Raw genomic sequence first — 57,671 nt, 5'->3', positions numbered from 1 at the left:
GCCTTTTCCTGTGGTTTGCTGCTGGGCCATGTCAATTTGGACCGTCATGATTTTGCCGTGGGAACAGCTAGCCCTGACAGTAAATTTGCTCCCTTTACTACGATTGATTTTCAGGCAACAGGGGCAGCCCGTAAAAGGGCTGAGCAGGCAGTAGAACCCCAGTACAGTAGGGACGATCAGAAGGCCGAGCTTCAAAAACAGCGTATCGACCGTCTCTTTAGGGATTTGGAGGTAGCCAGGAATTCCTCGCAAACGGAGCAACAAAAGTTGAGGGATATTCGTACGGCCCTCGATGACTTTCAGAAGGATGTTATGGCAGGTTATGGGGAGCTCGGGGAGGATACAGTTGGAACCCATGGAGAGTTATCAAAGATTGTTCTGCATATCCCACAGGACAAGCTTTCCAGGTTGCGTACCCGGGTTCGTAAGATGGTAGGGGATTTGTTTGCAGTAGGAATCAGACCGGAGAATGAGTCCCAGGTCCATAATCGTGTTCCCCGTATTGTGAGGGATGAGGTCCACCTCAATGAGGACGAAAAAACCCTGGTAATGGCACTAATTCAGCAAAGTTTGGTACCTAATGAAATGTATGATGAGGAGGAGACGGCCCGACAGAAGAGGGTGGCCCGTGATAGAGTGCAGCCAATTCCGTTGCTGCGTGGGCAAACCATTGTCTCCAAGGGGGAAATCATCAAGGCCGACCAATGGAAAAAGTTGGAGCAATTTGGCTTTCTTTCCCCGGGCTTGGGATCCGTTATTGCGGTGGATGCGGGTTTGATACTCCTAATGGTTATCATCGTTTCCCTACTAGCAGGGTACGTACATCGTTTTCATTCCTTTGTGGCTAGGGATAATCGGAAGTTATTGTTGCTACTCCTTATTCTTTCTTTTACCTTGCTTCTATGTAAAGTCCTTGCCTTATTGGTAGGTCCCTTGAGAACGAATTTGCTGGGTTATGCGGCTCCCGTTGCCCTCTGCGCTATGTTGATAACCTTGCTCTTGGATGCGAGGTTGAGTCTTGCCAGTGTAGCATTGGTTGCCATTTTGGTGGGGATATTATTTCATAACTTTAGCGAAAATCCACAATTTCTCTTCGATTTGCGATTCGCTCTTGCTGCCTTCGTGAGTGGTGCCATAACAACGACCATCCTAATGCGAATGATCCGGCAACGGGGTCGAATCCTTTTAGTGGGTATTGTGGCTGCTGTGGCCACTTGGTTACCTATCGTGGCGGGTTATCTTGTGGTACCGGCCGATGGCAGCTGGACCCGTGATACAATGCGGGAATTGGGTGAGTCCCTCCTTTGGGGTACGGCAGGGGGATTGACGAGTGCCATACTCGCTTTGGGTTTTCTCCCCTATTTGGAAACCCTCTTTGGCGTACTTTCGCCGATGAGGCTAGTGGAGTTGTGCAATCCTAACCATCCTTTGCTGAAGAAATTGTTGTTGCAAACTCCGGGGACCTACCATCACTCGATTATGGTGGCTAACTTAGCGGAACTGGCATCGGAGGCCGTGGGTGCAGATGGATTGTTGGCTAGGGTGGGTGCGTATTATCATGATATTGGAAAAACCAAACGACCCCATTTTTTCATTGAAAATCAGCCGCCAGGTTCTACCAACCCCCATAATGCACTTTCGCCTTATTTGAGTCGTTCCATCATCATCGCCCATGTTCGCGAAGGTGTAGCCATTTTGCGGGATCATCGAATCCCAGAGCCCATTCGGGATATTGCGGCCCAACACCACGGTACAACGCTACTGCGCTTTTTTTACTACAGGGCCTTGCAGCAGGCGAGTAAGGGTGGGGATGTATCCCAGGAGGATTTTCGTTATCCCGGTCCTAGAGCTTGCAGTAGGGAAGCGGCGATTGTGGGCATTGCGGATTGTGTAGAAGCTGCGACCCGATCGCTGCAGGGCAAGGCGACACCGGCCCGAATTGAAGAATTGGTCCGCAAATTGGTAAGGGAACGCTTAGACGATGGTCAACTGGATGAATGTGAGCTTACTCTTAAGGACCTGGAAAAGATTACCCGTTCTATGATTATGACATTACAGGGAATTTTTCACACAAGAATTGTCTATCCGAGCCGTCCGGAGGGCAAGAAGGGGGGGTGAGGGGTACCGTTTTTTCTTTGCCAATCGTTCAACAACTGAAAACAAGGATAGAGAGTGAGGAATGGGAAGCCTGGAGATCCATACCCAAGGCGGTGGAGGTGGCAGCCCGTCGACATGGAATTCAGGGACTGGAAGTTGTCATCGTGGGTATGGATGACGGGGGTATTCGGGTTCTGAACCGTGATTTCCGCCGCATGGATTGCTCTACAGATGTACTTTCCTTTCCTCAGTGGGATCCATGCGAGATTGATTCGTTGCTCCCCCCTATGCCCCTAGGTGATATCGTAATTTCAATACCGAGAGCCAGGCAGCAGGCAAAACTGTATGGGCATAGTTTGGGGCGCGAGTTTTCCTTTCTTGCTGTGCACGGTTTTCTTCATCTCATAGGGTTTGATCATCAGACCTCGGAGGAAAGGATCGTTATGGAGAGGGAGCAGCGAACCATTCTTGAGATTGTGGGCTTGCCCCGTTGAATTTGTTGGGGAAAAGGGGAAGGCGGATGTGACAAAATTCGTACTGAGTCTACAGCAGGCTTGGCAGGGGTTGGAGTATGCCCTACGAACACAGCGAAACGTGCGTATTCATTGCATAGCCATTGTGTGTGTTAGTTTATTTTCACTTATTTTGTCCTTCACCATTCTTGAATGGTTGATTCTCTTACTGACCATGGGCATGGTATTGGGGGCCGAGTTGTTCAATACGTCTCTGGAGGTAGTGGTTGACTTAGTGAGCCCACGGCATCATCCCCTGGCTAAGGCGGCCAAGGATACGGCGGCAGCAGCAGTTCTGGTGGCGGCAGGTTTGGCCTTTATGGTAGGTATGGGTTTGGCCGCCCCCCGTTTTTTGTCCTGGATACAATACAGTGATCGGCCAGGTTTTCTCTTCCTCCTCCATGGATGGTTTGTCTTGGGATTGTTGGTGTCTACCACGTTGCCCTTGGCGAGGGTAAGTTGGGAGTTCCTGGGCAAGAGGAATCATTGGTGGCCCAATCCCTGGAGTACTGGGTTCATTGCATTGCTTTCTTTACCGGCCCTTTATTTTTTTTATTATGGATATAGCGGTTATGGGAACAGTAGTGTAGTGATCCTCCTGGTGGGATGGTTTCTCCTGGGGTACCGGATTTGCAGGTTCACAAAGGACCGCTGGCGATCATGGTGGATGGGGGGATTTTTGGGTCTGTTACTGGTTTTGCTCGTAGGTGGTTCATTGGAGATGGGAGTGGGGTAGCTCGTCCCGTTTGATACACCCACGGTAGTCAAAAATCCCGGAGAGGGTGCGATCGTTTCGGTTGGGCCGAATTCATGGAGCAGGGGGGAGACTGTGATCCAATTCATAAGGAGTGCGCAGCATGCTTGGCGGGGATTGGAATATACTCTGCGGACGCAACGTAATATGCGTATCTATTGTGCAGCTCTCGGGTGTGCTATTTTATTCGCGCTGGTTATGTCATTTACCATCCTCGAATGGTTGATGCTCCTATTGCCTATCGGTGCTGTTTTGGGGGCTGAGTTATTCAATACCGCTCTCGAAGCGGTTGTCGATTTGGTGAGTCCACAGTACCATCCTCTAGCCAAAGTGGCAAAAGATACGGCTGCCGCGGCTGTTTCGATTGCGGTTGTTCTGGCGGTTGCGGTGGTTATAGGTTTGTTCGCTTTACGTCTGTTGTTCTGGATACGATCAGCACGACGGTGGGGATAGATCCCCTATCCCCCCTAGACCCTGACGGGAAGAGGATCCTTGGGTTGAGGGAGGGTGTTGATGGTTCACCATCCCCGAAAAACCCGGTTTTGTCCTATGCTATCTTCATTTGGGATCATTGGATTTTTATGGTATTAGGTTTGTATGGATTTTGTTAGGGTTATTGGCGATTGTGGGGTTTGTTATAAGGTTCTGTTTGGGGGTAAGGTAGACACGGTAGGGGGTAATCGGAGGATGGGGGAAGAGCCTATCTCACTCTATGGGATGAATTGGTCGGAGGCGATAGGGAAGCGTTTGGTAGTTGCTGCGGAGGAAGCAAAGGTCCAGGCCTATGCTCCCTATTCTGGCCTATCGCTTGGGGCGGCTCTTTGGTTGGGGGAAGACACTATTGTAGCGGGTTGTAATGTAGAAAATGTTTCCTATGGGCTGAGCCTTTGTGCCGAGCGAGCCGCTGTTGCGAGGGCTGTGGTAGGAAAGGCGGTATTTCCTATTCGCGGTGTTGTGGTCGTGACCGATAGGGAAGACCCTATTCTCCCCTGTGGCGCTTGTCGCCAGGTTCTGTTAGAGTTTGGTCAGCCGACTACGATGGTACAAGGGAGGGGGGCTAAGGGTAATTGCATTACCCTTAGCCTGGGGGATTTGTTGTCCCATGCGTTTTCCCGTACCTCCCTTGCCTGAGTGTCATCTAGGGGTATAGTGGAAAGGGTAGGTTATTGGATTGATGGCATTTACACCGACGGAGTGGGTCATGTTTCGTTCTGGTTTCATCACCTTGGTGGGTCGACCCAACGTCGGGAAGTCTACGTTGCTCAATCGGTTGGTAGGTCGGAAGGTGGCCATTGTTTCACCGAGGCCGCAGACAACACGCCATACCATTCGGGGTGTGCGTACGACTGCGCACAGCCAGATGATTTTTTTGGATACACCTGGTGTACATCGGCCCCGAAATAGGTTGGGTGTACATCTTTTCCAAAGATTGGAGCGCTCCTTACATCAGGCCGATGTTCTTCTCCTGTTGTTGTCTGCTGATGGGAATCTCGGCCCCGGGGACCGTTTTTTATTCCATCGCCTACGGCAACAGCGTGCGCATGTGTTAGTGGTGATTAATAAAATAGATCGTGTCCATCCTACTCAGTTGTTGCCACTTATGGATGCAGTTCAGAAACAGATTGATGTTAAGGCTGTTGTGCCTATCTCCGCTTTGCATGGCGAGGCTATGGACATACTATGTGGGCAGATCGAGGCTCTTCTACCGACGGGTCCTATATATTATGAAAAAGGGCAGTGGACCGATCAATCCGACCAACAGTTGTTGGCGGAATTGATTCGTGAGCAGGTGTTATTGCATACGGCGCAGGAAGTGCCCCATTCTGTTGCTGTACAGGTGGATTCACTGGTGAAGAGGATGTCATCGAAGGGTCAACGAATGCTGTGGAGTATTCGCGCTACTGTGTATGTCGAGCGTGATTCACAAAAGGGCATTATCATTGGCAAGAATGGTGATATGGTGAGAAAATTGGGTGAGTTGGCACGGTTGGAGATGGAGAGGTTGTTCTCTTGCCGTATCTATCTCGAGCTTTGGGTTAAGGTAAAGAGGGATTGGCGTCAGGAGTCTGGGGCCTTGCGGCAGTTGGGCTTGGACGGAGGAAAGGGGGGCGGCTAGTGCCTTCCTTTCGTGGGATGTGTTTATGCTGTTGCATATTCCCAGCTGGGTTCTAGAGTGATTTGTGTTTTCCAGGGGATGGTTGGTTTTGGGATCTATGGAGAGTATGGGGACAATCGTGCTACGACAGGTAGAAGCGGATAAACTACTTACGGGCCTAGGAAGGGATGGTGCCGGAGTGCGTGAATTTGTTTGGAATTATTTCGCAGCTACGGGTAATCTAGAGGCTTATTTGTTGTATCGGGATATAGAAGTGACTAGGGATTCCCATACGTTATCGCGGGAGATTTTTGAGCAGGGGGATTTGAATCGTCATCGGATTCGGGGGCAGGAGGGAACCCCCGATTCGGATATGCTTTCAGCGGCTTTTTCCATGGTTCCTCCCCCCCTCTCTTCATCCTCCCCTTCCATCGTGCCATCGTCTACGTAAAGATGAGGGGTTCTCCTACTATGGTTCAAACTTGCCGGGGTTTTGTTTTATGTACTCTTCCCTATGGGGAAAGTGATCGGATCGTTCGTCTGTTTACAGAAACAATGGGTCCTATGACTCTTCTGGCACCGCGGGCACGGGGATTATGGAGTCGCCTCCGGTCCGTTACGATGCCTGTTCAGGAAGCCATGTGGAGTTATACAATTCACGGTGGTGGGTTACCCGTAGTGCGGTGGGCGGAATCCCTATCGTTGTATGCGCCCCTGCGTAGTAATCTTTTGCTTTGCGCGTATGCTGCCTACTGGTGTGAAGTTTTGCTGCATAGTTGCCCAGAAAAGGAACCGCAACCTGCACTGTACCGGTTTCTGCAGACGGCGTTCACCAGTTTAGCAGAGCGTTTTGATGCTGATTTCCTCACAAGAGTGGTTGAGCTTCGTGTTGCGGATGCAGCGGGTTGGAAACCTGTGGTCTCGCGTTGTGTTCATTGTGGAGCCGATCGGATCCCTTGGCATTGGGCACCTAGCGAGGGTGGGCGGCTTTGTTCGGTTTGTTGGCCACGGACGGGGTGTAGGTGTCGGTTGTTACTTTCGTCAGCTACGCGGCATGTGTTGCCAAAATTGGTTGATTTGTCTACGCTGGAGGGACTGGGCCGGGTGTCGATTAGGGCATCGACACGTGCGGAATTGGCCCGGGCTTGCGCCGCTTGGTTGGCGGCGCATTTGCCGTGTTCTTTGCGTACATCCCGGGTTTTACAAACTTTGCTATCCACCAAATGGTTAGGAGAGGGGGGATAGGATGAACTGGTTGATGATGATTGATGCCTTACAGCACTTTTGGGCTAAACATGACTGTGCTATTCTACATCCCTACGATGTGGAAAAGGGAGCGGGGACGATGAATCCACTCACCTTTCTGCGTTCGTTGGGACCTGAACCATTCCGTGTTGCTTATCTTGAACCCTCCCGTCGTCCAACTGATGGTCGTTACGGGGAAAACCCCAATCGGTTGTATAAGCATCATCAATTTCAGGTGCTTATCAAACCGGCACCCGAGACGATTCAGGATCTATACCTGGACAGTTTGGGTGCCCTAGGAATTGATCTTTGCGGGCATGATGTGCGTTTCGTGGAGGATAATTGGGAAAATCCTACTCTAGGGGCCGCAGGACTCGGTTGGGAGGTATGGTTGGATGGTATGGAGGTGACACAGTTTACCTATTTTCAACAGGTAGGTAGTCTTGAGATGGAAATCATTCCGGCGGAAATTACCTACGGTTTAGAGCGTTTGGCTTCCTACATACAGAGGAAAACCAGTGTATTTGAACTCGAGATTTCGCCTACCTTGCGATATAAGGACGTTTTTTTGCAGGAAGAATACGAACAGTCAACTTATGCATTGGACGTTTCCAATGTGGATTGGCTTGTTCAACTCTTTGAAATGTATGAGCGAGAAGCAGATCGGATTCTGAATGAGAGGCAACTAGCGTTTCCCGCTTACGATTGTATTTTGAAATGTTCGCATACCCTGAACGTATTGGAATCCAGGGGTTCCCTGGGGGTAGCGGAACGGGTGGAGTATATAGGAAGGGTTCGTACATTGGCGCGGCGGGTGGCGAGGTGTTATATCGCAGAGCGGAAGAGGATGGGCTATCCCCTTCTCCCCGCGTCCGATGTGGAAGTAGGAAAGAAAGATTCATAGAGGGAATAAGGGTAAGAAATGGGGGGGTACAGAGAGGGATGCGCAAGGAAGATTTGCTACTCGAAATAGGCTGTGAGGAGATACCGGCCCGTTTTTTATTATCCTTGGAACAGCAGTTGCGAACTGCTGTGGAAACATTTTTGGAAGGGTCTGAAATATCCTACAAGGATGCGAAATCTTATTCAACGCCACGGCGTTTGGCAGTCCGTGTGGAACAGGTAGCTATAAGTCAGGGCCAGTCTTGGGAAGAGGTGCGGGGGCCTTCCCTTTCCCTTGCACAGAATGCACAGGGGGAATGGACGAAACAGGCATTAGGTTTTGCGCGCAAGCAGGGTATTTGTTCTGAGGATCTGAGTGTACGGGAGGTAGGTGGGGATCTCTATGTTTTTTCTAAGGTGAAACGGGGTGGTCGTTCTACAGAGGATTGTTTGTTGGAGGGCATCCCCCGTATTTTGCAAAATTTATCGCTTCCTAACAGCATGCGTTTTGGTCCGCCAGGGGTTCGATTCATTCGACCTGTGCGGTGGTTGTTATTGTTGCATGGGGATCGGGTCCTTCCCTTCTGCTGGGCTGGTCTGCGTGCGCACAATACTACACGTGGACATCGATTTTTGGGTCGTGTTATAGAGGTTCATCATCCTTCTTCCTACGTGCAGCAGTTGCGTGAGCAATGCGTATTGGTGGACCGGGTGGAACGGCGCCAACGAATTGTATCGCAGCTTCGTGAGTTGGAGGAGAGGGAGAACCTTATTGTGGATGCGCCAACGGATCTCTTGGAGGAGGTAACTGACCTGCTCGAGTTTCCCACTTCTTTCATAGGGGCATTGCCGCCATCTAGTATGGACTTACCAGATGATGTGTTATTGACAACGATGCGTGTCCACCAGCGCTACTTTTCCGTGCGGGATAAGGAGGGGAAGATTCAGCCCTTTTTTGTCGCGGTTCGTAATGGAAATATGGAGTCGATAGAGACGGTGGCATCAGGTAATGAGCGGGTGATTGCGGCTCGTTTGGCCGATGCGCGATTCTTTTATGAGATGGATAGACGGAAAAATCCGCAGGACTTTGTTGGGCAGTTGGATAGGATTGTGAACCACGAACAGCTTGGCAGTGTGGGGCAACGTGTGCGGCGTTTGCATGCAATGGCGAGTACGTTGGGGCCAAGGTATGGGTTGACGTCGACGGAGCAACAATGGTTGGAACGTGCGACGATCCTATCCAAATTTGATCTGGCGACGATGATGGTGCAAGAGTTTCCCGAGCTGGAGGGAACGATAGGTGCTCACTATGCTTGTAAGACAGGCGAGCCGGTTGCGGTTGTAGAGGCGATTGGGGAACATTTGCTTCCCAGACATGCGGATGATCGATTGCCGGGGTCTAAGCTCGGGATTCTATTGGCTTTGCTGGATAAGATGGAGATGGTTACCTCCTACTTTGCGGTGGGTATAAGGCCCACGGGTTCCCAAGATCCCCATGGTCTGCGCCGTAGGGCCCAGGCGATAATGACGATACTTTTGGATCCCGTATGGTCCGGGGTGGGACTGGGTGATTTCTGGGAGCTTACGCTGGATTTGCTGAGGGAGGAGGATTTGATCTCCTCATCGTGTTCCTCCATCCTCGAGGCTCTGAGGGAATTTTTTGCCCTGAGGATGGTTTCTATTCTGGAGAAGAGCGATGTACCGACGGATACCTGCATGGCACTTCGGGCAGGATCAACGGATGTGCCCCATCTTGTGTTGGCAAAGGGAAGGGTATTGGAGAGGGTGCGTTATCGATCCTCTTTTCGCAGTGAGGTAGAAGCTTATACGCGGGCTGCCCGTTTGGCGAAACGTGCGAGGCCAGGGGGTGAGATTCGTATACCCCTATTGTGGGAACCTGCTGAGGTTGATTTATACCATACGTTCCAGGTTGCAGAGGAGTCCTTTCTGCGTGCACAACAGTCAGGGGATGCCTATGGTATGTATTGTGCGTTTACGTCTGTGATGCCAATGATTCATCGCTTTTTTGCTGAGGTCCTTGTTATGGTTGAGGATCAGGGGATTCGGGAGAATCGATTGACATTGTTACGCACTATTGCGGATCGTATTCTCACCTTCGCTGATCTAAGTCAGTTGATTTTGCCTCCACAGGGGGAAAGGGATTCGATTTCCCAAGAGGGAACAAGAGAGGAGGGTACAATGGGGAAGGAGGGGTAGAGAAGAGGATTGATTCCCCCGTGATTTTCCCCTATTCATGGGATTCCCTGCAGTGGGTGTATTTTCGTTCTACCCCGTGGGTCCAGGTGAAAGCGGTGATCGGGATGACTATGGGTTGTGCGTATCATTTTTTGTAATTTTTTAAAAATAACTAAAGATGGTGTTCTATTTTTGTGATCCTATTGTGGTTTTCCCATTGAGTTGTGGCATCTTTCGCGTTTGCATAATCTTTTTTGTTCAGAGTTCATGTGCTCGAAGGGGATGAAAAACGTAGACGGAAGTGTACTTTTCAATTCCAGCTGTGACTTCCGATGGTTTTTCAGGGGTAAGGATTGCATGCAATGGGATTTCCCAGGACGGGGAGGAGTCGACCTGTCCGCTCTTGGGACCCCTCTTTTCTTTTTCCCGTGGAACGGTAGAATGACTTGGGGGACTTAGATGGATCGACTCCTCCCACTTCCTGAATGAAGCCATCGCGGTTTAAGGTACTCATCGGCGTTTGAGGAGAAGGAAACCTAAAGCGATGAGTAGGACAGGCCAGTAGGTGTTCAAGATCATGGGTCCTATTTGCTCCAATCCCTTCCATTGCGAGAGATTGGGGTAGGCACAGAATCCACATAAGAGTAATGTACAGCCGACTAGGGTAGAACGCCTTTCTTTTTCTATGGAGCAACGAAAGAGAATCCCTAGACCAAGCAGAAACATGAAGGTACTGGGGTGGCAAAGCCAGCCACTGATGTGTTTTTCTCCCCATCCAAAAATGGCAATGGCAGTGAAGGAGCCACTCAAAAGGGCAGCGGTTCCATTCTGTTTATAAAGGGATAGTAGCATAGCAAATAGGCCGAGTAACAGCAAAAGAAAGCGCCAGTCCCCAAAGGCCTCCGCCGTGAACATGCCGGTTTGATGGGCTACGAGTAGCACCCCTACCATGACCAATGAGAAACTCAATAGGCGGTTTTGGATCATGGCTTTCTCCCCCATCAGAATTGTAGTAATTCTTTTTTTATGATGGCCTTTTTGTATCGTCACGTCTATCATACCAAAGCAAGGCTGGTTGCGCGTGTTTTTTGTTATAGGGTTTCCAAAGGGGGGGAGCGGAGGATAATTTAATTTTTTTTGAGAATGGTTAGGGACTTTTTATGAAAAGATGCGTGGAATCGGTTTCAATTAGGCTATACTGGGGGTGGTGAGATTCGAGGGGGTTACGGACAATTTATGGTGGGTAGGGTGTAATGGGGCTTTTATGGTAAGGCTGCTTGGCATTATGACAAAATCATCGAGAGAGAGGGTTGGGTGTACTTATGGAGTGGTATGGACTGATGGTTGATTTGAGTGGACGACGCTGTGTGGTTGTAGGTTCCGGCGCAGCAGTAGAGCGTCGAGCTGAAGGTTTACTTGCAGCAGGCGCCATTGTAGAGATCATCAGTCCAGTCGAATTGAGTTCTAGCCTAAGGGTGGATCTGGATGGAACGAATTTGATCTGGCAACAGAGGGAGTATCGTTATGGTGATCTTACCAATGCTTGGTTGGTTATTGCGGCTTCTAGTGATTCCCTAGTCAATGATACTGTGCAACGCGAGGCGAAGGCTTGTGGGATTCTCGTTTATGCTATGGATCGTCCCGGACGTGGTAATGTGCAGATGCCTGTTTGTATTCAACGTGGTGATCTGCGCTTTTGGATTTCCACGGGTGGGGTTAGTCCTGCATTGGTTCGTCGGTTACGCGCGGAGATATCCGCCCGTTACGGACCCTCCTATGCGATTCTTGTTCGATTATTGCGTGAGGCGCGTGCCTATTTACAGGCCAATGAACCCAACACGCGGCGTCGGCAGGAGTTGTTGCAGGAACTGGTATCATCGGATTGGGAGATGGTTTGTCGAAGGGGATTGCGTACGGCCCGTGCGGAGTTGAAACTTTGGCTGAAAAAGAAGCAGCAGGCTTCACCGGTTTCCCCCTTAAAGGAGGATTTGAATTCGGGGAATGATGATCGTGGTAATACCGATTACGGGGGTCGATAGTGTGCGGGAGAGGAAAAAGGTCGGCGGTGGACGGGCTGTTTGGGCGGTTATGACCAGTTGGTTGCTGGCTTGGGTACTGGCCCGGATGGTCGATGGGGCCTGGGGAGGAGTGGAGCCCTGTATACCCGTGTTCGTTTGGCTTGTGGGGGGGGCTTTTCTTCTCCCTGGTCGGTGGTTAGCCGCTCCGGAACAGCCCAATGTGCGTTGGTTGATCATTCTCAGTGGACTGGTTCTATTTTTGTCTATTACCCTGGGTTCCCTTTGTCGTTACCTTGCTTATATGCGGTTCCTGTGGTTGAGTTTGCTAGGTGCCTGGCTAGTGGCGGCGGTGGTTATTGTAACCTTGTTTCACTATGTGCGTGTGCAGACATCCCATAGGCGCAATATTTGGGTACCCCTCTTTTCTTGGCCGGTGAGTGCCGGATGGGGTGTGTTGTGTTTATTGACCATTTTTTTTCTTCATGCTTCGGTTTATGATTACGATTGGGCGCGTGTTTTGGTTTATGTACTGGCGGTTCTTTGCATTGGGGGCTTAACCTTTTCCCGTCATTACATTCGCCAGATTTGTTCTCCTAGCAGGTCTCTGAAATCACCCCATGCTGGTGATGGGGTTGTGGCAGGAAAAAAGTTGTGGTGATGGTGTGGGAGGGGAGGAAGGGGTACGTTCCCCGAACGATAAAGATTGTCGTTCAAGGGTACGGGTATGAATTTCGCCTCCCCCTTCCTAGGATTCGTTAGCCTTCTACATGGCATGGTTCTCGCGTTACCGTGGGTGAGGGGTAATTTCCAGGGCGGGGATAATGTTATATCATGAGATGTGATCGACATCGGGAACCTTTTTAATGAGAAATTGTATGATGCTAAAGAAAAAATTTTTGCCTCTTTTGGTTCTCTAGGTTTCAACAGTAGGGGGGGAGGGCCTAATCTTCGATATTTCTCCATCCAGTATGTTAACGGTGATCATCTCCAACTATGTTATCCCCTATTTCCCTGATTATGTTATAGAATACATAATTTAAAGACGAAATTATTGATGAATAGATGTTAGGATAGGGGGTTCGTTATGGTGGTTTTCTAGAGTTGGGAGGAGAAGGTGTATTGTGTATAAAAAATTATGTTTTTCCATTCGTGTCCTCACTATGGTGTGGCTATTATATCGGGATCTTTTTTGTCTAATGGGCAGGAATAGGATACGGGATCTAAAAATAATGTTTATTTATAAGTAGGGGTGCTACCGCGAAAAAAAGATATCGAATTTATTAGAATATTTTTGTATATTAAATGATGTGTTTGAAAAATGTTTATATTGTTAATGAGCATAGAAACAGTCTGTTTGAGTATTTCCAGCGTAAGTGCTTTGGGGTGGAAAGGTACCCCTTTCTGGGGGATTGCACCTGAAAATTTCGTACGATCGGTTATTTTTTGTTGAACTACCGAAATCACCGTGGGATCATAGGAACCGGTTCCTATCTCGTCTCTTTTGCGCACACCAAAGAAACGGTCATATCCCACTTTCCGCTGTAAGATTCAAGAGCGGGTACTATTAGGCCCCCTGGTATAATAGACCTGGAGCGGCATAACGGGAGCATGTTCCCCATGGGGGTAAACATGAAAGCAGCTCGAAAAAAGTTCTCGTTAGAATTCAAGCAAAAGGCGGTTGATCAGGTCAAAAGTGGACAACATATTGCCCAAGTGTCCAGACAATGCGACGTTGCTATCAGTACAATCAACAGGTGGGTTAAAGAGGAAAGAGAGGGCGTGTTGGTTGGTTCGTTTTCTTCGCCGAGAGGTCACCGCCAGATGGATTCGCCATCCCCTCGGTCTCTGCAGAAGGAGATTGATGATTTAAAGAGACTCTTAGGTAGTAAAGAATTGGAAATCAGTCGGTTGAAGGAAAGGATGGGGGGAAAATGAAGAAAAATAGCTATAACATGGAATTAAAGAAGAAAATAGTTAGAGAAGCTTTACATAACGGTAACGTGTCCGAGATTGCCCGTAAACACGGACTCATCCCCAGGACGGTCAGGAGTTGGGTGAAGCAGTACGGGGTGAAGGGGGATCTCTGGGAAAGAACTGAGAATGATGCAAAGAAGGTGTCCCTGAGTGAACAGGATGTTTCTCATAAAACCGTTCTCGAATTAAGGGAACAGATCTACCAGCTAAAGAAACAGTTGAAGAAACAAAAGGAGGAGGATCAGCTCAGAATCAATATTCTGGAGGACCTTGTAAAAAAGCAGAATCTCTGCCCCCAGAATCGGATTGAGGTGGCAGAGTGCTGGATGGAGAAAGGGTATTCACAGAATGAAACCCTAGACATTGTTTGCGTGTCGAAGTCTGTTTACTGGAGACAGAGGAGGAATCAGGGAGCCGCCACTCCGCAGGATAATGGGAAGGAAGTGGTTAGCATAATGCATTCTAGGAAGATAAAAGAAAGGGGGAAATTTCCAGGATATGCCCTGGATAAGCAGGGGAGAAAGATAAGTGATGAAAAAATCATGGATATTGTGTTAGCACAAATAACGGAAAATAAATTTGATGCTTGTGGTTATCGAAAAACCGCATACAAACTTAGGAAAAAAGAGGGTATAATTGTCAATCACAAGAAAATGCATCGACTCTGTAAGGAGTCAGGAATCCTTCGCTACCGGGGAAAAAAGCGTTGATCCTCCCTACCAGCCAACAGAGCTTATGAACGGAAAATAACGGCTTCCAACCAACTTTGGGAGATGGATATTCAGTATAAACGACTTGCGGATCATACCATGGTTCAAGTTTTTAACATCATAGATGTTTTTGACAGAAGTATTGTCTTCTCTGATAGCTATCTGTCCTGTAAATCAAGGAATGTAGTGAAAGGGGTTCAGATGGCTCTAAACAAATATGTTGGAAAAGGGGAGAACAAGCCTGTAATACGAACAGATAATGGTTCCCAATTCATTAGTCATGAATTCTATGGTTTCGTTGGGGCGGAAGAAATCCATCATGAACGAATACCTAATAAATCACCCAACCATAATGCGCATATTGAATCCTACCATAGTATTGTAAAAAGTGATCTCTATGATAGGTTTGAGTTTCGCAATTTTGAGGAATTCCATAAGGAACATGTTGCGTTCGTAAGGCATTACAACGAGGAGTACTGTCATGGAAGCTTGGGGTATTTGACACCACAAGAATACAGGAAAATCATAAAGGACCCCCGAAACCAGGGTCTAATCAGGGCTGTTAAGGTTATATAAATTTCTCACTCCAATTGCATAATCTACCCTAATAAGATCGAATTTTGATAAATATAATAATGCATTTTTTATTATATTTTATAATGTTAGTATACGGTGTCTTTAATTGCGTTTAAAAATCCCGATTTCAGGCCAATTTCATCTATTTTTTATAATTTATCTACTTAATTTTAGGTAATAAATGTTAATGAGATTTGTTTTATTATTTATGATTTGTTTTTTACAACAGGTAATAAATAGGGTCATTGGTTTCGATCAAAAATTAGTGGTTGAATGATAATCCATAAATACAAGTCCGTTTCGTTCCGAAATAGGCTGCTTTTCCCATCGGGGCCGAGGGATGTCCGTTAGGGCATCCCAGGTGAAGGCCCCCCCCGGGCTTACCTAGCACCTACCCTTTGGATCGCTTTTTTCGGTTTTGGGTGTATCGAAAAGTTGGCTCGGAATGCACTATAAATTACATTTTGCCTACGGTTTCGGGGGGCAATTTCCTACTTTGGATTACTTTCAGAAAACCGGACCTGATGAGAACGAATGGAGCCAGAGTCAGGGGTTATATGGAGCAATATCATAAAAATGGTTTATAAATTCGGGAATCATTACGAAGAAAACGGGGCATCGGCTTGCTTTGTGTCGCACAAGACGGATGGTAGGGCTATTTTGCCGTGGTGGGTTGAAAATAGGGGGTTGACCCGGTAGTCTGTGGTCCCTAAGCTCTTCTCATCCCATCCCAATCTTCAGAGACCCTTTAGGTCATACTTCGATTATAGGGATGTTGCTCCGAGGTTCCAGTGATCTCCTCTAGTGGATCTCCCACTAAAGTTGTCGTTTGATCTCCCTCAATGGATCTCCCACTAAAGTTCTCATCTAACTGTCCTCCGCAGGATGGTCAGCCCCTTCGTTCCACTTCCATTACAGAAGCTTCCTCGCTACTATGAGCTGATCCGACTTCGTGTACGGAACCCCAGTTTTATCCTCGGTCTTTCCATCTGGCGACAGCCAGACGCCGTACGACGATCTCTTAAGTTCCAATCAAGAGCCTAAATCGGGTTCATCCCGCCTGTACATCGCATGCCACCGGGGCAGTAGATAGGTCATCCCCCACGGTTCATCCCGATGTTAGGTAGCCGCCTCGGTTTTGACATGGACTATACCTTTCGATGCGTCTTCGAACGGTTCGCTTTCGCTGATCTCCCCGATTCCCACCTGACAGGATCATGCCCTGCCTTTTCCTAGATCGCTCACAACCAGGGCACTTTACCCCAGCAGCACCAGGCGGTTTGCAACCTGCTACCTATCAGCCGGTTACGAAGGGCCGAGCAACCTTCATCTCTTGAACGACTTCTTGACACACCTACCCCTGGTAGAATATTGATCACCAACAGACAATAAACTCAGAGGAGGGAAAACATGAGCATCCACACCCGTGATACAACATTATCAGGAAAAATCAATATCCAAAAGGAAGAGTCATGGATAGCTAGAAATTCGATGAAGATAGGCGACCTGTCCATTGACTTCTCGTATTACTGAAAAGTCCGTGTCCCTTACTGTAGCGCCATGTATATGATTCCCAGGGTAGATTGCAATGGATGTCACTTTTGGTATATGATGGGAGGCGTGGTGCGCTGGACAATCCTGTTGGCACTGCTTAGGATTCGTGTTATCCCCACGATTTCTATTAAGAACAAAAAGAGATTCCCAATCTCCCTTCCTTGTTGTTTTTTTGTACCTCTTCGTTGTTTTTTTGTACCTCTTCAAATAGAATTTGGCTTGGCCTGTTCTGGGAAAATCAACTTTGACGTGGATGGAACCCGTAACGTAGACGAGGGATTTGTTCCGTCCCCAGAACAATATATCTACTTACCTTGAACATACTCAACAGGACAAGGTTCTCTTAAAGAAAAGGGTTTAAAGAAAATGTGTAATCACAATTAAGTACGAATGACACCCTATTCGAAGACTTTTTTTAATTACAATGAAAAAGGGATGAAGGTTATTATGAATTATAATAAGAAAAAAGGCCTGTGGGCACTAACAATGGTAACTGCCCTTGGAATATCAATACCAACCCAGGCAAATGCTACATTGCCCCTAGATAATATGTCCCAAGATGATATCAATAGAATAGCAATACAAGTTAGTAATCGTGTGGTTGAATTAGGACAACTGCAGGATTTATTGCGAGGTCCAGAGGGTTCACAAGGTCCACAAGGTATACAAGGCGAACGGGGTCCACAAGGTCCAGTGGGTCCACAAGGTCCAGCAGGGGAAAAGGGTCAAGATGGTAAAGATGGTAAAGATGGTAAAGATGGTAAAGATGGTAAAGAGGGTAAAGAGGGTAAAGAGGGTAAACCAGGTCTAAAGGGTGATCAAGGTCCAGTAGGTCCACAAGGTGAAAAGGGTCAAGATGGTAAAGATGGTAAACCAGGTCCAGAGGGTCCAAAGGGTGATCAAGGTCCAGTAGGTCCACAAGGTGAAAAGGGTCAAGATGGTAAAGATGGTAAACCAGGTCCAGAGGGTCCAAAGGGTGATCAAGGTCCAGTAGGTCCACAAGGTGAAAAGGGTCAAGATGGTAAAGATGGTAAACCAGGTCCAGAGGGTCCAAAGGGTGATCAAGGTCCAGTAGGTCCAAAGGGTGATCAGGGTCCAGTAGGTCCACAAGGTGAAAAGGGTCAAGATGGCAACCAACCAGGTAGTGTACCCGTTATGGAGGGATACTTCAAAGAGTTCCTGAGAAATATTGGTATGGCAAAGAATGATAAGGAAAAGTATGAGGAACTTATAAGAAACTTCGAGGCGTCGACAGGCTTCAAATATAAAGGGATCGATGAAAAGGAAGGTATTGTTCTTTTCGAATACAACAATGAAAAATTTACCCTCCAGTCTACTAAGGATGGAAACGTCAGAGTTATCAGCGCGGGTACTAAAGAAGAAGCGGCGAGGGTATGCATGCTGGAAGGGTGCCGAGCCGGACAATACACACTCATGAATATAGGTGGGTCTCTCCAGCTGGTACAATACCTTCCAGGGACTTATGGGACCTTAGGTCAGATAGTAACCGTTTCACCGATCAGCACTGCTAGCGTAGCACCCGCGGTAGTATCCAACACATCTGCAGTAGTATCTAGTACACCCACATCTACAACGCCCATTTCGTCCGAACGGGTTTCTGAGCCAAAAGCGGGTGAAAAACGTAAATCTGTTGAAAATAGTCCTCAAATACCCGATGAAAAAGGAAAAGGGGATCGTAGGGGTCCCGAGGTGGAGGGAAGCCATAAGAATCCCTCCGTAGGAAGCGGTCGACCAGGTCCCAGTCATGGGCGCGAAGTGGCGGGAAACCACAATAGCGAAAAGGGGGACACGGTACCGTCGACAGCTACCGGCATACCGACAGTAATTGCACTTTCCGCAACGGCCGCAGTCCTAGCCCTTGTTGCCCTGTTTTTTGTTCGCCGTCGTAAGAGCATAATCAAAAACAGTGGGCGGAACTAGTTACTCTACCATATAAGAAATCGGGGCTATTCCATGGATAGGAGGGCGAACGGCCCTCCATTTACGTCTATAAGTGTTACTACCCAATGTTTTGTTTATTGATGTTGATATTGTGTAGTAATACTTATAGATATAAAAACTGGAAGGATACTTTCCTGGTATCAAATATGAAATCGATGTTCATTGGGTTCATCATCAGTGGTATTTTTTTGTTTACTGTTGTACGCCCCCAATTGCTACCTCTATCGTTCCCCTGTGGAAGTTCTTATCATTCCGAATTTGTCTCTGACAGTATAACTCTTTGATCTTCTTTAATTTAGGAAATTCCGATGAGTTGAAAATTATTGTTTTTCCTATTTTTACAATACGATGCTACCGTTCCCGGAATGTGGTTGGAGTGGTTGGAACGGTGTGATCTATTGTTGATGTCTGCCACCAAGGACAGAAGTGAATTTTCCCCCCTTATGTACTATCCTTATTCCTGCCCTTGATCAGGGATAGTTTTCATGGGTTGGAAATAAGAAAGCGGCCCACCACAGGGATGGAACCGCTTTCTTGTTTTGATTATCGCGGGGTACTTGGTTTCATCCGTTGTTTTTGTCTTTGATTATGCTTTTGCGAGGATAATAGACAAAGAACAGGGCAGCTGCGGCTGTCATTGCAGCAATCGCAGAGAGTGTGATAGCCGTCGGTATGTTGGTAGCTGTCGATGGTACCATGTCTCCCTTTTTGCTTTCTGGCTGCCTTCTTGCCCTCTCGTGTTCACGACCTAATTTATTGCCTCCTACGGTGGGTTTTTTGCTGTTTCCTTCTACCCCTGGATTCCCGTAGCCCCCTTTTTCTTTCTCATCGGTTGTTCGGGGGGTATTTTCAACGAAGAGTGGTTGCTTTCCACCTGCTTTGGGTTCAACCACTCGTCCCAACGACGTGGATGTTGCAGGTGTAGGTGTACTAGGCACTGTTACCGTAGATGTGCTAGATACTACTGTAGATGCCACACTGGTGGTGCTAGGCGAAACAGTTACCACCTGACCCAGGGATCCATAAGGTCCTGGGAAGTATTGTACCAGCTGGAGAGAACCTCCTATGTTCATGAGCGTGTATTGCCCGGTTTGATACCCCTCTAGCATGCATATTTTCGCTGCTTCTTCTCTGGTTCCTACACTGATGATTTTGACATTTCTATCCTTGGTGAATGGGAGGGTAACTTTTGCATCGTTGTATTGGAAAAGGACCCTACCCCCCCTTTCATCGATTCCCTTGTACTCAAGGCTTGTCAATGCTTTGAGGTCTTTTATGAGTTTTTCATATTTTTTCATGTTGTTTTTTTCTACACCAATATTTTTCAAAGACCCTCTGGAGTGTTCCCCCGTAATGGGTATATTGTCTGGTCGGTTGCCATCTAGGCCCTTGTCACCTTTTTCATCCTTTGGACCTTGTAGGCCTCGTTCGTCTTGTAGGCCTCGTTCGCCTCGTAGATCCCGTTCGCCTCGTAGATCCCGTTCGCCTCGTAGATCCCGTTCGCCTTGTAGGCCTCGTTCGCCTTGTAGGCCTCGTTCGCCTTGTAGGCCTCGTTCGCCTTGTAGGCCTCGTTCGCCTCGTAGACCCCGTTCGCCTTGTAGACCCCGTTCGCCTTGTAGGCCTCGTTCGCCTTGTAGGCCTCGTTTGCCTGGTTCTCCCCGTTCGCCTTGTAGACCCCGTTCACCTGGTTCTCCCCGTTCGCCTTGTAGACCCCGTTCACCCGGTTCCCCTCGTTCGCCTCGCGGGCCCTTCAGAGCAGGCTCTTTTCTTATCAAATTTCTGATCAGTTCCTCTGCTTTTTTCATCATTGGATCTTCTTCTTTTTCTATCATTTGATTCATCATGTCATCATCTGAAGCGACTCCAATGGTGAAATCCGCACTTGTCACCAAGCTTGGTGTTCCTATCCCAAGGGTGGTTGTTAGTGCCAACAGGCCTAATTTTTTCTTCTTATGATGCATTAAGAGCTCTCATCTCTCTTTCTTTTACTAATTGGGGCAGAGTTTTGAATGGAGTTTCATCTCTATTTGCTGTGATTGCACATTTTCCTAAAACTCTTTTCTTTCCGGGGTTTTCACCTTGTGGGTACGTCTGGGACAACCAAGCATATAAGGGGGGTTCCATCGTAGGGAGTAGGATTAAAAATCATTTGGTTTTTCTTGTTTACCGTTTGAACTCTTCAGATTGGTCCCTTGGTAAGCAAACTCTTCTTTCACTAACTGCCTGATTACTTCTTTTGCTTCTCTTTCATCATTGGATCTTCTTCTTTTTTTATCATTTGGTTCATCATGTCATCATCTGAAGCGACTCCAATGATCCATTCACCATCTGAAGCGGATCCAATGGCGAAATCTGCACCTATCATCAAGCTTGGCGCTCCTATCCCAAGGGTGGTTGTTAGTGTTAGTGCCAACAGGCCTAATTTTTTCTTATTATGATGCATTAAGAGCTCTCACCTCTCTTTCCTTTAGTAAGCGGGGCAGAGTTTTGAATGAAGTTTTATCTCTATTTGCTGTGATTGCACATTTTCCTAAAATTCTTTTCTTTTCGGGTTTTTCGCCTTGTAGGTGTATCTGGTATAGCCAAGCATATTAAGGGGGATTCCATCGTAGGGAGTAGGATTAAAAATCATTTTGAATATCTTGTTACGAACCTGCAAAATTTATTATGTAATGTTTATATTTATAAATATTATGTATAAAAAGTATATATGAGAATATTTACATCATGGTGGGTTGTAGTGAAAAAAATGACCTGTTTTAAAAATATAAAAATATATTCTTAATCTATTATTCTTTTCTGTACCCATAATATCATTTTAAGAACGGAACAAACATTCTGTCTATTCTCCATGTGGCGGATCCCACACCTATTATGCTGCAGTTAACCTTCCCGGGGAGGGAGGATCAAACCGGGTCTATTGGAGTGGATACGGAGGTGTTCCTTGATTTGAGGATCCAGAAAATCAGCCAAGGGGTAAATTGGGGAAATCTCCCCTTGTTTTCAGGGATCATGGGGATGACACGAATCCTGTATGGTGCGAACAAAATTGCCCAACGCACCACGCCTCTATCGTATACCAGGAGTAGCATTATTGCAATCTATCCTGAAAAACGATGCGCAGCACAATCATAGAACAGTTCTTTTGTGTTGGTAGCAAATAATGGTAAAGGAAGTAGTTACTACCCCAACCATATCCTTTTTCACTATTTATAAAAATAAAATTATTTTTTATATAAGTATGGACCGGGAAGGTTATTTTTGTACCATAGCCACTATTGTATTCAAGGGAGAAGACCTTATCCTCCTTTTCATTGATCTTCCCTGTACCCAGTGCTCGTCAACGAATATAATTTTTGTTCTTTCATATTTTTTCTCGTCACTTCCTACCATACGATGAATACGACATGGGTTTTTCAATAGCCTTTTAGGACCCTCTTACATAATGGATACGGTTTGGTTGGGTTGCTATCTAGATCTTGTTCGTCCTCCCCACCACATCCTGACCTTGCTACTGTGTTCGTTCGTTGTACCCGCCGCTAGCGGTGTGGAGGCTGGTACTAGTTATTCTTTCTTCTCCATCCCCGGCGCATTTTCGTCCTTACCCTCAACACGCCCATTATTCTTTTCATCCCCCCCTAGCCCCTTGCTGCTGGAGTTGCTGTTTTGCTGGGGCTTGCTTGCTAAGGATGCTCTTAGAATGGCTGTTACATCTTCTGTTTCCTTTTGCCCATTTTTTATTCTATCCGATTTTTCATCATAGTGTATGACAATTTTCATTTCCCTTTTTTCCGTAATCGGAAACGAGTCATACCCTACTTCGCGCTGTAAAATCTAGAAAATAGGGGACTTGTGATCCCTAGGGGGAAGGGTAGCGCCCACATTATTCCCTTATCCATAGAGATATGCCGAACACACCCCTTACGGATTTTGCGGATCCAACGAAGGGTCCGATCAGTAGTTATAGGAATGAAGAAAGCGACCTTCCCCGGGAGGAACAGGTCGCTTTGTTGCTCTATGGGAACAAGGGCCCAACGGATACCGCACCTACCGATGGGGGAATGCTATCTCCTGCTCGCCGTTTTTCGGTTACGGAATACACAGTAAAGGGCGATTGCACCAATGGCCGTGGCACCCACAGCCAACGAGATGGTAGTTGCTATGCCAGTGCTGGTTTTTGGAAGTTTCTTACCTTTGCCTTCACCGTTATCCTTGCCACTATCCTTGTCGTCCTCTTTATCCTTACCGTCCTTGTTACCCCCTGTTAGGTCAGAAGCATTTTCTTTACTGGTGGCACCTGATTTTCCACCCCCTACGGTACCTATGGGGGGAGCGGACAGGGATATAATTTTGGGTACGGTGACTATGCCATTGTTTTTAGAAACTTCTACTCCGTCTTCGGCCTTTATTTCTATTTTACCTTTTTCATTCTTTGCAATCTCTAATTTGAAGCCAAACATCTCGTTTTCGGATCCGAAAACGACCACGATAGGTCCATTACATTCACGTTTCTGTTCCCCGCAGGCCTTCTCGAGATCACTTACGGGGAAGGATGCTTTCTCCCCCTCCTTCTTCACTTCCTTCAACTTGACAATACGGTCTCGCATCTGATCGGAAGTAGGAAGTGGTTTCTTGGCATCACCCATCCCTTTGTTTCCAGATTCATTCTGGGGTGATGTTTCTTTGCCATCCGATGAGGTCGTTGTAGGGCTGTTCTTCTGGGCTGAAGGGGCAGCATTATTCGATGCCGGATTGGCATAGACTACCATCGTCGTGAGACCGGTAGCTGCTAATACTGAAACCAATGCGGTCAATTTTTGTTTTTTGCGTTGCATGGGGAATTTTCATCTCCTTATTTTGTTTTGGGGACTTATGTTCTATCGGGCATCGCCCAGCCGCAATATCCTGTATGCCATTTCCGTACTTGTCCTATTTGGACGCTCCATATTCCTATCCCTTTTGCTGATTTTGGGGGTATCCTCATGGGGCCAAGAAAACGCAACCCCCTGCTTGTTACGAAGGGGGGCGTTCCTCAACATCCCCCTGTCGACCATCCATGGAGATCGCCGTATAAACCCCGCAACCTAAATCCCCCGAGGATCCGGATTTATAACACTCGCGCCGGGAAATCTTGGAGGCTTGTCCTCTTCATGAAATGGCGTCCGTATCCGGTTTGGACCTAGGAAATCCTGACTGACATCGTCATAATGAGGAAATCCCCGGGTTTTCGTTGGTTACATAGGATCTACACAATATCGGGGGAATCGACAATGAGTGCATAAGCTGGGGATAGGACCCGGTCGCGTGCTTCTACGTCCTCCGCGGTTCATTGTTTTTGCCCGGGATGGAATGGCCATTGCAGCAGCTCCTTGTTCTTGCCGACCTCGCTTTGCTGGTCCCTTTGTGTGGGTTTGGAATTTTTGGAATTGCGCCTAAACCCATCGAATGTTTTGGGGCTTGGGTGGAGAGTACACGATCCACATGCACATGATCCGTTGCCCTGCTTATTTCCTCTTAATCCATACGATCTCGTTATTTTTCTGTTATGATGTTCCACCTGAAAGTTCTAACGGCAAGATAACTCCACAAACAAACCGTAGACGGATGCCTCATGGCAATAGCACCGTTGGGAAAATATCAGGATGTCCCCCACGAGGGTACAATTTGCCTCCCCAATCCACTGAGGCAAATTGTACCATAAAATCGCGGGGGTTGCGAAGGGATCCTTAGGGAATTTTTACAGTTGGTCCTGCTTTACCATTGGTTTTGCTTTACCATTTCTCTCCTAACGAGTTACGATGCACAGATGGTTTTTTTTCCTATCGTTCTGTTTGGTACAGAAGGATAGGGATTTTCTCTCAGGGTATCTGTTCGAAAATCAGGAATGCGACACGGGTTTTCCTCATGTTTTTTTTGGTTTGTGTGTTTTGGGTATCCATTCCACTAGGAATCCTCATGGGGATCCGGGTCCTCCGAAAATCCCTATCCATTATGCGCGGGTCTCAGTCCATATTTCTGGGGGAACCGTTGGATTCTTGACCCATCAGGGTCCATAGTTGCAGGGGATCGTAATCGATGGCAGGCCCTTCACTGGGAATGGGAACGGATCCCAAATTCTTAGGGAAATTGTCAGTGCTGTTTATAGCGTTTGATGGAGAACAGGGAGAAGAATCCTGCTAGAATGGCCCATAAGGTGATGACAATGGATTGGCCATAGGTATTGCCGAGATTGGGCAGAAGGAGAGGGCGGTGCGAATTTTGCATGGGTTTCCCTTTTTCTTCTGCATTTTTTGCGGATATGGGGGTAGTCTGTTGTTGCTGGTCCAATGGGGAGTTTGTAGAGGCCATCTTCCTTGTGATTTTCCCCGGTAGTTGGTCAGGGGAGGAAGTGATGGATTCGATGGAATTTATGGGTGGATCAGGGGGAACCGTTTTATAATGGTAGTAGGATAAGGGGTTGGGTGTTGTTTTGTCCAGGTTATGATCGGTGGATGATAGGAATGCGATTGGATAGCTATGGATGAAAGGGGGGGTTGTGTGCGGTACGTCTTTCCCTGTGATGCTATTTCGTTCCTGATCAGGAGGAACAAGGAGGGGGGAGGTGTTGTGCCCCCCTTTCAAATGTTCCTGGGATGGTTTAGGGAATGGTATGGGGTGATGGTCTGGTGTAGTCATGGATGATGGTGCACCGGTTGGGTAATTACCGTTCGTGGGTGATGGTGGGGATTGGTGGTTACCTGTGGTATTTGTATGGATGATCTTTTTCCCGTATGGGTCGTATGGATGATTTGGGAGGATGGGGGAAGGCGTGGATCCGCCCGTGGGGTCTACAGGGGTTTTCCTAGAGAAGGGGGGGGTTCCTGGATTAGGGTCTGGTACGGTTCTATGGGTTGTTTTAGCAGTCCGTTGATTATGGGTTGCGGATGGTAGGGTTGTGTGGATCGTTTTCCCCGTGTAGTTATTTTGCTGTGAGTCCCCTGGAATGGGTTGTATGGGTATTTTTTTGTTTGTGTTTTCTATTCGGTTTGTTGATGTTTTCCGCGTGGTAGTTTGGGGATGAGGGGTCGTGCCTCCTGTGGCTATTTCAGTGTACCTTTTATCGTTGGGGGCACGGCGGGGGGATGTAGATGTTAAATGTTTTGATTCTGAATGCAGCGTATCCTTCAATTTTAGATGCAGTATGCTTTTTAATTTCTCCCGGTACTCCTCGAGTTTTTTCAATTGCGATTCCATACCTTTGTTTCTCTCAGTTATATCATTTTTAGCTTTTTTCAATCTTTTCTCCATAAGATCCAATATCACAGGAAATTCTTTTCGATTTATTCCTGTACTTTTTTCTGTATTTTTATTTTGTTCTGCCTGGATGCATTCCAAAACAATGAGATGGGAAATGCATGTACTACCGAGGATTGTGACTAGCAACCGATATGCATTGCCTATCCATTGGGGATTCCTTACGTTTTTCATAATCATAAAATTTTCCTTAATCCTTTCTTAGGATATAGTACCCGGAGGGTACTGAATTTGGGGTAGGGGTGTTGGTACCGTGTGTGACCTACCCGATCGCAGCTCCATTCTGGGATCTTGGCTGGATATCGGGCCCGGGGGGATTCAGTCCTAGGAGTGAGGATTGAACCATTGTTTGATAGGGTGAATGTTTCGCGATAGAGTCCCGCGTCCACATCCGCCAGGGTTGGAATGCCCTCATTGTGTTACACCAGGGGGGAATGGTGAGATGCGGGGGAGGAAATGGACTTTTATCCAATTCATCCTTGAAATCCAGAATTAGGAAAAAGTTACCTTGATGGTATCTTGATGGTATTCCGGAACCGAAGTCCCATTCTGTTGGATTATTTCTATTATGATTTAGGTAGGTATGAACTAATGATGGTGAGGTGGTTTTGGAACGGGTTGCCTCCTTCGTTGTTTTCTCCATCGGATGGGATTGGGGTTGTGATGTTTTTTCCTTTAGGGTCGCTGGTTTGTTGTTGTGAACTCGATGCTTTTGCTAGAGGTCCATGAATCATGTGTTCCGTAGAATGGATTGCATGGGTTGAACTCTTTCGAGTCCTTGAACTTCAATGGTTGTGGAATCAGGGGGATCCAGAGTGGTCCTATTTTTTATGATTGATCATAAAAAGTTGGAATTCATAATGAAGGTAAAACGAAAGAAATCGAAAATCGGCATACCCGTATTACAATATTTTTATTAATTATAGATAAATTTAAATATATAATATATTCAATTGTGAATAAGGATTTGAGTACCCGTTATGGGAATATCCTACCATGGATGTATTCAATATTTCTGTGGGGGAAACACCCAGATACTTACGGGTGCATGGAAAAAGTTAGGAGATGGTACGATCGATCCTTTCCCGATGTTTGAACGGTTCGTGGTGCTTCCGGTGAATTGATTGGGGAGAGGCTTGGATCCCAATATAAACGGGGGTCCAATAGCATGATGCTCATTGTATTGTGTTATGCATTGTTCTTACCACGCAATTCTTTTATGAACCTCCCTAGTCCGCGAATGGTATTTGATCGTCCCTTTAAGTAGGAAACCCCCCATCCCGACAAAATCATATTCCCCAATCAACACTCCATTCACCGGATATCGGAGAGCCCCCTCATACCTCAGTTTGGCGCATTTTTTGCCCATCTAAAAATAATTTTTTACGAATGTTTATGAAAAATGAGCGGGGATCCTTTTAGGTGGTGTTCTCTCTGGACCCAGATAATAAAACAAATAAATATAAATATAAAATACAAAAATTTTAGAGATTGTGATTCCGGTGGATCCTAAATCTAAAAAATATAGATTTCCTCCTGAATGGTCGAAAACCCACTTTTTCGATTCCAGAGGGATACTAGCCGTAGTCCTAAAATATCCCCCTTTCTCTGTTTCCAATAATTATTCTCCTTATTGTGAGACGTATTGTTATTTTTTAGTAGTTGTTCCTATAAATTATTTACTTTTATAATAATCACAAATCTCAATGATGACTTGTTATGATAGACCAGTTGGGTAGTTGTAGGGTTTATGATGCGGAATAGGAAAATACATTCCTTCATTCTGATATATTCCCATGCCTATTATGTATCAATACCTGGAATATGGAGGTTTCCCACTTCCGAATTCGTGGGGCCTCGGAATCCTCTTTGAGTACAGGTCTGTTGCTTTATGAAATCCAATTGTAAAAATAGGGGTACTACTTAGTCTAAATCAAAGTACGTTTTTTCTTTATAACCATTATGATAATTCAGTATCTTGTGTAAATGATACTACAGCGAAAACAATCTTATCTTTTTTTACTTCGCATGTATAGATCTTAAACACAGAATTGGTTTTGAATCAAGGGGCTGCGTTTTTTTCCTGATCCCAGGGGAATCTCGTACACATAGTGGAATTCTGCAATGGGGTGGTGCATTTAAGGAGTCGTACGGAGAATGGGTGTTGTACTGGGTTTTTCGAAACTGGATGGTAGGGGCCACCATATATTTTTAAATCATCCTAGGGTGTATGGGATGGTGGTTTTTTCGATATTGGAATGGGGTCCAGGTCCCGATATCCCCCCCCGGAAAATACGGCCCGGGGTTGGGTTGTAGATTGGAATCATGCTCGTAAAAAATAAAAATACCCTACGCGGGACGGTGATTATGATAGGAGCCTGTCTGATTTCCCGGGATACACATTCTAGCCTCCGCGGGGTTCCAGGAGTTATTGGATAAGAATGAGGTGTTCATAGGCTTTACACTGGCTAGGGCCAACGGGGGTTCCTCTACCGCAATTCCATAAAATTTTTAAAAATAAAATAAAAATAGTTGATCGTAAGGGTGGGCCTGTGGTAACATTTGGTGGCGGCGTTTGGGTGGTAGCATCTGGAGTCGTGGAATTTGGATTTTCATTGGGTGTTTATGTTTTTCGATTTTCCCATAGGTTTTTTTGATGTTGTCTACCCTTCATCCCTGGAGGTTTGGGCACTACAGAGTGGTTTCATTTTCGGGACGTTGGGAACAGTCACAGGGATACATCAATTCCGGGGTACCATTATACTGTATTTAGGGGTGAAGTTATTTTGAGCTTTGTTTCCATGGGCAATAGAGGTAAGAACATTTCCAAGTTATTTTTTTCCTTGATCCTCAGTGGTGCTTATTCCCTCAGTGGATCTGCGGTTCCGGTAGATGCACAATCAGGTGGTCCGCTTGGGGAAGGAGGGAGTACGCAGGATTCTCCAGAGGGGGGGGTTAATGAACGTTTGACTCAGGTTTCGTATAATCCTTCAAGGGGGGATATTCTCGAGAGGGTTTCTGGGGGACTTGTGCGCCTCAGGGAGGAGAAGTCCCGTGAGAACGAGGGGTATGGTAGGCAACTAACGGCTTTGGATGCGGATATAGAGAGTATCAACACCGAAATAGAGGGTAAACGGAAATCAATGGATGATAGTTACCATCACAGTTTTCATAATATTGTTAATTATATTAAAGAACAGCAGGAGCATATTGATGATGCATGGGCTGCGGTAGAGGATGGTTCCCGTATGAATCGTCTTAGTATGCTTGCTGAGGAGGTTGCGAATCTCGAGAGTAGGGGTAAAGATCTAAGGGAGCGTGTAGAGTCTAGAGCCAGGGAACTGATGATTCTCCAGGAGGGTCTGGGGAAGTTGAAGACAAGAGAAAAAAGATTCTCCGCCCTGAAGTCCGAGTTCGATAGGCAGCAGCGGAATGCAGCGGAGGGGGCAAAAAAGGCTAAAAAAGTTAAGGAAAGGATATTCAGGGAGCGGGACGAGAGAGTGAAGGCGTTTTCCCGCAGCAGTTCTGGCGGGTATTGCTTGTCCTTGCTTAAGAATGATATTAGGAATATGTTATCTACTCCGGTTGAAGAAAGGGGTCTAGGGTTTTCGAGGGATTTGGCTGAGAAGGTGCAGTCTTTGAAGTTCTTCGATTCTGGGGTCGAGGAAGTGGAAAAGGCGGAGAATTTTCTCAAGGGAGAGGGCAAGGAAGCAGCAACCCTAGCAGAGCCAGCAGCAACAAAGGAAGCTGAGCTAGAAACAGCAATCCCAGCAGAGCCGGCGGCAACAAAAGAAGCTGAGCTAGAAACAGCAATCCCAGCGGAGCAGGCAGCAACAAAGGAAACTAAGCTAGAAATGGCAACCCCGGCGGAGCAGGTAGCAACAGAGAAAGCTGAGCTAGAAACAGCAACCCCAGCGGAGCAGGCAGCAACAAAGGAAGCTAAGCTAGAAACAGCAGCCCCAGCAGAGCAGGCAGCAACAAAGGAAGCTAAGCTAGAAACAGCAACCCCAGCGGAGCAGACAGAAACAAAGGAAGCTAAGCTAGAAACAGCAACCCCAGTGGAGCAGACGGAAACAAAGAAAGCTAAGCTAGAAACAGCAACACCAGCAGAGCAGGCAGCAACAAAGGAAGCTAAGCTAGAAACAGCAACCCCAGCGGAGCAGACAGAAACAAAGGAAGCTAAGTTAGAAACAGCAACCCCAGCGGAGCAGACAGAAACAAAGGAAGCTAAGCTAGAAACAGCAACCCCAGCGGAGCAGGCGGAAACAAAGGAAGCTAAGCTAGAAACAGCAACCCCAGCAGAGCGGGCAGCAACAAAGGAAGCTAAGCTAGAAACAGCAGCCCCAGCAGAGCAGGCAGCAACAAAGGAAGCTAAGCTAGAAACAGCAACCCCAGCGGAGCAGACAGAAACAAAGGAAGCTAAGCTAGAAACAGCAACCCCAGTGGAGCAGACGGAAACAAAGAAAGCTAAGCTAGAAACAGCAACCCCAGTGGAGCAGACGGAAACAAAGAAAGCTAAGCTAGAAACAGCAACACCAGCGGAGCAGGCGGAAACAAAGGAAGCTAAGCTAGAAACAGCAACACCAGCGGAGCAGGCGGAAACAAAGGAAGCTAAGCTAGAAACAGTAACCTCAGCGGAGAAGACAGTAACTCTCCCTGTACTATAAGGTGGTAGCCAGCCCGGGTTTATTGTTTTAAGGGGTATGTATCAGATAAGGGCGTTTTTTGGCTGGGTTGATGCTCAGGCGTTCCTATTCCGGATCCGGATGATGGGGGTGGGTTTCGAACTAGTTCTATCATGGCTATTGGAAGAGGAATAGGTCGTGAACAGCTATGGGTGTTTTACCATAATATATAGTAAGTAAGGGGTTGCGTATTTATAATGTTGTCCAAATACAAAGAAAATTCAACTTTGAAACTCGCCTCACTACTCGTTACGGGTGGTATGATTGCGGTGTCTTCATCCCTTACGTTAGCGCAAAGTACAGATGGAGAAGGGGTAAGCACAACACCAGCAGATGCGTTATCGTAGGGTGGGGGGTCCGGTAAGAATGCAGTGGCATCGGGAATCATCGACGGCATTCAGGACCCGAACCCGTTGACGGCAACAACAGATGGAGAAGGGGTAAGTACAGCACCATCAGGTGCGTTATCGGAGGGTGGGGGGTCCAGTAAGAATGCAGTGGCATCGGGAATCATCGACGGCATTCAGGACCCGAACCCGTTGACGGCAACAACAGATGGAGAAGGGGTGAGCATAGCACCATCAGATGTGCGTTAGCGAAAGGTGGAGTAGTACTAGTCATCAGCAGAGCAAAATCGGTTATATCATGGAGTAGTGTTTAGGTCTGTTATAGGATCAGTTGTTGGGTTATTGGGATTGGTTGCATGAAATGGGAAGGACCATGTGGCGAAGAGCGAAGTAGAATCAGCAGGATAGTTAGCAGAACCCGTCATAGTATAAGTTAGGCCCGGTGTATGTTGAGTTGGATCGTGTAGATTGGTTCTATTATAGGCTTCGTCGGGAATATCATTTCCTTCAGCAGGTTATCGATCCCTTATGGAAAAACTTCGGACCAAGTGATCCAATTTTTTGGGGAAAACCCTTTCGAGGGAAATTTCAGGTAGTTTGGAAAACGATTCTTTGGGGGGCTTTTTTCGGAGAACCGACCCCATGACAGAAGGGGGATTGGGGTAAGTTAGTTTTGAAGGAATTGCAGGAGGATGATTGAACCCTTTGAAAAACACCTTATTTTGATCGAATTTCTTGGAAAAAGTTGGGATTTGGGATTGGGGACAGGAACCACCAATAGTATTCAGCCGGACCTACGGGCGATTGGACCCAATGGTGGAATGGGATGGATAGAGTGGAGAAGCATGGCTCAGGAAAAACCCCGGAGAACCTACGGGTAAGTTGAGGAAGGTGGAAATCGGGTGATGAAAGTGGGGGGTACGAACAGCCCCCCCCATTTGCGTCTGTAGATATTACTATCCGAAACTTTATTTCATTGATATTACTTAAATAATATCCATATCAATAAAATATACATAGTGTATATATATTTTGTTGATATGGATATAATAATCCAAAACTGGGGTGTTTCCCTAATAGAATCTTCAATGTTTGCTTATGCCAACCACGGGATCGGAGGGAGCAATATTCTTTACGTATAAATTCGTATTTCATTTACATATAAAATTAAATATTTATAAAATATTATAAAATTTTAAGAAGGGGTTACGGGCGTATTCGATCAGCGAATCGGATTGCTAGGAAACTGTTGGAGGTTGGAAAGAGGAATAGGACCCGCCCCCCTTCAGGGGCAGTCCCTTTATTTGTTTATGAAATAAGGAGTATGGGATTACTTACAGGGGGACTATGTCGTATGGTCTGGTTGGATGCGTTTTGCTGCACAACATGCCCATCGTGTCCATGGTGTAACGGATTGGATTGTCCCTTGTTTGGATGGATGTGTTGACAGGTTTGGATGAGGTAGGGCACGGGCAGGGAGGGTCGTTCTCTAGTTTTCTATTCTGTTCGTTGTGTGCAAATTGCGGAGTGCGAGTTTACTATAGTGAGATGTGGCTAGGTTGGTTTGAACCCGTTGATGATCAGAAGAGGTCCGTTCACTTGCAAAGTTACCGGTGGCCGTCGCACAGCGCCACTTGGGACATTGATCTGGAGTTACTATAGGTTCTCCTGACTACGCCGTTAGTGGGGTTCGTTCCGTGAAGGGACGTTAGTATGTTGCTTTCTATTCCCCCATGGGGAATTATAGGGGGGGTTCTTTTCTTTCACACCATACTGAGGGAATGCACCAAGCTTAGGGGCAAAAGGCATGAAGGTAGGGTAGTTTTTTTGGATTCGACTGATAGATGGATGCTTTACTATGGGTTATTAATATGTTACGATCGACCCCGTGTTTATAGTGGTAGTTCATTGTTATCAACATCACAATATTGTAGTTTAGGAGTTGTATATTTAAATATGTTGCCTAAATACAGAAGGAATTCTACTTCGAAATTGGCTGTGCTGCTTGTCACAGGTGGGATGATTGCGGTGTCTTCATTTTCTACGTTAGCGAAAAGTACAGGTGGAGATGGAGTGAGCTCAGCACTGGTACCAGTAGCAGCAGATGCGTTATCGAAAGGCGAGGGGGTCAGCAATACACATGACCAGGGGGTGATATCAGAGTGTTTCAGAAAGTCGCATAATGAATACAATTTGGGTTTAGATTGGTTGAATGATAGGTTGAATTGTTTAGATCGGTTATATGAGTCGAAAGTACCATCCTTAGCAAGTGGGAAGGAGGATGAGGAAAAGCTAACAAATCGGTTACAGAGTGGATTGACTACAGTACATGATGAATTAGAGCATTTAAAACGGTCATCGTATGCGTCAAAAATATCGCCCTCCGAAGAAGAAAAATTTCGTCAAAGGTGGGGGGACCTTGTGTTGAAGTTTTTGCTAAGGGATGAGGATGGAACAGCACCGTCATCTGAAGCAGTGCAGCGGGAGGAGGATGATTCTGTGGGGGAGGATGGAACAGCATCGTCGCCCAAAGCAGTGCAGCGGGAGAAGGATCCTGTGGCGGGAGGTGGAACAGCACCGTCATCAGAAGCAGTGCAGCAGGGGAAGGATCCTGTGGCGGAAGATGGAACAGCATCGTCGCCCAAAGCAGTGCAGCGGGAGGAGGATCCTGTGGCGGAAGGTGGAACAACACTACCGTCATCTGAAGCAGTGCAGCGGGGGAAGGATCCTGTGGCGGAAGATGGAACAGCATCGTCGCCCGAAGCAGTGCAGCAGGGGAAGGATCCTCTGGCGGAAGATGGAACAGCATCGTCGCCCAAAGCAGTGCAGCGGGAGGAGGATCCTGTGGCGGAAGGTGGAACAACACTGTCACCGGAGACCATACAACGTTGGTTGCATCATGAGCAGCGTTTGGGTCTGTTGATGGCCTACGAGGGCGGCTAATGATAGGGGAATCCATTTTTATTTAAATAAATGTAATATTTTATTATTCATTATGTTTTCATTCATATTGCTTGTTCTTCGTGCATTGAATATGAATTTATTATATCAACAATTTTGGGGCGGTTTGCATCCTAAATTGGTGTCGTGGGGGCCCCGGGGGGGGTTCTTTTTTGTCTTTTCTGTGTCGTATGTTATGATGCTCCATTTCCGGATCTATTTTTAAATGTATGATAAAATATAAATTAATTCTAATTATCCTAATAGATCTACTCTCTCCCATTATTTTTCTTCTGCGTAGAATTTTTTTGTTTGGACCTGTTTTACCCTGCCTTTAGTTGCCCCGGTTGGAGAAATCCTTTGCAGGAGGGGATTTCTGCTGGGGCAGGGCACGAGTCTCCCCTTTGAACTTTCCCAGGACCCTCTTGGTTCTTATCTTCCCTATAAAATCCCAACGAATCCGCCCTTGAAAATTCTTTCGCCCTCCCCACCTGTGTTGTGTTCTCCCAAACTAGGGGTGGTCTTAGGGCTACCCGCCCCACCCTATTTTTTTCAGAATATCATAGACAAAACTATTAGGGGGTAGGGTAACCCATGAGTTATCAAAATTTTGATCCCGTTCACTGAACACGTGGAGAGGATGTGTATTTTTTTATTACATCGATTGAAATTACTGGAATCAATGGGAGTGGTTCGTTCCAGTAGGCTACTTTGCATGGGGAGTGGGAATGTTCCCAGGATTTCAGCATAGGTTTACCTTCTTTTTCCGAGGCAAGGATAACTGGGGGCAACAGATGGTGAGAGTGATAGATCGGGAGGACTCACAGGGGTAAGCTAACTGGGGGTCCCCGTTCGTGGTGGGGTATGCGGTAGGGGAGGAATCAGTAGGGAGCAAAGGGGACCCGTAGATCTCATGAACCCGAGTCCCTTTTTTTATTTGTGTGGGCAATTTGGGATAGGAAGGGGCTGATATTCAACCACCGAATACATATCCATATCAAATATTCAGATTTGCATGATTTTATTTATTGCCCTATAATGGGGGAGTGGGTAGATATTCCTAATTTCTCTAAGGATTGGATTCCCACATTTTGGATCATCGTGGGCCGATATATACAGTTGGGGAAATATATTCTAAAAACTACCCACACATCCTTTACTACCCACACATCCTTTAGGAAAAATATACCTACAGGCGGTTGATTTTTGGTCATTAGGAGGGCTATTTGACATCATGATGGGCATCCAAGGGGGTCATCGTCCCCTCCAAGAAGGGGATTCATCCGAAAAAGATAAGCAAGGGGTTTTACCTGAGGGACATTACTTGCGTCGTATCAAGGAGGAAGTTGATTTTTCCTATGTCTACGAGGCCGTACAACATCTCTATGCGCAAATTGGCCGTCGTTCCACGGATCCGGTACTGCTCCTGAAAATGCAGGTACTCGGGTGCCTGGAGGGGATCACTTCTGAACGTCGTCTTGAGCGTGAGATTAGGGGTAATGCAGGATATCGTTGGTTTCTGGACATCGAATCCCCGGAAGATGTACCGGACCATTCCACATTGAGTCGCAATCGTAATGAGCGTTTTGGACGGGTGGGTTTATACCGTGATCTATTGAACCGGGCCATGAAGGAAATTGCAGCGCGAGGGTTATCACCTACGGTAGGTTCCACAAGTTTTGGTTCTTTTTCATCGACCTCATCTCATAAATTTTCTTCGTCATCAAAGGTACGTCGTACAAGCTGAAAACCAAGATCAAGCTAAGGTGTTAGGAATAATGGGCGCGTTGACTCACGTATGGGCATACGAAAGTAAAGCGAGGTCCTTTCGGACCTTGTTGTGATCACTGGGGTCACAGGGTAAGCTGTAGAGGGAGGGGGACGGGGATTGATAGAGGAACTGATGATGCATAATTTTATCCTTATAGAAAAACTGAATATTTCGTTCACCCGGGGTTTGCAGGTGTATACAGGCGAAACAGGAGCTGGTAAGTCGCTGATCGTAGATGCCATGGCTCTGTTAGCGGGCGAACGCGCAACAGGTCCATTGGTGCGTGCGGGTGCCGAGGCTGCAACGCTGGCGGTGCAGGTTGATGGGACCCATTTACCCGAATTGCGAAAAGAGTTGATAGATCAGGGCCTCATGTTACCTGAGTCTACTGATGGCATAGTCATTCAGCGTGTTTTATCCGTCAATGGGAGGAGTCGTTGTCGTGTCAACGGTCATCTAGTGCCATTGGCCACATTACGACGTTTGAGCAGGGAATGGTTAGATTTTTGCACACAGGAATCTGCTTGGTTTCTGTTGACAGCGAGGGAACAGCAAGAATGGCTGGATGGTTTTGGTGGGGAACAACTTCTAAAGTATCGGCGGGTTTATGATAAGGTTTATGCCCATTGGAAGGATTGGTTGGAAAAGTCACCCCCTTTAGCGGTGGCAGAGGCAGAGAAAAGATATGATTCTTTGACATTTCAACTCGAGACCATCTCTAATGTGGATCCCCAGGAGTCGGAGGATACACGGTTATTGCAGGAGAAGGAAAAGCTCCTGATCAAGAAAAAGCGTCAGGAGAAAATAGCAATTGCCTATGCGGCCTTGCATGATGAGGGACGGGGATTGGATGGATTGCGTGAGGCTATGTTCTCACTGCAGGAGTTAGGGGAAGAGGATGCTGTGATTCAGTCTTTGGTGGTTGCATCGGAACGGGCGGAAGAGGTGGCGAGACATATAGCTCGTCGACGTGCAGAGGAGACTCCCGTTTACGATCGTTTGGCTGAGATTGAGGATCGGTTCGCACAATTACGACAATTGTTGCGTTCCTATGGGTGTAGCTGTGTGGATGAGGTTTTACAGAAACGACAGGAATGGACTAAGAAATTGATTGAGCTGGATGCTATGGGTGAATACCGTACCCGTTGGCTGAAGGAAAAAGTAAAGATAGAAAAACAAATGGAGAAGGCCGCCGATGATCTGACAATGGCCCGGCGGGGAGCAGCTGTATCTCTGCAGGCAAGGGTTGCTTCCGAGATGAGGGCACTCGCAATGCCCCATGCTCGTTTGGTTGTTGATATAGAAGCGAGGGATCGCTGGTATCCTGAGGGCCAGGATCGGGTTATTTTCCAATGGTCAGCCAATCCAGGTGAAGAATTGGCACCCTTGTCGCGCACCGTTTCAGGTGGTGAGAGAGCCCGTGTTGTTCTGGCCTTGAAAACAGCCCTGGCACCTGTGAAAGGAGCGCCCACCTTGCTCTTCGATGAAATTGACACAGGAATCAGCGGTCGGGTTGCTCAGGCCGTAGCGGAGCGATTAGCCTTCCTGGCACAGCGTGTACAGGTGATATGTGTAACACACTTGGCACAGGTGGCTAGCATGGCGGATCGGCATCACAGTGTTTCCAAAATTCCCCAAGGTGAGCGAATGGTAACCGTGGTTACCCTACTCGATGAGCAGGGAAGGCAGAGAGAACTGGCGCGATTGTTAGGGGGTGCTTCGATTACAACCACAACGCGTGCGCATGCTCGGGAAATGCTTCGCATGGCACAACAACATAAAGCGGATATGCAGGTGGGGGGAGACACGTCCTCCCGGGTTAAAGTGTAAAACAGGGGGAAACAGATGGAAAGGGATGGATGACTACAGTTATTACATAATTCAAAATATTTTTTGATGCACCGGGGTAGTACAAGGAAGGGGGGATTCCCTGTTCTTGGTGTCCCTATGATCTCTATGAGGTTGGGGAATAGGGGTAAGTTCATGGGCTCTATGGTATATACCGTTGGGTGTCTTTTCATGTCCATCCCTTATCCCCCGAAAGAGGGGAATGGATGCAGGGAATTTTCCGGTTGTATTCCAAAACAAGGTGTCCCCCCTAAAATAGGTAAGGGTAGGTTTCCTGATCCTTGCTTGCAAATCGCTTCCCGGGGGTATTTTCTGACCCATCCTATTGTTTATGAATAATATAAATAGTAAAATTCATTAGGTCTATGGTTTACTATGATTGAGCCAATACAAAAATACTTTGAAATTGTATAGGATGACGGTTTCGATGCCCATTTCCGGCAGCATCAATATTTATGATATAATATGAAAAATATAAATAATATATAACATTATTATTCATAATAAATACAATCAACCCGCCCCGTATGGTTTTTTCCCGTTGCTTCCGGCTGTGTTTTAGGACATAGAGCCCCGCCGTTGGATGAAGGGGACCTAGGGGTCGCGGAGGTCATCGGACCTTTTTTCGTTTGATTTCCCCATTCCATGATTCCGTGATGTTGGTGGTACGATGAGCCGCGTGATCGTTTCTGTCGTGGCGGGGATGGGTCGTAATCTGGATTCTACAGTACGAGGTGCGGCGGACGGTATTCATGATCGATTCCCGTCGTCGTTCTATAGGCCCTTTCCGGGTTGGGGTCCTCCTAATCCCCCGCGAATTTCCTTCGAAAAGTAGCCGCCGTGGTGTCAACAATGATGGATCCATAGTTGTTAGCTTTGTTAGGACCCTTTGGAATTTACAAATTGAAATGGAATTGATAATACTTATGAATAGAAATGAGATGATAAGAGACATTATAGGGATTATCAAAGGATTTAGTCTATTATTATATGGTAAAAATATTAAGGTATGTTCAATAAAAAAGGGTGACGTACTTATTTCCATGCCATTCAGGCTTCTTAGTGAAAAAAATCAGGAACTTGTATTGGCGGAGGTGAAGGAAAAGGATATTTTCTTGGATCAAGTCATCCTATCTACGAGCAGACGGGCCAAGGGGGTGGCCACTCCCTGGAATTATAAAGGGAGATTCCATAGGGCATAATAGGGGGGGGATAGTGACTGCGACAAGGCGGAAGAATACCGTTGGCGGCTTGTTATTGGCCCTGCCAACCTAAGGGAAACAGAAGCCCCTAAGCTATTGATACCTGAAATAGCATCGTTGGGATGCAGGGGCCTCTTTCAGGGGGGATGTAAGGTAAGATTTCTTATATTCTTGATGATGTGAAAGCGATTAAACACAACAAGCGCGTCGGGGAATTTCGATAAAGAAAATTTCGCTTTGCGTGAAAAATGGGACCTTGGGAAATTCAATTCTGTTTTCACCCCGACAACCCCTTATTCCTTGACAGAGGGTGAGTGTCCAATTGTTATAATACATAAAACTAAAATTTTATAAAAATAACGTATGTGTACTACTGTGTTTCCCCTAGAATACTTTGGAATACAGCGGGAAAGAATTCAAATCTAGGCAGATGTAAACACAAAATCCTATCACGATACATTCGATTTATCGAATAGTGGTTCAACCCCCACTCCCGGGACTGAACCCCCAGGTCCGATATGTGGCCAAAATCCCTCGCAACCTGTCTGTATAGTTATTTTCCTATAACCGTTTCTATGAATCATCCTACCGGAACCGTCGGAACTCCTCCCCTGAGGCTCTTGTTGCTGATAATGGTCCCATTCATGATCCACCAACTACCCCAAAGCCTTGGAAAAAGAGTGCAAATCAATATTGGGGGTCTTGAGAAAGTTCCCGCTCCCAATGCAAAATAGCCTCCTGAAATGAACCTCCCCATCTTTTATAGTCATTTCAATCAATTCCATAAAAAAGAGTGCACATCTTCTTCATGTGTTCAGTGGACGGGATCAAAATTTCGAGGAATCATGACTTTGTGTTACTTTCTTTTTTATAAATTACCGATAAATATTATAATGTTTCCTAGGAATTTAGTCTATAATATTTTGGGAATGGCACAATAAAAAAAATATAATGGGTAGGGCCTGAGACCATTACTAGTTTTTGGGAACACAATACAAGTAATGGTGGAAATCTTGAAAGGTCTTTCAAAGGCGGTTCTGTCGTGTTTATAGGGAGTACGGGGAGCGTAAGGGGCTTGTAGGAAGATTCAGGGAGGATCCTGTCCTGCCCTAATGAGGAAGAAAAGAATCCAGGGCGTAGAAATTTCCCGCTGTAAGGGGTTTCAACCGGAGGGTAACTAGGATGGTTCCAATGAAGGGGTTCTATGGAAAAGGAAAATGAGAAAATGGATATATATAATAATTATAGTAAATTTAGATTTTATTATATATCATTATGAAATAATTAATAAAAAAAAGATCATGGGACGGGTCATCCGATGACGGGGGGGAGGATAAAAAAGGGCCACGACACCAAATTTGGGATGCAACCCTATTTTTGGGGTTCTTCGGTGCCCTTTAGTATGTTATGATTAGGAAAATGAAAATTTTGTTTTGCAATGGGGGAGATTACCGATGACCTCGAAAAAAAAAGAAGGAAAATCTTGGGTTGAGGAACGGATGGAGATGGGGATATACCCCTCCATTGTTTCTTGTTTACAGGCTGTTACATCACCGGACTTGGAAGAAGGAAAACGTTTATCTATGAAGACATGCACTTCCGTTGCTAGCTTGCGATCCATTCGACAGGCCTGGATTGAGGGGGCAGGGGGGTCGCCTGTACGGGTGGGTTTTGTCCTTATCCTGGATGAGGTGCATGAGGGGCATGTGCCGATGCTGGAACAAGCACGACGGGAAAATGACCGCGTGATCTTGTCTGTGTATGCCAATCCTGAACGAATGAGTTTGGATCATGGTTATGAGTATAGTTATGTTAATTTTATAGATGACTTGAAAATACCACATCAAGCGGGTATAGATCTTGCTTTTCTTCCTACGAAGGAAGGGTTGTATGCGAACCATTATCCCCCACGCATAAGGTTAGACGATCAGTCGGAAAGTGTGCTCGGTGCTGATTATCCCCATACTTTTGACGGATCGGGATTAGCTACCATAGTTTTTACACTGTGTCAGCTCATCCAGCCCCACTCGCTGTATTTTGAACGCAATGATGTGCAGAGTTCGGCTGTAATAGAACGGATGGTAAAAGATTTTCATGTACCAGTTCACATGGTAGGGGTTCCACTAGCGCGTGAAGAGGATGGCTTGGTGTGTGGGTTGGGAAATGGTGCGCTCACATCAGCGGCACGACGTAAGGCGTCCCAATTTCACTCGATTTTGGCAACCGCTCTTTATAAGGGCCTGTACGATCATCCGATGGATATGGATCCAGGGGATTTGAGCACTGCAAGAGACATAGAAGAATTTTGCACAATAGAGTTGGAAACAGAGTTACGCATTCCTAATCTTCACATAGAGTATGTAGCTTTGCGTACCTATCCTGAGTTGCGGGTGCCCGAGAATTTATCTATTCGTCCCCTGGTATGTTTTGCCGAGATCTGGATTGATTCAGAATATAATTCAACCTATTTAAATGAAAGTGTGTATTTAAATGAAGGTGTTTGGGTTACACAGGAAGGTCTGATAAAGTAGCGACAGGGGGTATAAGGATTCGTATTCACCTTTTCTTTCTTTTGTCTGGGTTCCTATACTACATATGTTGCAAAATTTGCTAAAGGAGTGTGATCAAAGACAACTCCCTGATGAGAAAAGATGGTGATATAGGCGATTTTCTGGAGGGTCGGTTCGATTTTTCTGTACGAAGCCTTTACGCGCCCCCAGCCTGCCTTTCCATTGAGAGGTTTTTTGTGTTTTCAAGGAAGGATATGCAGCATCGTAATGCAAAATTTCGGATCTCAGGATCTTAAGGGATACGGTCCTAGAAATAATGGTCATTTTATTAAAAATTGATGAAAATTTGATGAATAATGAGACAAAATTATTATAGATAGACACCATGTTTCCGCACGGGTTTCCCAAGCGGGCTCGTTTCCTGCGAGGGATGAATTCCCGCTTACCCTAGGTTAATTTCAGCATATAAACCGGACATTGTCGTATCACCAAAAACTATGCATTTCGAATTTACCCCGCGGGTTCTATCAAATAGGGAAATACAATGAAGGAGAATTCGTGAACTGTTACGCTCCAAAGGGTAGCCAGGTACCCATCCCCTTAATCGGGAATTTGGACCGTTGCCACAGACTATCCTTGGGGCAGTTTTGAATCTACCACCCGTTGATTTTGTGGAACCCGCCCTCCTCTCTTATGTACCTAGTTTGGCGCATATTCCTTGTAAATTATTCATGTTTTTGTATGAATAAAATAGAACAGCCGGAGCATGTCGAAATCGGTGTATTTCAATATGCTCCGGGGAAATGAAAAGGACCCACACCCTCAACTACAATTCAACCTGGAACCACAAAATGAAAAAAATCTACTGGTTGTTTTTCCCGATTCACGAAAATTTCCGATGAGTCAACCGGGATACCTACCTTCCCTTGTCTATCCCTTCCAGGGGTCACACTTTGTAATCCCCTGTACAACAACACGCGTTGTTGCATCTATCCAAATACTCATGCCTCGCTTCCCTACTTTATACCCTCTAGCCGATTTTCTTTGGCTGCTTGGATAGCCAACCTTGCCCCCTCATCCATCGAAGTAGCCGTAAGAACGGGCAACTGGGTAGATCGTAGAATCGCAAGTCCCTCCTTGGCACATGTGCCCTCCAAACGAACGATAAGGGGACAAAGGCACGTTGCCCCAGCTATTGCCTGCATAATACCTTCTGCTAAAACATCACAGCGGACCATACCGCCAAAAATATTGATGAAAATCACCTGCACCTGCCGATCAAGCATCAGAATTTCAAAAGCTGCTGCGATGTGATCCGTAGTTGCATTACCCCCTATATCAAGGAAGTTAGCAGGTTTGCCGCCAAAGTGATACAGGATATCCATTGTCGCCATAGCCAAACCAGCACCGTTGACCATGCAGCCGATATTCCCTTCTAGGGACACATAACTAAGGCCCCGTTCGCGCGCATTCCGTTCACGCTCATTCTCCCCACCGTAATCCCGCATCCCTAACAAACCGAGTCGACGGAACAAGGCACTTTCATCTAGAATGACCTTGTCATCCCCTCCGCTCAATGCCTTCAGTAGCTTATGCGCCTCCTTGTGCGCAACCCAAATAAGCCCCTCTGCTTCACTCCAACAGCACATCCGCCGCAGGGGGTACGGAAAGGACCGGTTGTAGGGTGCATCCTTGATAATGGTAGGGATTTTATTATGAATCAAATCCCTAATATCAATGGGATAATCATCGAAAAATATCTCTATCCCTAGCTGCTTGGAAACCTCTATCTTTCTGCTATAACCACAAGTCATATGTAAATTCTTTCCTGTGAAAGGGAAGGAATGTTTCCTCAGCCATGCTTCCGTTATACCCCGTAGATCTGGTGAATCATTACAGGCAGTAATGAAATGAATTTCATGATCCTTTTGAAGATTTTGCAAAGCATTGGCCGCATGATCCAAAGGATGACCATTTTCATAAAAATGAGCTGCCCACTGCTCCCATAGACGGTCTACTTCCTCCGCTTTCAACCCACCAGCTCCACAACAACTGTCAAAAGGCTCAAAAGCAAGATAATCCGATGTTTCCAGCGAGGGTCCTAAATTCAACAATTGGTTGCACACCGCCCTAGCTGCCGCAGGGGTGTCTTTCACTGTTCCATGAAGATCAACACCAATACGCATGCAAAACCACACATCCTTCCCCCATCGCTCAAGGCAATTACTACGAACAATACCCCGTATGTAGTAACTCTACCTTTAACTACCACGCGGAACACTACCACAGACAAAAGAGTCCGCTATGCTACGCAATCTAGGGTTTTAAAATCCACCTTTTATACACAGGTAGTGACGAGAGTCCCGTGGTCAAAAGATCATGCGATTCTCCCTATAGGGAGGCAATTAGGCACAACCAAATCGCACAAAACTATAAAAAATAGTGCACATTAGGTTCCAAAACACGAATGCAATTCCGCGTATACAACGAAAACCCATTGATCTCCATCCTACCGCAGTTTCCCGATCCTTGCAATTGGTTTGATCCCATTAGAGTGCACAAGGGGTTCGCAAGGAACTCCACACGAACTGGAAAAGCCACCTCTATTACGTTCCACTTCGAAACTATTCGTACATTGGACTGTCAAACCCACAAACCAAGCAAAATGGCATAGGTAAAAACCATGTGATAATGGTATGGCGATGGGGCAGGCAATACGAATTGCCTATCCACATGAAGGAACTGCGCAATTTCCTGTGGGGAATGCCTTCCCTATCCGTATGGTGGTTTAAAATCATAAAACCGTTTCCCTATCCCCATCGCTGCATCACAGATACATTGTCTATAGCAAGATGATTTCCACATATATTCATGGAGCATGCGACGAAAAAAACAAATATCAGCCGGGATCTTGGCCGCATATCGGACCCGAGGGTTCAGTCCCGGGAGTGGGGATGGGCAACTCACCCTCTATCAGGGAATAGGGGGTTGTTGATATGAAAACAGAACTAAATTTCCCGAGGCCCCCTTTTTCGGACGAAGTGAAAATCGTGAAAATAGGGAAATTAGGAACCACAAAATCAGATAAAATGAGTTATATCCTAAAGTCTATTGTCAACCGTCCATTCCCGGGAATCAGGTGTTCCTGTGAGGATTTGGGAAACCTGGGGCCCTACCCTACCCAACTCATCCTTACAATCCAGAATTAGGAAAAAACCACTCAAGGATATTTCAGGTTCGAAGTTTGGCCAAGAGCCATCAGCCGTTTGGAAAGGTTATGGCACAATAGTCTGTGGATGAAAATTAGCCCCCAAATCCCCTATGAATAGAAAAAAATTTGTTTCTTGTGCCCGAACTTGCTTCTTCCATAATTCGCACCCACGTCCCCATTCTGTTTCTTTAGAAAAAATAGACTGCTTCTTTAGAAAAAACAGAAAATTTTCATAGAACGAAAAATGGCGAACGATCATCCGGGCCGCTGCTACTTACGGAAAAATTCACCGTAAATTTTTTTGGGGGGGAAGGGAAAATCCCTTTGATTCCCAAAAACTTTGATTACCTTTGGAATCTAGTCTTCGAACTCTTTCCGCTTACAAAAATCAACTCTCACAAATTCCTCTTGTGATCCCCCTATTTTTCTTCTTTTCTACCCCTCCTGCACAGCAGTTAGAGGGGAATGATTGCCCTTTAACATCCTAACCGGCATACTTGTATTTGGCAAGTAGCATACGCGCCCTCTGATCTCACCCTCACGCGACAGAAGCCGTCTTCCCACCAACGCCGGATTGGCCGTAAAAGTCACTTGTAGATAGGTATTTGTATACCCCCACCAACTGCTCCCCCTTTCAATGCCGTTCAGGAATGACTGTATGTATCCCACCCACATGACGCTTCGCACAAGCCTATGAAAAGCTATCCTGGGCACTCATTGCCCCCCTAACTACCCATTAACTATACAAAACCAAGGTGAGTAAAGCCAATGCTGCTGTTTCTGCACGTAGAATGCGAGACCCTAACGTCACCACCTGACCTCCGTATTGCAAAACCTTTTGCACTTCACGTTCTGTAAATCCTCCCTCCGGCCCAATGAGAAGGTACATTGTCGAAGAAACCTCCTTTGCCACCTGCGCGAAGGAATCCTTAGCGCTAGGATGAGCCAACAACACCTTACCCCCCATCTTTTCCACATACAAAAGAAATTCTTCCAATGATGACAACCTAGCTATGGTGGGTATCCTGCCTCGCCCCGATTGAACAGCGGCATCGTGGAGAATATCGCGCCATCGTTGCTGGCGTAGGGAAAAGGCCTTAGGCAACGGAACATTACTTCGCTCTGCAGGCAACATAAAAAAGGCAGATGCCCCTAACTCGGTTCCTTTTTGTAGGATCCATTCCCATTTTGCCTGCTTTGTCAACCAGGCCATTGCTACTCCAACTCGAATCTCTGGTTCAGAACACAGGGCCTGACGTTCAACAATTTTAGCCTTCATATAACGTCCGTTGATAGCCACGATCTCCGCTACATATAAAAACTGTGCCGGAGTCTCCATCCCCTCTTCCCAGGGGCAAAAAAGCAAGCGATCTCCCAAGCGATTGCGTCGCACCGTGCCTATGTGATGAAGCTGACGGGCATTATCGACCAGAATATGACCATTTTGGATTCGACGGGGGGAAACAAAACATTGCAATTTTTTCTTCACTCCCCCCGGAAGGCGTGGTGCGCACGACTAAAGAAATTGGCATGTTGTTCCTGAACCCCTTCATCACACAACTGATGAAAAGAACGCAACGCCTGCTTCTCCTCCCCGAACAATCGCAACGGCATTATAACATGCATCCTAATGCGCATATCCCCGATACCCGAACCATACAGCCTAGGTACACTCTTATCTGCCAGGCGCAATTCCGTCCCCGGCTGAGTGCCAGGGGGAACGCGCAACTTTGCCTTTCCATCCAATGTAGGCATAGTTACCTCATTCCCTTGGTTAGATTAAAATAGCCTAGAAGCTATCCCGAAGGAGGGCCCAATCCCTCTCATACCATTCGGGGATATATCAAAAACCCACTAAAGTCAAGAATATTTCCAATAGAAGGGTGAGGAAGAAACGAGCACTTCATTAAATCGTACAGCAGTTCACGAAAAAAGCAACCCTCTGAGCCAGGATCCTCTGAATGATTTACGCTTGAACGATTCATGCCTATAGTTTGTGTGCGGAGGTAGGGAGGATTAGAGAGTGGTCCCCCCGAATGGATAAACAAGGCTATGGAGCTGGGGCCTACATAATTTTTCTGTACGGAGCCTCCCACTATTAGGTCCCTTGGTATAATAGGTCCAGGTGGGTATACTGAAAGCGGGTTCCCCGCGAGGGGTGGACACGGAAATGACACGGAGAAAAAATTTTTCGTTGGAATTCAAGCAAAGGGAAATGGAACAGGTCAGGAGACCCCCGGACAGTAAAGAAATTGGAAATGAGTTGATGGAGGAAGAGGATCGGGGGAATAGGAAGAAAAACGCTATGATTATGAAACTTAAGGAAGAAGGTAGTTGAGGGGGCCCTACATAGCGATAACATGTCTGACTACACACGAAGTTGTTGACTGCGTCTGAGAATGGGAGAGATGGGGGGATGCACGGTAGGGAAGACAAGGGCGAAACAGTCCTTTGAACCGTCCCCCGGTATTCCCCAATAGGTTTGTATTGTTGTAGCCGTCTACACCCCGCGGGCGCGGGGGATTATGACATTGGTGGATACATTCTCGGTTGGTGAATTGGGATGCAGTGGGAAAGAGATGGCTACAGGCCTAAGGGAACGAACAAGTTATGAATCATAAATATGGGAGTTACTATACAAAAAATGGGGATAGATTCTGCTCCGTACCTCCATAGGGCAGAGGTGGATCCCAAACCGGGGGTTGAACCGCCTATAAGTCAAAAATACTCTCTTTTTCAAGAGATTGATTTTATATTTGTAAAGAATAGTTTAGGAAATTATGCTTGCTAGATTGACTTGGATTTTTCTCTATCCTTATATCCCCTCTACTTTCGATAGTATATACATAATATTTATATTGTTCAGAAAATTAAATATAGAATGTAAGTATTTACTATAAAAATTGTACTTAACCCTTCTGGTTTTATGGGGGAATACAGTCCTCGTTATGTAGTGCCAATTGTACAATAGAGTCGAAATAAAAATAGATAGCATGTTCTCTCCGGCTTCATTCCCTGGTGTGCTACGGGCTGACTTTGCGCGTGGTTTTTTGCGATAATCCTACATAATGGTACTATAATTTCATAGAGTTTGTCGACTAGAGGTGTTGGGGATTTCCATCACCCCCCTGAAAGGGTTTTGATGCCCATGCGGGGTCCTCTTCGCCCCTCTCTAGTGGAAAAATTAGTCCAGATAGCGGGGGCATCTTCTCGACTCTCTTTTCTATTATGTGGCCTATTTCCCCGTGTTCCTCCCCGCTGTGGACAGCGCTCCCCCTATGACACATCCTAACGGGGATCGTTTCAACCCATCCTGCAGGGACACACCATCAGCGCGGAAGGGGGATATCCCCCCACCCACAATGCGTATACCTCTGATCACGTTTCACAAGAACGGATCCTCCCTTCCCTACTTTAGGGAGGGGAATCGCAAGGGAACCGGAACCTGTTTGTATAGTTCTTTTCCAGTAACCGGTTTCTGCGGATCGTTCCATCGGAACCATCGGGATTTTTTCCTGAAGCTTCTGTTGTCGATAGGGGTTTCATTCATGAGCCACCAACCACCCCAAAGACTTGGAAAAGGGGGGTAAACCCATATGGGGATCTTGGGAACGTCCCCGTTCTCCATGCAAAATAGCCTCCTTACACGGACTACTCTTTATTTTTCGTAGTTATTTCAATCAATGTCGTAAAAAAGAGTGCACATCTTCTTTACATGTCCAGTGAACGGGATCAGAACTTCGACAATCCATGGATTACTCTTTTTCCTATAAATTCAGAAATTTATAGGAAATGTTATGATATTTTTCAGTAATTTTTTATGGAATATTCGGGAATTGCACAATAAAAAATAGGATAGATAAGGAATCCTGGGACCACCCCTAGTTTGGGGATAAGGGTGGGGGAGGGAGGTCTAAAGGCCTCTCAAGAGCAGGTTCATTTGGGTTTTATAGGGAAGACGGAAGGCAAAAGGGGCTTTGGAGGACAAAAAGGGCCCCCTGCCGGGGCCCCGATACCCAATTTGAGATTGCCCCCCCATTTTCTTGGGATCTCCCTTATGAAAGGGAATTTTGGTGGGAATTCCTGTAAAGTAGATTTCTAGAATTCATTCCCGGCAACAGGGCGGCCCATGGTATATCCTCTCAGGAATTGACTGAAACGGGTTTCGGAACGGAGAGGGGGGTTTTGTTAGGGATTGTGTGGAACAAAGGATTGGGTAGAGTGTTTTTTGGAATAGAAGACCATTTTATTATGAACTATAGAAGGGATAAGGGGGAAGGGAATAATAGTAGATGGGGATAGTAAACGTGATAAAAAAGATCCTACCATGGGTCAATGGGGGATGATATGGGGGAAAGGAGGGGTCGTAGGAACCCAATGGACATGGTGTGGATAGCAGGGGGTTTGCTCCCCTTTGTCGAAATGGACAGTGATACCTGACATTCCAGGGGGTTTGTTCCCCCTATGTGGCCCGGTCGCAAAAGTGGGGGTGGGCTTAGCTAGGATAGTGGGTGGTTTATAAGTTGGCAGGGAGGTAATGCTGTTGAGTAGAGTTAAGGTTTTGTTGGCGGATGACAACCGGGAATTTGCCCATCTTTTGCGTGATCATCTACGGGAACAAGAGGATATGGAGGTGGTGGGTATTGCCTATCATGGGGAAGAGGTATTGAAACTCCTGCCGGAGTGTTCCCCGACCATTCTTGTTCTAGACATTATCATGCCCCATCTGGATGGTTTGGGTGTTTTGGAACGTATGCAGGGTTTGTTTTTGCAGAATCCACCGAAAATCATCATGTTGACGGCCTTTGGGCAGGAGGATACAACCCAACGTGCAGTGGAATTGGGTGCCTCCTATTACATTCTCAAACCCTTTGATCTTGATGTTTTGGTGGAACGAATTCGACAAATTATGGGCTATGTTTCCTTTTCCTCACCCCAGCGTACCATCGCTTCAGTAGCGCGTAAGCGTTCCGCCAATCTCGATGCTAGTATTACTAACGTGATCCACGAAATTGGTGTGCCCGCCCATATCAAGGGTTATCTTTATCTGCGGGAGGCTATTGCCATGGTGTACAATGAGGTGGATCTGTTGGGGGCTATCACGAAAACGCTCTACCCACGCATTGCCGAAATGTACAATACTACAGCTAGTCGGGTAGAACGGGCGATTCGGCATGCCATTGAGGTGGCATGGAATCGTGGAAATATGGATTCTATCCGTGAATGGTTTGGTTATACTATTAGTATCAATAAAGCGAAACCCACAAACAGTGAATTCATTGCTATGGTGGCGGATAAGTTGCGTCTTGAACACCGAGCTGTCTGAGATTTCTGTTTGATTCGGGAAAGAGGGTTTATTCCCTATTTTATGATAATATAATGGAAATAAATATTATTTATAAGTTTCGAAATTATCTGTGCTTGGGGTATGGTATCCATCGTGAGGATAGGATACAAGTATCGATTTTCTACGTGTGTTCATATGGATGGTTGGTTTCCAGTGGGTCGAAAAAAGAGCCTTCCCCTGGTCCGGGTAGGCTCCTGGAGGGTGGCTAACGATGAGGGGATACATTTTTATTTAAATAAATTTTATATAATATTTTATATACTATTTTACTTTTTCCATATTTTTTCATATAAAATAAATATGAATCTATATTTAATTTCTTCCTCCGGTCTCGTGATGGGCGTGAGCGAATTGGGGGTTTTTCCTACGTAGAATTAGACATTGATAATTTCCGGTTGCGTAAGAGTGGAATGCTAGGAAATCAGGGGATGCCATAGGGGCTATGATCACTAGGATGAGGCTAGGAAGAAGGGGGATACTCGGTCTGTCCGTAGTGATTGGCATGGTTAGCTTAGGAATAGGTGTACCTGTGCAATGTATATCATCTACGTCAACACATGCCTTTTTTAGCCCCCCTGTTGGGGGTGGTTGCAAGTAGGGTGGTTTAGATTGGCAGTGGGCAAAACGGGGGTGACTAGACCCATGGCCCATCGATTGAAAGAGGCCCCGGCAGCGGCTGGGGCAGGAACATATGCCGAACCGGGGGGTAACTGGGGTAAAAACAACTGACCCCGTAGTGGTCGGAACAGCGGAAGGTAATGGGACTGTATGGTCCCAACGGGTGACTGGGATTCTATCGGGGGGCTTTCTTGCCAAAGGGGGGGAAATCGCGCAGCCTATATCCGAATTTTTTGGGTTATTCGGGGTCTTCCATGGGATTTCTGCCCCTGCTCCGATATCGATATCAATAGCCGCCCATCCTTTAGCAGAAAAGACCTCTATGTAAAGGCAGGGAAGAAATTCCTCTGGGGTGGGTTGGATTATTGGTGGTTGACCCTAGGTTCCCCAGATGTTTGGGGGAACCCCCTCTTTACACAGTAGATCGCGCTCCATAGTCATATGGCGGAAACCGACAATGCTAGTCAGTGTTCATATAGCATGAACACCTCATTTATGTTCATGCAGAGTCCGTATCTGAGGTTCCGTCAGTGTTTCCTTTGGGGGGAAGGATGGTGACAGTTTTTGCAGTACTGCTTGGGATAGGTTTGTTTTTTATGGATTTCATAGGCTTCATGGTGACTGGGACAGTGGTATGGAACAACATTGGGTTGGTGGTTTGTGGGTAATTTGCGATGGGGATAGCAACTGTATCCGTAGTTGGGTTTGTATTGGGGATAGTCATACATAAGAAAACACCCTTTGTTAGTGGCGTTGGGGAAGAAAAATCGGACTCCTTAGGGGAAATACCTTCATGAATTTGGAATCTAGGGGATATAGTTTTATTCGTATTGGTTTTTTCCTCTATGTGGGACTCCCCTGTATGATGGGAGTTGGTCCACGGGGATGAAAAACACATATGCGATTTTACATTATAGGTATTGATGCAAGTAATGGTGACGGCAGTAGTCACTATCCCAACCACGTCATTTTTATTTGCTAATACTTATTAGGAAAAATTTTAAAAATGAAATAATTTATAATAGAGAATATGGTTTGTGGGGATGATCTTGTTTTTATACCACCGTCATTGTATGGATCCTATGTTTACATGGTGTTTCCTGTACTTCCGATGACGTGAAGAAAATCGGGAGCCTAAGCCTCAACAGGTGTTTTATGAGGAATTCATAGGTGCTTTTGTTTGGATTGTGGTTGGTGAGGAGGCGAATTTTGGGCAGTTTATGTATTTATTTCTAATTCATATAAAAATATTTTATATATGATAAAATAGAAAGTGAAATAGACATCTAATCTACCGTTTTCTTTTGTATATAGACATAGGAAATACAATAATGAATTAATATAAATAAATTTATTTTAATTTAAGGTAAAAAAATGTTTAAAAGACTAAATATAGAGTTGTTGCTCAATTACAAAATAGCTTATAATTTATTTAGGAAATGCCCGCGCAGAAAGGGGATTTCCACAGTCACTGTGTCGGGATAATTATCTGAATTTTTCTATATCTATAGATGAACGTAACTATTCTAATTCGCTTAATTTCCATCATGTGGTGGGGTTGTTTGGAGGGATTAGGGATTGTTCAGGTTTTGCTGGAAAAGTGAGCAGTTTTTCTTTTTCATGTGTTGCATTGCCCTTTTCATTGTATCCTATTCCTTCCATATGCTTTGCTCATGGATGGATAGGGCGAAAAATGTATAGGAGGATATTATGAGAGGTTCCCTATTTTCTGAAATAATAAACGGTAGGAATATGGTTCTTGGTTTGGCTCTGGCGGGATTGGTGAGCGGCAGTTTTATCACCCCTATGACTTTGGAGGCAGCATCTAGATCGGGTAAGAGTAGTAGTAGGCAAAGTCAACGTGGTAAGGGTAGTAGTAGGCAAAGTCAACGTGGTAAGGGTAGTAGTAGGCAAAATCAACCTTCTCAATCCCCGTCTGATTACCACAAGGACAGCCATCAGAATCAGGGTCCCCACCCGGGCTATTATCAACCCCACGCCCACGTTACTGAGGATGGTTTGGTGGCACCAATACATTCCGGTTTTAGCGGAAAATCTACAATGTTACAAGGTGCTGCGCATAATAATGGATGGTCCACTTTTAAGAACTCCGCTGCAGAGGAAGCAGGGAAAGGCGTAGGAAGTGTGGTGGGTGCAGCGGTAGGTGTAGGTGCCGCTAAGGCTAGTCAGTTATTGAATACGGATCAGGCAGCTAATGCTACGGTGAAGACTTCTGAGATTGCGGCCAGGTCATCAGAGGAGATTACGAATCGCAATAATGCGTCGTCGGAGAGAATTGCGGATAAGAACAGTGAGGCACAAAGATACATGGCGAATTCAAGTGTTAAGTCTGCACAGTTGCATGCGGATGCTACGAAGAGTCTCTACGGTGGTGCAACAGCAGGGGGTCAGCAACAAGAATCACAACAACATCCAGAAAATGGTAGTAGTGTAAGCAGTGTAGAAAACAACCCCTATTATTACGATGGGCAACATAATCAATCATACCCAGCAACTGATAATCAGCAATGGTATCCTTCGTATAGATGGGGGCAAGGGTCCTGGGGGCCTTGGTATCGCTCATAGTATGGATCCACGATGATCTTCATGATCAGGAATACGTCGGACTTTCGGAGTTTTCGGGACCCTAGGGGCTACGGAATCACAGGTGGATCCAGAGGGGTCCTATTTTTTTTATGATTTACAATAAAAAATATAATGGAGGGAATCGAATCAGTACGTTCATATTGCAATATTTTTCCCAATGTAAATAAATTTCATATATTCTATTTTGTACTACCCAGTTGTTTTTTGTTGAGCCTTCCAATCGAGGCAGGATTGAGGGTAGCTGATCCCTCATTTCGTCTCCTTTACGCACTCCAAATGAACCGATATAAAGTTGATTTTCGTTTTTTATTGGAATTAACTATATATAAAATTATATACAATTATGGACTCCTTTCTCCTTGATTTTTTTGGAAATGATAGCGAACGACCCGGGATCCATGGTAAGCCAATTTCCTTGCCATTGTTGCGGCCCTTGGCCAAACTCTAGACCTGGAATATCATTGGGTGGTTTTTCGCCTAATTTTGGATTTTAAGAGTGGATGAGATCAAGAATGGATGGTATGGGGGCCTATTTTTTCCTATACATCCTACTATTCCCTCCCTAGAATACCATGGAATACATAGGGGGCATCCAAATCTGGGCGGATGTGAACATGGGATTCCATCATGAAACATTTGACCCACTGAACAATGGCCCAACCCCTGTTTCCGGAACGGAACTTCCAGGTCCGATATGTGTGTCAAGAAGTCGGTCAAGAGATGAAGGTTGCTCGGCCCTTCGTAACCGGCTGATAGGTAGCAGGTTACAAACCGCCTAGTGCTGCTGGGGTTAAATGCCTTGGTTGTGAGCGATCTAGGAAAAGGCAGGGCATGACCCTGTCAGGTGGGAATCGGGGAGATCAGCGAAAGCGAACCGTTCGAAGACGCATCGAAAAATGTAGTCCATGTCAAAACCGATGTGGGTATCGGACGTCGGGATGAACCGTGGGGGGCGACCTATCTTCTGCCCCGGTGGCATGCGGTGTATAGGCGGGATGAACCCGATTTAGGCTCTTGATCGGAACTTGAGAGATCGTCGTACGGCGTCTGGCTGTCGCCAGATGTAAAGACCGAGGGCTAACCGAGGTTCCGTGCACGAAGTCGGATCAACCCATAGTAGTGTAGAAGCTTCTGTAATGGAAGTGGAGCGAAGGGGTTGAATTGCCTGCATGTTTCAGAGAAGTACAGCAACTTGGATGGAAATTACCGGAAGAGGAGACTGGTATGAAGCAAGCAACATCGGACCAAAATCCAGACAGATACAATATACAGCAGAAAGAGGTACTGAAGGCGTGGCATCAGGTAATGTCTAACGATGGAGGTCCTGGAGTGGATCAGCAGACGATTACCGCATTCGCATACGATCTGAGAAGTAATTTGTATGTGATATGGAATCAACTCTGCGCAGGATCCTACTTCCCCTCCAAGGTTAGGCGTGTGTGGATTCCCAAGTCATGCGGTGGAAAAAGGCCACTTGGCATATACCCACGGTAGCAGACCGGGTAGCCCAGACGGTAATAAAGAATCGGCTTGAGCCTCTCCTAGAGACCCACTTTCATGGAGATTCCTATGGATGTCGCCCCAAGAGATCAGCGCATCAGGCGTTACGTGTAACCCGTGAGCGCTGTTGGGAGTACGACTGGGGAATCGACCTCGACATAGTGGGCTTCTTTGACAACATTCCGCATCACCTCATTTTGAGGGCCCTTGAGCACGTTGGGGCGGATAAAGTAACGTTACTCTATTGCAAGAGGTGGCTTAAGGCACCGGTATTATTACCTGATGGGACGAGCGAGGAAAGGGTTAAGGGCACGCCGCAAGGTGGAGTCGTAAGTCCCCTCCTGGCCAATCTGTTCCTGCACTACGCTTTTGACCAATGGATAGAAACGGAGCACCCCGATATACGTTTTGCGAGGTATGTAGATGATATTATCGTCCACTGCCGGAACAAAGCGCAAGCTGAACATCTTCTTTCAGAAATTCGGCAAAGATTGGCAGAGTGCGGGCTGGAACTGCATCCGGAGAAGACCAAAATCTTCTACTGTGAAGATGATAGGCGGAACGGGAATCATGATGGGTCATATCCCACTTTCCGCTGTAAGATTCAAGAGCGGGTAGTCTGTGGTCCCTAAAAATTCCCTATTTGCGTCTTTTCGATTAACAATTGTTTTTATGTTTTTAATAAATAGATAGAAATTTATTGTTAAATCATATTGTAAATAGCACAAAAGGCGTTATAGGGGTGCTTTTTCTCGGAATCGTGGTTAGATATATCTTCAGAATAATTTTATTTTAATCAGGGGGTTCCCTCTGGAGGAATCCATAGGTCAGCAAAACGTCCCTCCTACACGAAACGGGAATCTCAGTAGAACCTAAAGCTCTCCCTCCCCCTGTTTTTGGTCTCTGTTTTTGCCTTTAGTCCCTTGATCTTTTGTTTTGATTCCCTTGTGTTTTTGTTCTTTTCCCCTTGCCCCCTGGCCTAGGCCAGGGGGTTTTCGCGCCCCTACCCCTCCTCCCTCCAACTCACCATTGTTGTTTGTGTTGGCCTGGCCCATTGTGTAATGGCGCCTGGCTTCTCCATCGTGGGGGCTCCAGAATGGCGCTGCTGCATGGCCTTCTTTTATCCCTCTCCCTTGTGGGGAAGGGGGGTTCTTCTATGACTGTCGTTGCCCTTATGTAGCCCTATGCGACCCTATAGTCCTTCTCACTTTTACATACGCAATTCCCGCTATTGCCCTTGGGAAACAGTCGATCCTCTACTCAAAAACTCTGTTCCATGATCCCTTCTGGATCCTCCGCGATATGCATGATGATCAACAGGGTTAGGTGAGATAAAAAAGGGAAATACAAGACAAGAGTGGGGAAATGTATAGAGGACAACCGCTTGGTTTCTGAAATGAAAAACTTAATATAGGAAAGGTTGGTTTTATGATTCCAATTGACTTGGATGTAGACAGAATGGAAAAAAGGATAGAAGAACGTATACAACATTACGAACAGAAAGGATTATCGCTTCAGGAATCCATCCCCCATGTAGTGGAAGAGATCGAGGAAGATTCTGAATGGGCTCCTGGTCCCATGGGGAGGGCTTATACTTTTATAGCCAATTATCAGTTTAAAAAACAAATTTTAGGTGGCCGGGAGAAACACCAAAGGGGTCCCGATTTCCCAAAAGTAGACCGAAATGGTTATAAAAAACGTAAAAAACGCACCAGCAAAGGAATTGTGGTTTACTATGACCCCCAGCCAAGGAAAGGGCATTTCCGATCTGCGGTTACTAAACCCTACAAAAAATATACGAAGTCGTGTATAGATATTCTTTCCTCCTTACGTAAGGCCGGTATGTCCATAAAAAAAATATCCGAATTGTCGAATGATATTCTGCGATCAAAAATCTCACGCTCCACTGTGTCAAGATTACTTATGGGACATCTAAAGGAAGAGAATAGAGGATTCAATGAGGAACCCATAAGAAACCCGCATGAAATTAGGACCGTAAAGGTGGATGCTTACTACAAACCCGTTCGTGGATTCGGGAAAGTAGCTGTCTATGTCATAAAAGCGAGTAGGAAAAATACATCAGGGATAAAAACAGATGAGGTTTTATCAAGTTTGGTAAATCCCCCCGAAACAGCTGAAACTTGGTATGAAGCCCTCCAAAATGTTTACGACCGTGGTTTACGGATGGGTCCTGATACCCTTTTTATTGCTGATGGTCATAAGGGAATCAGAAAGGCGCTAAGCCAAGTATATCCCGAAGCAGGTTTTCAAGGGTGTCAATTCCACAAAATGGTGAATCTTTACCAGGCCTTCAGAAAGGATAGACCGAGAAAAAAAGGAGTGAAGTGGGAACCCATCCGAAGCCGGATTTATCAAGACATTTTTCATGTTCTTGACAAAAAAGAAGCCCTTCATGGCTTGATACGCTTTAGTGATGACTATCAATCCAAGTTGCCCAAGCTCGTTGAAGGTCTATGGGCTTCCTTTGATGATGTGACAACGTATCTCGATTACGACCTAGCGGATGCTGTTCAAAATCGTACAACGGGTTCCTTAGAGAGAAATCACAGGGAGGCCAGACGTTATACGAATGGAGTGAGCTGTTATCCTACCCTTGATTCATTCCAAAGGGTGATTGATTCCGTGTATAAAAATTTCAACTTAGAGCAGGCAAAGAAACTTAGTGGGATGGATAATCACTCTGTGTCCGCATGGGGACTGGGAGAATTCGCTATCCCTGCCATGTATCCCCTATCTTCACACTAAAAAAATAATATTCTTACATTTATTTTCAGGAAAACCAACCTACCCTGAGTATGGGTATGGCTTCCATTTTTTTACATAATTGCCATTTACAGTAATTTTTTATGTTTTATTATAATTTTTAAATTATTGTGTAATTTTAACTTTTATTATGTATGTCAATGGTTATAATTCATTACGATGATATGATTTCCGAAGGATGGGGAACCCAAGAAAGTCAATCAGGGGGAGATTACAACCGAAAAAGGGATATCACCTCATGATGTTGTTGCCTTTGATTTTCTAGGGTACGCATTCAAGGCCCGTGAGGTCAGAAGTCGTCGTACAGGGGTGAGATTTGTGGGTTTCGTACCAGCCATAAGCCAAAAATCTAAAAGCAAGATAGCTAGGCAAGTTGGGAAGCTGGGCATCCCAAGTAGAGTGGGCATAGATCTGGAGGAGATAGCAAACCTTC

At 46.1% G+C, this 57,671-nt stretch carries 50 protein-coding genes and 1 pseudogene (2 of these 51 running past the window's edge); 38 read left to right on the top strand and 13 right to left on the bottom strand.

Annotated elements, in window-relative coordinates; translation table 11 throughout:
• From PPRES148_RS06160 to glyS, 10 genes are all read left to right on the top strand, one after another.
• Positions 1-2,118, top strand: the 3' portion of a protein-coding gene (locus PPRES148_RS06160) for an HD family phosphohydrolase (RefSeq protein WP_149453700.1). The gene continues 111 nt to the left of window position 1, outside the view; 2,118 of the gene's 2,229 nt are visible here — the last part of the coding sequence; its start codon lies off the left edge, out of view; it ends in the stop codon at positions 2,116-2,118.
• Entirely contained in the window at positions 2,115-2,591 is a 477-nt protein-coding gene (ybeY, locus tag PPRES148_RS06155; protein WP_246142918.1) for an rRNA maturation RNase YbeY, read from the top strand. The genes PPRES148_RS06160 and ybeY overlap by 4 nt, the downstream gene beginning before the upstream one ends.
• Positions 2,566-3,345, top strand: coding sequence for a diacylglycerol kinase family protein (locus PPRES148_RS06150; RefSeq protein ID WP_246142917.1), 780 nt, complete (start codon positions 2,566-2,568; stop codon positions 3,343-3,345). Before ybeY ends, PPRES148_RS06150 begins: the two co-directional genes overlap by 26 nt.
• Positions 3,346-3,438: 93 nt before the next feature.
• A complete protein-coding gene (locus PPRES148_RS06145) occupies positions 3,439-3,816 on the top strand; it encodes a diacylglycerol kinase family protein (protein WP_246142916.1) in 378 nt (125 codons plus the stop codon).
• 234 nt (positions 3,817-4,050) lie between these two features.
• A complete protein-coding gene (locus PPRES148_RS06140) occupies positions 4,051-4,494 on the top strand; it encodes a cytidine deaminase (RefSeq protein ID WP_223127984.1) in 444 nt (147 codons plus the stop codon).
• 43 nt (positions 4,495-4,537) lie between these two features.
• Positions 4,538-5,479: a GTPase Era gene (gene era / locus PPRES148_RS06135; protein WP_246142959.1), complete on the top strand. Its 942-nt coding sequence runs from the start codon at positions 4,538-4,540 to the stop codon at positions 5,477-5,479.
• A 97-nt stretch (positions 5,480-5,576) separates the two neighbouring features.
• Complete coding sequence (locus PPRES148_RS06130) at positions 5,577-5,909, top strand: YqzL family protein (protein WP_281289977.1); 333 nt, start codon at positions 5,577-5,579, stop codon at positions 5,907-5,909.
• 20 nt (positions 5,910-5,929) lie between these two features.
• Entirely contained in the window at positions 5,930-6,703 is a 774-nt protein-coding gene (recO, locus tag PPRES148_RS06125) for a DNA repair protein RecO (protein ID WP_187820725.1), read from the top strand.
• A 1-nt stretch (position 6,704) separates the two neighbouring features.
• Positions 6,705-7,607, top strand: coding sequence for a glycine--tRNA ligase subunit alpha (gene glyQ / locus PPRES148_RS06120; protein WP_149453697.1), 903 nt, complete (start codon positions 6,705-6,707; stop codon positions 7,605-7,607).
• Between the two features lie 38 nt (positions 7,608-7,645).
• Complete coding sequence (glyS, locus tag PPRES148_RS06115) at positions 7,646-9,802, top strand: glycine--tRNA ligase subunit beta (protein ID WP_149453696.1); 2,157 nt, start codon at positions 7,646-7,648, stop codon at positions 9,800-9,802.
• A gap of 489 nt (positions 9,803-10,291) precedes the next feature.
• On the opposite strand, the gene PPRES148_RS06110 is transcribed toward glyS, so the two are convergent.
• Positions 10,292-10,768, bottom strand: coding sequence for a hypothetical protein (locus tag PPRES148_RS06110; RefSeq protein WP_149453695.1), 477 nt, complete (start codon positions 10,766-10,768; stop codon positions 10,292-10,294).
• Positions 10,769-11,103: 335 nt separating this feature from the next.
• Between PPRES148_RS06110 and PPRES148_RS06105 the strand changes: the two genes are divergently transcribed.
• The 8 genes from PPRES148_RS06105 (at position 11,104) to PPRES148_RS06075 (ending at position 18,554) form a co-directional block, all read left to right on the top strand.
• The gene (locus PPRES148_RS06105) at positions 11,104-11,820 is read left to right on the top strand and encodes a precorrin-2 dehydrogenase/sirohydrochlorin ferrochelatase family protein (protein WP_149453694.1); all 717 of its coding nucleotides are present in this window, start codon (positions 11,104-11,106) and stop codon (positions 11,818-11,820) included.
• The gene (locus PPRES148_RS06100; protein WP_149453693.1) at positions 11,783-12,457 is read left to right on the top strand and encodes a hypothetical protein; all 675 of its coding nucleotides are present in this window, start codon (positions 11,783-11,785) and stop codon (positions 12,455-12,457) included. Before PPRES148_RS06105 ends, PPRES148_RS06100 begins: the two co-directional genes overlap by 38 nt.
• A 971-nt stretch (positions 12,458-13,428) precedes the next feature.
• On the top strand, positions 13,429-13,734 hold the full coding sequence (locus tag PPRES148_RS06095; RefSeq protein ID WP_187820724.1) for a transposase: 306 nt from the start codon (positions 13,429-13,431) through the stop codon (positions 13,732-13,734).
• Complete coding sequence (locus PPRES148_RS06090) at positions 13,731-14,483, top strand: helix-turn-helix domain-containing protein (RefSeq protein ID WP_149453691.1); 753 nt, start codon at positions 13,731-13,733, stop codon at positions 14,481-14,483. Before PPRES148_RS06095 ends, PPRES148_RS06090 begins: the two co-directional genes overlap by 4 nt.
• 36 nt (positions 14,484-14,519) lie before the next feature.
• The gene (locus tag PPRES148_RS06085) at positions 14,520-15,059 is read left to right on the top strand and encodes an integrase core domain-containing protein (RefSeq protein WP_281289975.1); all 540 of its coding nucleotides are present in this window, start codon (positions 14,520-14,522) and stop codon (positions 15,057-15,059) included.
• Between the two features lie 1,410 nt (positions 15,060-16,469).
• The gene (locus PPRES148_RS12915; protein ID WP_281289933.1) at positions 16,470-16,592 is read left to right on the top strand and encodes a hypothetical protein; all 123 of its coding nucleotides are present in this window, start codon (positions 16,470-16,472) and stop codon (positions 16,590-16,592) included.
• 75 nt (positions 16,593-16,667) lie between these two features.
• Positions 16,668-16,931 carry a hypothetical protein gene (locus PPRES148_RS06080; RefSeq protein WP_187820723.1) on the top strand — a complete coding sequence of 88 codons (264 nt, stop codon included), beginning with the start codon at positions 16,668-16,670 and terminating at the stop codon, positions 16,929-16,931.
• A 129-nt stretch (positions 16,932-17,060) separates the two neighbouring features.
• Positions 17,061-18,554 carry a collagen-like domain-containing protein gene (locus tag PPRES148_RS06075; RefSeq protein ID WP_187820722.1) on the top strand — a complete coding sequence of 498 codons (1,494 nt, stop codon included), beginning with the start codon at positions 17,061-17,063 and terminating at the stop codon, positions 18,552-18,554.
• A 584-nt stretch (positions 18,555-19,138) separates the two neighbouring features.
• On the opposite strand, the gene PPRES148_RS12330 is transcribed toward PPRES148_RS06075, so the two are convergent.
• The 6 genes from PPRES148_RS12330 to PPRES148_RS11410 form a co-directional block, all read right to left on the bottom strand.
• Positions 19,139-19,903, bottom strand: a complete 765-nt coding sequence (locus tag PPRES148_RS12330) for a hypothetical protein (RefSeq protein WP_223127983.1) — start codon at positions 19,901-19,903, stop codon at positions 19,139-19,141.
• A 53-nt stretch (positions 19,904-19,956) separates the two neighbouring features.
• Positions 19,957-20,295: a hypothetical protein gene (locus PPRES148_RS12325; RefSeq protein WP_223127982.1), complete on the bottom strand. Its 339-nt coding sequence runs from the start codon at positions 20,293-20,295 to the stop codon at positions 19,957-19,959.
• A 507-nt stretch (positions 20,296-20,802) separates the two neighbouring features.
• Complete coding sequence (locus PPRES148_RS06065) at positions 20,803-21,018, bottom strand: hypothetical protein (RefSeq protein ID WP_149453686.1); 216 nt, start codon at positions 21,016-21,018, stop codon at positions 20,803-20,805.
• A gap of 1,121 nt (positions 21,019-22,139) precedes the next feature.
• Complete coding sequence (locus PPRES148_RS06060; protein WP_149453685.1) at positions 22,140-22,355, bottom strand: hypothetical protein; 216 nt, start codon at positions 22,353-22,355, stop codon at positions 22,140-22,142.
• 284 nt (positions 22,356-22,639) lie between these two features.
• On the bottom strand, positions 22,640-23,410 hold the full coding sequence (locus tag PPRES148_RS06055) for a hypothetical protein (protein ID WP_149453684.1): 771 nt from the start codon (positions 23,408-23,410) through the stop codon (positions 22,640-22,642).
• Positions 23,411-23,452: 42 nt separating this feature from the next.
• Positions 23,453-23,614, bottom strand: coding sequence for a hypothetical protein (locus tag PPRES148_RS11410; RefSeq protein WP_187820721.1), 162 nt, complete (start codon positions 23,612-23,614; stop codon positions 23,453-23,455).
• Between the two features lie 235 nt (positions 23,615-23,849).
• On the opposite strand from PPRES148_RS11410, the gene PPRES148_RS11405 reads away from it, so the two are divergent.
• Complete coding sequence (locus PPRES148_RS11405) at positions 23,850-24,011, top strand: hypothetical protein (protein WP_187820720.1); 162 nt, start codon at positions 23,850-23,852, stop codon at positions 24,009-24,011.
• Between the two features lie 693 nt (positions 24,012-24,704).
• On the opposite strand, the gene PPRES148_RS06050 is transcribed toward PPRES148_RS11405, so the two are convergent.
• On the bottom strand, positions 24,705-24,923 hold the full coding sequence (locus PPRES148_RS06050; RefSeq protein ID WP_149453683.1) for a hypothetical protein: 219 nt from the start codon (positions 24,921-24,923) through the stop codon (positions 24,705-24,707).
• Between the two features lie 3,731 nt (positions 24,924-28,654).
• Between PPRES148_RS06050 and PPRES148_RS06045 the strand changes: the two genes are divergently transcribed.
• The 9 genes from PPRES148_RS06045 (at position 28,655) to PPRES148_RS06010 (ending at position 41,192) form a co-directional block, all read left to right on the top strand.
• Positions 28,655-30,535, top strand: a complete 1,881-nt coding sequence (locus tag PPRES148_RS06045; RefSeq protein WP_149453682.1) for a hypothetical protein — start codon at positions 28,655-28,657, stop codon at positions 30,533-30,535.
• 215 nt (positions 30,536-30,750) lie between these two features.
• The gene (locus PPRES148_RS11395; RefSeq protein WP_187820718.1) at positions 30,751-30,900 is read left to right on the top strand and encodes a hypothetical protein; all 150 of its coding nucleotides are present in this window, start codon (positions 30,751-30,753) and stop codon (positions 30,898-30,900) included.
• 24 nt (positions 30,901-30,924) lie between these two features.
• Complete coding sequence (locus tag PPRES148_RS06040) at positions 30,925-31,149, top strand: hypothetical protein (protein WP_149453681.1); 225 nt, start codon at positions 30,925-30,927, stop codon at positions 31,147-31,149.
• 1,170 nt (positions 31,150-32,319) lie between these two features.
• Positions 32,320-32,562: a hypothetical protein gene (locus tag PPRES148_RS06035; protein WP_149453680.1), complete on the top strand. Its 243-nt coding sequence runs from the start codon at positions 32,320-32,322 to the stop codon at positions 32,560-32,562.
• Between the two features lie 294 nt (positions 32,563-32,856).
• Positions 32,857-33,843, top strand: a complete 987-nt coding sequence (locus PPRES148_RS06030; RefSeq protein ID WP_149453679.1) for an ICP22 family protein — start codon at positions 32,857-32,859, stop codon at positions 33,841-33,843.
• Positions 33,844-35,074: 1,231 nt separating this feature from the next.
• Positions 35,075-35,587 (top strand): transposase, encoded by a 513-nt coding sequence (locus PPRES148_RS06025; protein ID WP_149453678.1) that lies wholly within the window; start codon positions 35,075-35,077, stop codon positions 35,585-35,587.
• Positions 35,588-35,728: 141 nt separating this feature from the next.
• Positions 35,729-37,441, top strand: a complete 1,713-nt coding sequence (gene recN, locus PPRES148_RS06020; protein ID WP_149453677.1) for a DNA repair protein RecN — start codon at positions 35,729-35,731, stop codon at positions 37,439-37,441.
• 752 nt (positions 37,442-38,193) lie between these two features.
• Complete coding sequence (locus PPRES148_RS06015; RefSeq protein WP_149453676.1) at positions 38,194-38,661, top strand: hypothetical protein; 468 nt, start codon at positions 38,194-38,196, stop codon at positions 38,659-38,661.
• A 1,454-nt stretch (positions 38,662-40,115) separates the two neighbouring features.
• The gene (locus PPRES148_RS06010; protein ID WP_149453675.1) at positions 40,116-41,192 is read left to right on the top strand and encodes a pantoate--beta-alanine ligase; all 1,077 of its coding nucleotides are present in this window, start codon (positions 40,116-40,118) and stop codon (positions 41,190-41,192) included.
• 995 nt (positions 41,193-42,187) lie between these two features.
• Here PPRES148_RS06010 and PPRES148_RS06005 read toward each other — a convergent pair.
• The 4 genes and pseudogenes from PPRES148_RS06005 to PPRES148_RS05990 all read right to left on the bottom strand — a co-directional run.
• Positions 42,188-43,369: a 5' nucleotidase, NT5C type gene (locus PPRES148_RS06005; protein ID WP_223127981.1), complete on the bottom strand. Its 1,182-nt coding sequence runs from the start codon at positions 43,367-43,369 to the stop codon at positions 42,188-42,190.
• 1,448 nt (positions 43,370-44,817) lie between these two features.
• Positions 44,818-45,096 (bottom strand): hypothetical protein, encoded by a 279-nt coding sequence (locus tag PPRES148_RS06000; RefSeq protein WP_149453673.1) that lies wholly within the window; start codon positions 45,094-45,096, stop codon positions 44,818-44,820.
• A 22-nt stretch (positions 45,097-45,118) separates the two neighbouring features.
• Entirely contained in the window at positions 45,119-45,871 is a 753-nt protein-coding gene (locus PPRES148_RS05995; RefSeq protein WP_149453672.1) for an RsmE family RNA methyltransferase, read from the bottom strand.
• Positions 45,868-46,140: pseudogene (locus tag PPRES148_RS05990) on the bottom strand (DnaJ C-terminal domain-containing protein); the annotation flags it as partial. The gene PPRES148_RS05995 and the pseudogene PPRES148_RS05990, both read right to left, overlap by 4 nt.
• A 412-nt stretch (positions 46,141-46,552) precedes the next feature.
• Between PPRES148_RS05990 and PPRES148_RS11380 the strand changes: the two are divergent.
• Complete coding sequence (locus PPRES148_RS11380) at positions 46,553-46,720, top strand: hypothetical protein (RefSeq protein ID WP_187820714.1); 168 nt, start codon at positions 46,553-46,555, stop codon at positions 46,718-46,720.
• 991 nt (positions 46,721-47,711) lie between these two features.
• On the opposite strand, the gene PPRES148_RS12320 is transcribed toward PPRES148_RS11380, so the two are convergent.
• Positions 47,712-47,885 (bottom strand): hypothetical protein, encoded by a 174-nt coding sequence (locus PPRES148_RS12320; RefSeq protein WP_223127980.1) that lies wholly within the window; start codon positions 47,883-47,885, stop codon positions 47,712-47,714.
• Between the two features lie 1,040 nt (positions 47,886-48,925).
• On the opposite strand from PPRES148_RS12320, the gene spo0A reads away from it, so the two are divergent.
• From spo0A to PPRES148_RS05965, 9 genes are all read left to right on the top strand, one after another.
• Entirely contained in the window at positions 48,926-49,708 is a 783-nt protein-coding gene (gene spo0A / locus PPRES148_RS05985; RefSeq protein ID WP_149453670.1) for a sporulation transcription factor Spo0A, read from the top strand.
• 609 nt (positions 49,709-50,317) lie between these two features.
• Positions 50,318-50,458 (top strand): hypothetical protein, encoded by a 141-nt coding sequence (locus PPRES148_RS11370; protein WP_187820712.1) that lies wholly within the window; start codon positions 50,318-50,320, stop codon positions 50,456-50,458.
• Between the two features lie 1,599 nt (positions 50,459-52,057).
• A complete protein-coding gene (locus tag PPRES148_RS05980; RefSeq protein WP_149453669.1) occupies positions 52,058-52,933 on the top strand; it encodes a hypothetical protein in 876 nt (291 codons plus the stop codon).
• A gap of 635 nt (positions 52,934-53,568) precedes the next feature.
• Entirely contained in the window at positions 53,569-53,733 is a 165-nt protein-coding gene (locus tag PPRES148_RS11365; RefSeq protein WP_187820711.1) for a hypothetical protein, read from the top strand.
• Positions 53,734-53,798: 65 nt separating this feature from the next.
• Positions 53,799-53,972, top strand: a complete 174-nt coding sequence (locus tag PPRES148_RS11360) for a hypothetical protein (RefSeq protein ID WP_187820451.1) — start codon at positions 53,799-53,801, stop codon at positions 53,970-53,972.
• Between the two features lie 143 nt (positions 53,973-54,115).
• Positions 54,116-54,448, top strand: a complete 333-nt coding sequence (locus PPRES148_RS11350) for a hypothetical protein (protein ID WP_187820710.1) — start codon at positions 54,116-54,118, stop codon at positions 54,446-54,448.
• A complete protein-coding gene (locus PPRES148_RS05975; RefSeq protein ID WP_187820709.1) occupies positions 54,409-55,086 on the top strand; it encodes a reverse transcriptase domain-containing protein in 678 nt (225 codons plus the stop codon). The genes PPRES148_RS11350 and PPRES148_RS05975 overlap by 40 nt, the downstream gene beginning before the upstream one ends.
• A gap of 796 nt (positions 55,087-55,882) precedes the next feature.
• A complete protein-coding gene (locus PPRES148_RS05970) occupies positions 55,883-57,220 on the top strand; it encodes an IS256 family transposase (protein ID WP_149453264.1) in 1,338 nt (445 codons plus the stop codon).
• Between the two features lie 336 nt (positions 57,221-57,556).
• Positions 57,557-57,671, top strand: the beginning of a protein-coding gene (locus PPRES148_RS05965; RefSeq protein ID WP_187820708.1) for a group II intron maturase-specific domain-containing protein. 224 nt of this gene lie beyond the right edge of the window; 115 of the gene's 339 nt are visible here — the first part of the coding sequence; the start codon lies at positions 57,557-57,559; its stop codon lies off the right edge, out of view.

Origin of the sequence: Pasteuria penetrans, from assembly GCF_900538055.1 — a bacterium.
Classification (GTDB): domain Bacteria; phylum Bacillota; class Bacilli; order Thermoactinomycetales; family Thermoactinomycetaceae; genus Pasteuria; species Pasteuria penetrans.
The sequence above is the reverse complement of the archived record's forward strand: the minus strand, read 5'-3'. Positions and strand labels throughout refer to the sequence as shown.

Bases quoted from the DNA above. Each gene is read 5' to 3' on its own strand.
- PPRES148_RS06140 (WP_223127984.1), top strand. From the start codon at position 4,051: ATGGGGGAAGAGCCTATCTCACTCTATGGGATGAATTGGTCGGAGGCG.
- PPRES148_RS06025 (WP_149453678.1), top strand. From the start codon at position 35,075: ATGATGGGCATCCAAGGGGGTCATCGTCCCCTCCAAGAAGGGGATTCA.
- PPRES148_RS06050 (WP_149453683.1), bottom strand. From the start codon at position 24,923: ATGGCCTCTACAAACTCCCCATTGGACCAGCAACAACAGACTACCCCC.
- PPRES148_RS06080 (WP_187820723.1), top strand. From the start codon at position 16,668: ATGATGGGAGGCGTGGTGCGCTGGACAATCCTGTTGGCACTGCTTAGG.
- PPRES148_RS06105 (WP_149453694.1), top strand. From the start codon at position 11,104: ATGGAGTGGTATGGACTGATGGTTGATTTGAGTGGACGACGCTGTGTG.
- PPRES148_RS06095 (WP_187820724.1), top strand. From the start codon at position 13,429: ATGAAAGCAGCTCGAAAAAAGTTCTCGTTAGAATTCAAGCAAAAGGCG.
- PPRES148_RS05980 (WP_149453669.1), top strand. From the start codon at position 52,058: ATGAGAGGTTCCCTATTTTCTGAAATAATAAACGGTAGGAATATGGTT.
- PPRES148_RS12320 (WP_223127980.1), bottom strand. From the start codon at position 47,885: ATGGTTCCGATGGAACGATCCGCAGAAACCGGTTACTGGAAAAGAACT.
- PPRES148_RS11395 (WP_187820718.1), top strand. From the start codon at position 30,751: ATGTTGTCCAAATACAAAGAAAATTCAACTTTGAAACTCGCCTCACTA.
- PPRES148_RS06055 (WP_149453684.1), bottom strand. From the start codon at position 23,410: ATGCAACGCAAAAAACAAAAATTGACCGCATTGGTTTCAGTATTAGCA.
- PPRES148_RS11365 (WP_187820711.1), top strand. From the start codon at position 53,569: ATGGGATTCCATCATGAAACATTTGACCCACTGAACAATGGCCCAACC.
- PPRES148_RS06075 (WP_187820722.1), top strand. From the start codon at position 17,061: ATGAATTATAATAAGAAAAAAGGCCTGTGGGCACTAACAATGGTAACT.
- PPRES148_RS06060 (WP_149453685.1), bottom strand. From the start codon at position 22,355: ATGAAAATTGTCATACACTATGATGAAAAATCGGATAGAATAAAAAAT.
- PPRES148_RS06010 (WP_149453675.1), top strand. From the start codon at position 40,116: ATGACCTCGAAAAAAAAAGAAGGAAAATCTTGGGTTGAGGAACGGATG.
- PPRES148_RS05970 (WP_149453264.1), top strand. From the start codon at position 55,883: ATGATTCCAATTGACTTGGATGTAGACAGAATGGAAAAAAGGATAGAA.
- PPRES148_RS06100 (WP_149453693.1), top strand. From the start codon at position 11,783: ATGATGATCGTGGTAATACCGATTACGGGGGTCGATAGTGTGCGGGAG.
- recO (WP_187820725.1), top strand. From the start codon at position 5,930: ATGGTTCAAACTTGCCGGGGTTTTGTTTTATGTACTCTTCCCTATGGG.
- PPRES148_RS06110 (WP_149453695.1), bottom strand. From the start codon at position 10,768: ATGATCCAAAACCGCCTATTGAGTTTCTCATTGGTCATGGTAGGGGTG.
- PPRES148_RS11380 (WP_187820714.1), top strand. From the start codon at position 46,553: ATGACACGGAGAAAAAATTTTTCGTTGGAATTCAAGCAAAGGGAAATG.
- glyQ (WP_149453697.1), top strand. From the start codon at position 6,705: ATGAACTGGTTGATGATGATTGATGCCTTACAGCACTTTTGGGCTAAA.
- glyS (WP_149453696.1), top strand. From the start codon at position 7,646: ATGCGCAAGGAAGATTTGCTACTCGAAATAGGCTGTGAGGAGATACCG.
- PPRES148_RS12915 (WP_281289933.1), top strand. From the start codon at position 16,470: ATGAGCATCCACACCCGTGATACAACATTATCAGGAAAAATCAATATC.
- era (WP_246142959.1), top strand. From the start codon at position 4,538: ATGGCATTTACACCGACGGAGTGGGTCATGTTTCGTTCTGGTTTCATC.
- PPRES148_RS11410 (WP_187820721.1), bottom strand. From the start codon at position 23,614: ATGTTGAGGAACGCCCCCCTTCGTAACAAGCAGGGGGTTGCGTTTTCT.
- PPRES148_RS06130 (WP_281289977.1), top strand. From the start codon at position 5,577: ATGGAGAGTATGGGGACAATCGTGCTACGACAGGTAGAAGCGGATAAA.
- PPRES148_RS06030 (WP_149453679.1), top strand. From the start codon at position 32,857: ATGTTGCCTAAATACAGAAGGAATTCTACTTCGAAATTGGCTGTGCTG.
- PPRES148_RS05975 (WP_187820709.1), top strand. From the start codon at position 54,409: ATGCGGTGGAAAAAGGCCACTTGGCATATACCCACGGTAGCAGACCGG.
- PPRES148_RS06090 (WP_149453691.1), top strand. From the start codon at position 13,731: ATGAAGAAAAATAGCTATAACATGGAATTAAAGAAGAAAATAGTTAGA.
- PPRES148_RS06065 (WP_149453686.1), bottom strand. From the start codon at position 21,018: ATGCATCATAATAAGAAAAAATTAGGCCTGTTGGCACTAACACTAACA.